37 protein-coding genes and 18 pseudogenes (1 of these 55 running past the window's edge) are annotated in these 57,671 nt (G+C 57.3%); 40 read left to right on the top strand and 15 right to left on the bottom strand.

The window, feature by feature from the left end; translation table 11 throughout:
- Window positions 1-270, top strand: the 3' portion of a protein-coding gene (locus tag GH722_11850; GenBank protein MRG72452.1) for an enoyl-CoA hydratase. 522 nt of this gene lie to the left of the window's left edge; only the last 270 of its 792 coding nucleotides appear in the window; its start codon lies beyond the left edge, outside the window; its stop codon occupies window positions 268-270.
- Window positions 271-295: 25 nt separating this feature from the next.
- Here GH722_11850 and GH722_11845 read toward each other — a convergent pair whose 3' ends face one another.
- The 3 genes from GH722_11845 to GH722_11835 all read right to left on the bottom strand — a co-directional run bounded on the left by GH722_11845 (window position 296) and on the right by GH722_11835 (window position 4,663).
- Complete coding sequence (locus tag GH722_11845) at window positions 296-2,884, bottom strand: GAF domain-containing protein (GenBank protein ID MRG72451.1); 2,589 nt, start codon at window positions 2,882-2,884, stop codon at window positions 296-298.
- 133 nt (window positions 2,885-3,017) lie between these two features.
- The gene (locus GH722_11840; GenBank protein ID MRG72450.1) at window positions 3,018-3,422 is read right to left on the bottom strand and encodes a DUF126 domain-containing protein; all 405 of its coding nucleotides are present in this window, start codon (window positions 3,420-3,422) and stop codon (window positions 3,018-3,020) included.
- Window positions 3,422-4,663 (bottom strand): DUF521 domain-containing protein, encoded by a 1,242-nt coding sequence (locus GH722_11835; protein ID MRG72449.1) that lies wholly within the window; start codon window positions 4,661-4,663, stop codon window positions 3,422-3,424. The genes GH722_11840 and GH722_11835 overlap by 1 nt, the downstream gene beginning before the upstream one ends.
- A 135-nt stretch (window positions 4,664-4,798) precedes the next feature.
- Here GH722_11835 and GH722_11830 point away from each other — a divergent pair, with 135 nt between their 5' ends.
- Complete coding sequence (locus GH722_11830) at window positions 4,799-5,587, top strand: GntR family transcriptional regulator (protein MRG72448.1); 789 nt, start codon at window positions 4,799-4,801, stop codon at window positions 5,585-5,587.
- 26 nt (window positions 5,588-5,613) lie between these two features.
- Here the strand turns inward: GH722_11830 and GH722_11825 are convergent, their stop codons facing one another.
- Window positions 5,614-6,657 carry a hypothetical protein gene (locus GH722_11825; protein MRG72447.1) on the bottom strand — a complete coding sequence of 348 codons (1,044 nt, stop codon included), beginning with the start codon at window positions 6,655-6,657 and terminating at the stop codon, window positions 5,614-5,616.
- 74 nt (window positions 6,658-6,731) lie between these two features.
- Between GH722_11825 and ruvX the strand changes: the two genes are divergently transcribed.
- The 5 genes from ruvX (at window position 6,732) to GH722_11800 (ending at window position 12,392) form a co-directional block, all read left to right on the top strand.
- Window positions 6,732-7,202: a Holliday junction resolvase RuvX gene (gene ruvX / locus GH722_11820; GenBank protein ID MRG72446.1), complete on the top strand. Its 471-nt coding sequence runs from the start codon at window positions 6,732-6,734 to the stop codon at window positions 7,200-7,202.
- Between the two features lie 60 nt (window positions 7,203-7,262).
- Window positions 7,263-8,453: an acyl-CoA dehydrogenase gene (locus GH722_11815; GenBank protein MRG72445.1), complete on the top strand. Its 1,191-nt coding sequence runs from the start codon at window positions 7,263-7,265 to the stop codon at window positions 8,451-8,453.
- A gap of 8 nt (window positions 8,454-8,461) precedes the next feature.
- Entirely contained in the window at window positions 8,462-9,685 is a 1,224-nt protein-coding gene (locus GH722_11810; GenBank protein ID MRG72444.1) for a CoA transferase, read from the top strand.
- A 73-nt stretch (window positions 9,686-9,758) separates the two neighbouring features.
- The gene (locus GH722_11805; GenBank protein MRG72443.1) at window positions 9,759-11,789 is read left to right on the top strand and encodes a protein kinase family protein; all 2,031 of its coding nucleotides are present in this window, start codon (window positions 9,759-9,761) and stop codon (window positions 11,787-11,789) included.
- 3 nt (window positions 11,790-11,792) lie between these two features.
- Window positions 11,793-12,392, top strand: a complete 600-nt coding sequence (locus tag GH722_11800; GenBank protein MRG72442.1) for an acyl-CoA synthetase — start codon at window positions 11,793-11,795, stop codon at window positions 12,390-12,392.
- Between the two features lie 5 nt (window positions 12,393-12,397).
- Here the strand turns inward: GH722_11800 and rpoH are convergent, their stop codons facing one another.
- Together rpoH and GH722_11790 are read right to left on the bottom strand one after the other, a co-directional pair.
- Window positions 12,398-13,291: an RNA polymerase sigma factor RpoH gene (rpoH, locus tag GH722_11795; GenBank protein ID MRG72441.1), complete on the bottom strand. Its 894-nt coding sequence runs from the start codon at window positions 13,289-13,291 to the stop codon at window positions 12,398-12,400.
- A 181-nt stretch (window positions 13,292-13,472) separates the two neighbouring features.
- Entirely contained in the window at window positions 13,473-14,462 is a 990-nt protein-coding gene (locus GH722_11790; GenBank protein ID MRG72440.1) for an RluA family pseudouridine synthase, read from the bottom strand.
- 88 nt (window positions 14,463-14,550) lie between these two features.
- On the opposite strand from GH722_11790, the gene GH722_11785 reads away from it, so the two are divergent.
- From GH722_11785 to phnE (GH722_11735), 11 genes are all read left to right on the top strand, one after another.
- Window positions 14,551-16,074 (top strand): tetratricopeptide repeat protein, encoded by a 1,524-nt coding sequence (locus tag GH722_11785; protein ID MRG72439.1) that lies wholly within the window; start codon window positions 14,551-14,553, stop codon window positions 16,072-16,074.
- Window positions 16,074-16,409: a hypothetical protein gene (locus tag GH722_11780; GenBank protein ID MRG72438.1), complete on the top strand. Its 336-nt coding sequence runs from the start codon at window positions 16,074-16,076 to the stop codon at window positions 16,407-16,409. The genes GH722_11785 and GH722_11780 overlap by 1 nt, the downstream gene beginning before the upstream one ends.
- A 61-nt stretch (window positions 16,410-16,470) precedes the next feature.
- On the top strand, window positions 16,471-16,815 hold the full coding sequence (locus tag GH722_11775; protein MRG72437.1) for a hypothetical protein: 345 nt from the start codon (window positions 16,471-16,473) through the stop codon (window positions 16,813-16,815).
- Between the two features lie 84 nt (window positions 16,816-16,899).
- Complete coding sequence (locus GH722_11770) at window positions 16,900-17,739, top strand: mechanosensitive ion channel (GenBank protein ID MRG72436.1); 840 nt, start codon at window positions 16,900-16,902, stop codon at window positions 17,737-17,739.
- Window positions 17,714-18,583, top strand: coding sequence for a hypothetical protein (locus GH722_11765; GenBank protein MRG72435.1), 870 nt, complete (start codon window positions 17,714-17,716; stop codon window positions 18,581-18,583). Before GH722_11770 ends, GH722_11765 begins: the two co-directional genes overlap by 26 nt.
- The gene (locus GH722_11760) at window positions 18,584-19,894 is read left to right on the top strand and encodes a CBS domain-containing protein (protein MRG72434.1); all 1,311 of its coding nucleotides are present in this window, start codon (window positions 18,584-18,586) and stop codon (window positions 19,892-19,894) included.
- Between the two features lie 47 nt (window positions 19,895-19,941).
- The gene (locus GH722_11755; GenBank protein ID MRG72433.1) at window positions 19,942-20,943 is read left to right on the top strand and encodes a zinc transporter ZntB; all 1,002 of its coding nucleotides are present in this window, start codon (window positions 19,942-19,944) and stop codon (window positions 20,941-20,943) included.
- A 136-nt stretch (window positions 20,944-21,079) separates the two neighbouring features.
- The gene (phnD, locus tag GH722_11750; protein MRG72432.1) at window positions 21,080-22,057 is read left to right on the top strand and encodes a phosphate/phosphite/phosphonate ABC transporter substrate-binding protein; all 978 of its coding nucleotides are present in this window, start codon (window positions 21,080-21,082) and stop codon (window positions 22,055-22,057) included.
- A gap of 88 nt (window positions 22,058-22,145) precedes the next feature.
- Complete coding sequence (gene phnC / locus GH722_11745; protein ID MRG72431.1) at window positions 22,146-23,003, top strand: phosphonate ABC transporter ATP-binding protein; 858 nt, start codon at window positions 22,146-22,148, stop codon at window positions 23,001-23,003.
- A 14-nt stretch (window positions 23,004-23,017) separates the two neighbouring features.
- The gene (gene phnE, locus GH722_11740; GenBank protein MRG72430.1) at window positions 23,018-23,821 is read left to right on the top strand and encodes a phosphonate ABC transporter, permease protein PhnE; all 804 of its coding nucleotides are present in this window, start codon (window positions 23,018-23,020) and stop codon (window positions 23,819-23,821) included.
- Between the two features lies 1 nt (window position 23,822).
- Window positions 23,823-24,641: a phosphonate ABC transporter, permease protein PhnE gene (gene phnE, locus GH722_11735; protein ID MRG72429.1), complete on the top strand. Its 819-nt coding sequence runs from the start codon at window positions 23,823-23,825 to the stop codon at window positions 24,639-24,641.
- Here the strand turns inward: phnE (GH722_11735) and GH722_11730 are convergent.
- The 3 genes from GH722_11730 to GH722_11720 are packed head-to-tail and all read right to left on the bottom strand — an operon-like array spanning window position 24,634 to window position 27,485.
- Entirely contained in the window at window positions 24,634-25,425 is a 792-nt protein-coding gene (locus GH722_11730) for an HAD-IIB family hydrolase (protein MRG72428.1), read from the bottom strand. The two genes, phnE (GH722_11735) and GH722_11730, sit on opposite strands and share 8 nt — an antisense overlap.
- Window positions 25,426-25,454: 29 nt before the next feature.
- Window positions 25,455-25,781 carry a phosphoribosyl-ATP diphosphatase gene (gene hisE / locus GH722_11725; protein ID MRG72427.1) on the bottom strand — a complete coding sequence of 109 codons (327 nt, stop codon included), beginning with the start codon at window positions 25,779-25,781 and terminating at the stop codon, window positions 25,455-25,457.
- 9 nt (window positions 25,782-25,790) lie between these two features.
- Complete coding sequence (locus tag GH722_11720) at window positions 25,791-27,485, bottom strand: Na/Pi cotransporter family protein (protein MRG72426.1); 1,695 nt, start codon at window positions 27,483-27,485, stop codon at window positions 25,791-25,793.
- A 170-nt stretch (window positions 27,486-27,655) separates the two neighbouring features.
- On the opposite strand from GH722_11720, the gene GH722_11715 reads away from it, so the two are divergent.
- From GH722_11715 to GH722_11705, 3 genes are all read left to right on the top strand, one after another.
- Window positions 27,656-28,300, top strand: a complete 645-nt coding sequence (locus tag GH722_11715; protein MRG72425.1) for a glutathione S-transferase family protein — start codon at window positions 27,656-27,658, stop codon at window positions 28,298-28,300.
- 128 nt (window positions 28,301-28,428) lie between these two features.
- Window positions 28,429-29,247, top strand: coding sequence for a sulfurtransferase (locus GH722_11710; GenBank protein ID MRG72424.1), 819 nt, complete (start codon window positions 28,429-28,431; stop codon window positions 29,245-29,247).
- Window positions 29,248-29,426: 179 nt separating this feature from the next.
- Window positions 29,427-30,443 (top strand): DUF475 domain-containing protein, encoded by a 1,017-nt coding sequence (locus tag GH722_11705; GenBank protein MRG72423.1) that lies wholly within the window; start codon window positions 29,427-29,429, stop codon window positions 30,441-30,443.
- Here the strand turns inward: GH722_11705 and GH722_11700 are convergent.
- The 6 genes from GH722_11700 to GH722_11675 form a co-directional block, all read right to left on the bottom strand.
- Complete coding sequence (locus GH722_11700) at window positions 30,431-31,144, bottom strand: glycosyltransferase (protein MRG72422.1); 714 nt, start codon at window positions 31,142-31,144, stop codon at window positions 30,431-30,433. The two genes, GH722_11705 and GH722_11700, sit on opposite strands and share 13 nt — an antisense overlap.
- The gene (locus tag GH722_11695; GenBank protein MRG72421.1) at window positions 31,141-31,911 is read right to left on the bottom strand and encodes a hypothetical protein; all 771 of its coding nucleotides are present in this window, start codon (window positions 31,909-31,911) and stop codon (window positions 31,141-31,143) included. Before GH722_11695 ends, GH722_11700 begins: the two co-directional genes overlap by 4 nt.
- Complete coding sequence (locus tag GH722_11690; protein MRG72420.1) at window positions 31,908-32,621, bottom strand: DUF3047 domain-containing protein; 714 nt, start codon at window positions 32,619-32,621, stop codon at window positions 31,908-31,910. Before GH722_11690 ends, GH722_11695 begins: the two co-directional genes overlap by 4 nt.
- Window positions 32,611-33,447 carry a DUF547 domain-containing protein gene (locus tag GH722_11685; protein MRG72419.1) on the bottom strand — a complete coding sequence of 279 codons (837 nt, stop codon included), beginning with the start codon at window positions 33,445-33,447 and terminating at the stop codon, window positions 32,611-32,613. Before GH722_11685 ends, GH722_11690 begins: the two co-directional genes overlap by 11 nt.
- 103 nt (window positions 33,448-33,550) lie before the next feature.
- Entirely contained in the window at window positions 33,551-34,957 is a 1,407-nt protein-coding gene (locus GH722_11680; protein ID MRG72418.1) for an HlyD family type I secretion periplasmic adaptor subunit, read from the bottom strand.
- A 2-nt stretch (window positions 34,958-34,959) separates the two neighbouring features.
- Window positions 34,960-37,206, bottom strand: coding sequence for a type I secretion system permease/ATPase (locus tag GH722_11675; GenBank protein ID MRG72417.1), 2,247 nt, complete (start codon window positions 37,204-37,206; stop codon window positions 34,960-34,962).
- A 526-nt stretch (window positions 37,207-37,732) separates the two neighbouring features.
- Here GH722_11675 and GH722_11670 point away from each other — a divergent pair.
- From GH722_11670 to GH722_11580, 19 genes and pseudogenes are all read left to right on the top strand, one after another.
- A pseudogene (locus GH722_11670) lies at window positions 37,733-39,154 on the top strand (S8 family serine peptidase).
- 759 nt (window positions 39,155-39,913) lie between these two features.
- Window positions 39,914-41,791, top strand: a pseudogene (locus tag GH722_11665) (hypothetical protein).
- A gap of 27 nt (window positions 41,792-41,818) precedes the next feature.
- Window positions 41,819-43,516, top strand: a pseudogene (locus GH722_11660) (hypothetical protein).
- Window positions 43,517-44,191: 675 nt separating this feature from the next.
- Window positions 44,192-45,259: pseudogene (locus tag GH722_11655) on the top strand (hypothetical protein).
- A 444-nt stretch (window positions 45,260-45,703) separates the two neighbouring features.
- Window positions 45,704-46,981: pseudogene (locus GH722_11650) on the top strand (hypothetical protein).
- A gap of 195 nt (window positions 46,982-47,176) precedes the next feature.
- Window positions 47,177-47,392, top strand: a pseudogene (locus GH722_11645) (calcium-binding protein).
- Window positions 47,393-47,494: 102 nt separating this feature from the next.
- Window positions 47,495-47,728 (top strand): annotated as a pseudogene (locus GH722_11640) (calcium-binding protein).
- Between the two features lie 81 nt (window positions 47,729-47,809).
- Window positions 47,810-47,947 (top strand): annotated as a pseudogene (locus GH722_11635) (hypothetical protein).
- Between the two features lie 225 nt (window positions 47,948-48,172).
- Window positions 48,173-49,510, top strand: a pseudogene (locus GH722_11630) (hypothetical protein).
- Window positions 49,511-49,795: 285 nt separating this feature from the next.
- A pseudogene (locus GH722_11625) lies at window positions 49,796-50,308 on the top strand (hypothetical protein).
- Window positions 50,309-50,413: 105 nt separating this feature from the next.
- Window positions 50,414-50,572, top strand: a pseudogene (locus tag GH722_11620) (calcium-binding protein).
- A 294-nt stretch (window positions 50,573-50,866) separates the two neighbouring features.
- Window positions 50,867-51,994, top strand: a pseudogene (locus GH722_11615) (hypothetical protein).
- Window positions 51,995-52,027: 33 nt separating this feature from the next.
- Window positions 52,028-52,369, top strand: a pseudogene (locus GH722_11610) (hypothetical protein).
- 18 nt (window positions 52,370-52,387) lie between these two features.
- Window positions 52,388-52,840: pseudogene (locus tag GH722_11605) on the top strand (hypothetical protein).
- Window positions 52,841-53,086: 246 nt separating this feature from the next.
- A pseudogene (locus tag GH722_11600) lies at window positions 53,087-53,389 on the top strand (hypothetical protein).
- A gap of 144 nt (window positions 53,390-53,533) precedes the next feature.
- Window positions 53,534-54,661, top strand: a pseudogene (locus GH722_11595) (hypothetical protein).
- 357 nt (window positions 54,662-55,018) lie between these two features.
- Window positions 55,019-55,399 (top strand): annotated as a pseudogene (locus tag GH722_11590) (tandem-95 repeat protein).
- A 195-nt stretch (window positions 55,400-55,594) separates the two neighbouring features.
- A pseudogene (locus GH722_11585) lies at window positions 55,595-55,969 on the top strand (hypothetical protein).
- A gap of 207 nt (window positions 55,970-56,176) precedes the next feature.
- The coding region (locus tag GH722_11580) for a hypothetical protein (GenBank protein ID MRG72416.1) at window positions 56,177-57,671 on the top strand (1,495 nt) is incomplete at its 3' end.

Below are 57,671 nucleotides of genomic sequence, written 5' to 3'. Positions count from 1 at the left end.
GCTGAAACCGCTGAACGCTGGGGCCTGATCAGCCGCGCCGTCCCTGACGACCGGCTGGATGAGGAAATCATCGCCCTCGCCACAAAGATTGCCGCAAATGCCCCTCTGACTGTCGGGGCGCTGAAGGTCACGATTGCAGAGGCCGCAAAGGCTGAACCTGATCTCGAACGATGTGCCGAACTGGTCAGGCTATGTGATGCAAGTGAGGATCGGGTGGAGGGACAGACCGCCTTCGCAGAAAAGCGGGAGCCAATGTTTCGGGAAGAATGAAGCAATTCAGGGACTCTGAAGCAACTTATCCCTCAACCACCCGCTCTGCAGGGAAGTCGAGAATGATAATGGTGCCGGCACCCTCGGCGCTGGTCAGGGCCAGTTCGGCACCGTGAAGTTCAGCCAGGCGTTTGACGATGTGAAGGCCGAGGCCGACGCCTTCACCAACGCGGGCAATATAGGCATTCGGTTCATCCAGCTTCATGCCGCGCGTAAAAGGCAGGGTCACCGCCTCAAGGCGTTCGGCAGAGATACCGTAGCCAGTGTCTTCTACCGACAGCCGGCCACGCCCGTCCGGCAGCCGTTTCCAGCCGACGGTGATGCTGTCCTCCGGATCTGAATATTTGATCGCATTTGACAGCAGATTATCCAGTATCTGCGAGACGGCACGCTCATCCCCGAGCAGGGCACAATCTGCGTTCCTGTTATCAATACGAAAGCGGGATTCCGCTCTCTGTGATGGTTCGATGGCACAGCGACGCCAGGATGAACGGACCGCCTCCTCGATATCAATGACGTCGTCGGCAAGCGGATATTCCCCGCTCTCGATCCGTGACAGATCGAGAATGTCATTGACCATATTCAGCAAGCGCCCGCCACTATGCGCAATGAAAGATGTGTATTCTTCATATTTTTCATGCCCCATCGGGCCAAAACAATGTGAGCGCATCATATCGGCGAAACCGATAATCGAATTGAGCGGCGTACGGAGATCGTGGCTCATATTGGCAAGAAAGGCGCTTTTGGCCTCGTTCGCCTGTTCTGCTGTCTCCTTGGCGCGCCGGATATCCCGGTCCTGCATCGTACGTTCGATGGCAATGGCTGCCTGCCTTGTACTGCCTTCGACAATCTTCAGATGCTTCTCTGTCGGGGTGCTGACCTCCCCCGAATAGAATGCGAAGGTTCCCAGCACCTTTCCGGCCGCATTCTTGATCGGAAATGACCAGCTTGAGACCAGGCCATATTCTGCCATGACATCCCGATAGCACACCCAGTGCGGATCGTTTCTGATGTCCGGAACAATCACAATCTCACCAGTCAGTGCAGCCAGTCCACACGAACCTTCCCGGTCATTAATATCAATCGAATTTATAATCTTGCCATAGCCTGCGGGCATTCGCGGCGCCGCCACATGCCGCAATGTCCGGCCATCGTCATTCAGCAGTTGTACAGAGCCGATAGCTCCCGGGACCATTGCCTCGGAGCCCTCAATCAATGCTGTCATCACAACTTCCAGACTGGCACCTGCCGCCAGCAAACCGAGAACGTCGCCACTGATCTCCAGCAGGCGGGCGTTAAGTCGTCGTTCCGTGATGTTCTGAGTAATCCCCATAACGGAATCCACATTCCCGCCGGCGTCAAAGATCGGGACAAAGCAACTGGTAAAATACTGCTGATCCCGGCCGTCGTCGGCAACGAATTCGAATTCGGAGGCATTTCCCTGTACGGCATCGTCAAGCAGACCGGAAATCCGGTCGCGGTCTTTAGCTGACACCGTGGACAGATATTTCCTTCCCCGGATTTCACTTTGAGCCGTCAGCCCGAGCATCCTGAGGCCAGCCGGATTCATTGACGAGATCGTACCGTCGATTTCAATTTCGTGAATACAGACCGGCGCATGCTGAACCAGCGTCCGGAACCGGCCATCGCTGGTTTCCAGTTCACGGGTACCGTCGACAACCCGCTGTTCCAGCAGGTCGTGAGAGCCCTGAAGTCCGGCAATCGCCGCATCACGTTCCCGGGTCAGAACAGCAATGGTCAGAGTTGCCAGAAACAATGCGATGAAGAAGGCCTGAAGCGATCCGACACTGTCGACCGGTGACTGGTCTGCAAAGGGTCCGCTCCCCTGCACAGCAAAGACCATGGCGCTCATAGCAACCACAAGCATGCCCGATGCTGCACCGGTCGGACCGAATCTGACCGCTGCCCACAGCAAAATCGGCACCGGCAGGAACAACAGCCCTGTTGTCCCCTCGGAGACACCACCGTGAAAACCACCGTACAAGCCAATCGACAGGGCCAGAAGAATCGCAAATATGGCGATCACTTCGGCAGCCTTACGTGCTGAAAGCTCTGCAAAGCCATGCCGCCAGTTCTTCAGCCCGAGAATAACAGGCAGAAACATCAGATGACCAACAAGGTCGGCAATGCCCCAGCGATAGAGGATGACAGACTGAAATTCGCTGAGGGTGGCAGCCGTCAGAGCCCCGAGCAATCCCCCGAGAGCTGAACACAGGCTCACCGTGATCAGAACAAGCATCAGATTGCGCAGGCATGACAGCGGGTTATCGATTATGCCAAACCTGCCGAACAGCCAGAGTGCCAGAAGTATCTCGGCACTGTTGGCAATCGTGAAGCCGACCAGCGTTTCGACCGGATGCCCGATAAGCAGTTCCGCAACAACATAGGCAGGCGGCAGGGCAAAGGCAGCCCGGACACGTATTTCAGCCGGCATAACCAGCAACAAGCCGAGGACAATCCCGTTGGTCGGCCAGAACACTGCGATGGCATCAGGGGGAAACATGAAATGGGGCGCAACAAGCACGGTCACGCCGATTACAACCACGACGATCAGGCCAGTACAGGCTGCCAAACTAAATCTACGGTTTGCCATGACCACAAACGCCCCGACACCAGAATCATATCAGAATGATATGTCTGTAACGGCAATCGTGGCCCAATCAGCAGGGCAAAGCCAATACTTTCCGGTCATTCCCTGACACCGGTATCCGGAAGTCAGGGGACTTTCAGATGACCCTGACCACACCGTTCTCCGGATCCACTTCCAGCCGGTCACCAGTCTTGATCAGCCTGGTCACATCGCCGTCTTCGAAGCGGTCACACATGGTCATGTCGGCCAGTGCCGCCCCTTGGGCCAGAATGGTGTTCGCCGTATTGAACAGGATGGCTTTCGGCGCGATGCCCCGGGATTTCATCTCGTGCAGCATCCAGGCCGAAGCCACGCCACCCTTGGCCGTGTTGAACACCAGAATCTTGTCCTTGTAGGACTGGCCATGCAGCTTGTGCTGCGGGCGGGAAAAGACACCCTTGAGACGGTCGAGATCATAGCGGGCCGAGAAGTTGTCCTCGGCAACCAGCGCCTCACCTTCAACTTTCGAGCCGATACCCTTGTGGCATTTGAACGTGGTCATCAGACGATCTCCCCTTTGCAGGCCGACTCGATACAGGCCTCCATACTGGCCAATGCAGGCTCATAGCCATAACCACCCAGAATATTGACGATCTTCGCAGAGTTGGAGAGCAGACGCTTCCAGCCATTCGCCTCCCCGATCTCGCGGGCATACTGGTTATAGAAACAGGTGCCTTCGAGCACCTTGCCACCCGCCGCTTCAATCGCCCCGACATGCCCCATACGCAGGGCATCTGCATACACACTCGGCGAGGTGCAGACGATCAGCGCCGTATCATGGTGAATTTTGCGACCTTCAATCAGGTCCGCGACCTGTTGCATTTCAACGATGGAAAGCTGAGGTGCGGCGAAGACCACCACATCGACCTTGTCACCCCTGCCACCAAAGCCGGATCGCAAGGCTGCCAGATCGGCGGCGGTAATATCTTCCACCGGCAGCTTGTCACCCTCGACCGCCGCCAGAGTCGGCGCTTCCGGTGTAATTCCGATGAGGTGGAACAGCGGCGTCGAGCCATAGCTCGCCATGGCCGCCCCCATATGCTTCATCTCGTCAGAAGTCGGCACCGCTTCCAGCCCCTCGATAGCCGGAACCTCCCAGTAAGACCCAGCCTTGCGGCCGATGACGGCGCCAAGCACACCCCAGTCTGTCAGTTCCCGCGGCTGTTCGCGGAGCCGATAGCGTTTCGTCGCCCGCCGGTTCTGGTCGAGATGCAGGCCGTAACGTGGCGTCCGGCCCGTCAGCCCAGCCGCCAGAGCAGATGGCCCACCTTCAAAATTAGACCGCGCGCCCAGTGCCGAATTGCAATAGATCACCACCCCGGTATCACCAAACGCCACATGATCTCGCAGCATTGGCGGCATGATGGTCTGATAGTTGATGCAGGTGTTGGTCATCAGAATGCCCAGCTTTTCGCAGGCCGCGATCATCCGCCGCTCGATCGTCGCCATTTCCTCAGTCTGCCCGAGCGGACTGTAATGATTGAGGTCAACACCGCGGGGGTCCGTAATCATCGGAATGGCAACGCGACGGTCTTTTGCCGGATGCGAGGCGATGCCTTCCAGAAAGCTTGCCCCTGCATCACCGAGCGATTCCGGATCTGCCATCATGTGCGCCTGCGAGACCGGAACCAGGTCCTCCGCATCAAACATGCCGCCTACTTTCAGCATATGATCCAGTGCCCAGCGGCGTGGCTCTCCCATCTCACCGGCCAGCATGGCCTGCTCTTCATCCGTCAGTCGCATTGTCCGTTCTCCCTCACCCAAAGCCAGTTTCACTGACCACACTTCAAAATTGCTATATAGTAGTTACATTAATGTGCATTGTGTTTTCAAACAAAATATATCACTCTCAGCGAACTTTCTTCAGCCGGGGCGGGCATGAGTTATTCGGGCGACATCACAGAAGAATTTGTCCGGCAGTACTGGCGGGACGATCCGGCACGTCCGAAGCATGAACGTCTGCGTCAGGCGTTTCAGCAGTCAATTCTTGATGGTTTCTGGTTGCCCGGCGCCAGATTACCGACCGAATCCGATCTGGTCCGGGCAACCCCCTGCAGCCTTGGCACCATTCAGCGGTCGCTTCGTGATCTCGCCTCTGACGGCATTATCGAACGCCGCCGCGGCAGTGGTTCCGTCGTCGCCAGTGCCGGACAGACCATCGACCAGCCCTGGCATATGCGCTTCACCGACCCTAATCAGCCGGACGCAGGTTTTTTGCGGGTCTATACCCGCACCATCCGGCGAAACCTGTCGCCGTCTCAGGGGGCATGGTCTGATATTCTGGGCAGCGGCAGGCAGCCACATCTGCGGATCGAACGGGTCTTCCGGATTGGAGAGAATCTACGGGTCTATTCCATATTCCGCGCCTGCGCCGGGCGATTCGAGACGCTGGAAACCCTGCCACTGGCCGAACTGGACGGTGCCAATCTGAAGCATCTGATCAGCCATGAACTGCATCTGCGGGTACATGCCATCACCCACCGGCTGCGTGTTGAAAAACCGCCGAGGATGGCCTGCACACAGGCTGACTGCATTGCCGATCAGCCGACCGCAGTTCTGAATGCAATAGCCGCCGATCTGGACGGAAAGGCGCTCTATTATCAGGATTTCTATATTCCAGAATCGCATCTGACGCTGGCACTGGACGGATTCTCCAGCCCCCGCTGAGCTTGAATACGCATCTGGCAAAGGCTCTACAATCCGGCGAGGTCGCTCCATGCCGAATCGTTAAGGGCATTCAGGGCAATATCAATCGACGCCGACAGGGCTTCCGGAATCGACCCCGCCGGGCGTTCGGCGCGAAAGCCCCGGCGGATATAACTGGTCCTGCTGGAGGTATCGAACATCACCAGACTGGCATTGTTGTCATATGACATGATGACCGAAAACGGACGCTCAACATCACCGAGTTCGAGCAGGTCCATATTGATCTGGTGCAGATCCCCATCGGCTCCCGGCCGGGCACCTTCAACCACGAACATCAGAATGGAGAACATCTCCAGCCCGCCATTCCGGGTACAGGCGAGATTGCCTGCATAATCTGCGGAGCCATAGACTTCTCCCACCACAGCAGAGCGCCCCTTGAAGGCCAGTTCGTAGGCACAGGTGATACTGCCCTCAATCTGGAGCTTGCCGGACAGAGGCTGGCTTAGCGCCGCATCGATCACCCGCAGCAACCCCTCCTCGCGCATGAATCCAAGCGCCTGTCCTTCCCGCCCGACGGCGACCCAGTCGGGATAACCTTTTGGCCGTCCGATCGCTTCAATCCGTTCACCCCGGCGGAGCTTGCCCACTGATCTGGTACCCGCCTCGGGACGGGCCCGGATGACATTGTCCCGCTGCTGGGCAACGAATGCCCCTTTCAGCGGTTCAATCTCGATACCCTTGAGCGGGTCTTCCGGCGGATCAAGACCAAGCGCCTGACGCTCTTCTTCCGTCAGGGCCGTATCCAGCACCGGCTCAATGGTCTTGTCATACATGAAGCCGATAAAGCGGCGTTCCTGCTCAACCGCATACCAGCGGGTACCTTCAACTCGTCCGAGAGATTTGATCAGTGCGCCACGCTTCAGCAGGCCGCTTTTCCCGGAACGCGTTGCCGGCCGGTCACGAACATTGGCCGCACGGACGGACACACGAAAAGCACCGACATCACCATCAAGCTGGTATTCGTTCAGGATAATGCGCCGGGCGCTGTCTTGAGCCGGGGCGGATGTGCTAATCACAGTCAGGGCGACCATGAGCCACAACAGCCCTGACCCAACAACCAGCCAGGATCGGATAAATGTCGAGCGAGTCAGTATCATTTGACGGCATGATTGCCGAACGGATCACAGACCTCAAGCGTATGACGACCGGACAGGGCGCTTTATTGGGTCTCGACGTCGGAAAAAAGACCATCGGCGTGGCGATATGCGACCCCCGATGGATGATCGCCAGCCCTCTTGTCCTGATACGGCGCAAGAAATTCGCCGAGGATCTGGCGCAGCTTGTCGATATCGTTTCCGCCAATTCTGTCGTCGGGCTGGTCATTGGCTGGCCCGTCAGCATGGACGGAACGGAAGGCCCCCGTTGCCAGTCCACCCGACAGTTCGCGCAAAATCTGACCGCCGGAATCCAGCTACCCATCTTTTTTCAGGATGAGAGGCTTTCGACCGTTGCAGTTCAGCGCATGCTGACGACCGAGGCCGACCTCAGCCGGGCGAAACGGGCAGAAGTCGTCGATAAGGCTGCTGCTGCCTGGATACTTCAGTCCGCTCTTGATGCCGCTCAGCGGCAAAGCTGAAGACAACCACTTGTACAGCACCCGGTGAGGGGTGATAACTTTATCGTGAGGAGACAAACGATGAAATCACCGCTTTCCACTGCACAGCAGGCACTTGTTGAAAAGGCGCATGATCTCGCAGACCGCGAGATTGCACCAAACGCCGCCGAAGTCGACCGAACCGAGAGCTATCCCTGGAACAATGTCGCGAAACTGCGCGACGCCGGTTTCATGGGGATGACCATTCCGAAACAATATGGTGGTCCCGGCCTGACCTTTCTCGATGCGACATTACTGATTGAGGAAATGGCCCGGGTCTGCGGCGTTACAGGTCGCATCTCGGTCGAAGCGAATATGGGCGCGGTCAGTGCCGTGATGAAATACGGCACCCAGGGGCAGAAAAAACTGGCGGCAGATCTGGTGCTGGGCGGCGACAAGCCCGCCATCTGCATCACCGAGCCAGAGGCTGGCAGTGCCGCAACAACCATGACCACACGCGCCGACAAGCGTGGTGACAAATATATCCTCAACGGCCGCAAACACTGGATTACAGGCGGTGGCGTTTCAAAGCTGTTTCTTATTTTTGCCCGGGTTTTTGACGAAGCGGGCGAAGAACAGGGCATCGCCGGTTTTATCGCCGTGCATGGTGAAACCCCCGGCCTGGTGATCGGCGATCGTGAACCGACCATGGGCCTGCGCGGGATTCCTGAAACGGTTGTCACCTTCGAGGATATGGAAATTTCTGAAGATATGATGCTGTCGCCTCCCGGTGGTCTGCGCCGGGGATTCGGCGAGTTGATGGAAGCCTATAACAGTCAGCGCGTTGGGGCCGCCACGGTTGCCCTTGGCCTCGCCCGCGGCGCGTTTGAGACCGCACTGGAATTCAGCAAGAACCGGGAACAGTTTGGCCGCCCGATCTGTGAATTTCAGGGCCTGCAATGGATGCTCGCCGACATGAGCACCCAGACAATGGCCGCCCGGACGCTGATCCACGCTGCCGCCTCCTCGGCAAACGGGGCCTTCCCCGATGCGACACTGGCTGCACAGGCCAAGGTGTTTACATCGGAAATGGCCATCAAGGTAACCAATGACGCATTGCAGATTCATGGTGCCGCCGGTTATTCCCGCAACAACCCGATTGAGCGCATGACCCGTGACGCCCGTATGTTCACCATCGGTGGCGGCACGGCACAGGTTCTGCGCACGCTGATCGCCAGCCGCATTCTCGGGCGCAAGCTGCCGCAGACCCGTGACGGCTATATCGAACAGTGAGTAACGAGATGACGACATCACCCGGCCCGCTGGACGGCATCCGGATTTTCGACCTCAGCCGGATACTCGCCGGCCCCACCTGTACCCAGTATCTGGCCGATCTGGGTGCGGATGTCATCAAGATCGAGCGTCCCGGCGTCGGGGATGATACCCGCAAATGGGGCCCGCCCTATCTGAAAGATCAGGACGGCAAAGAAAGCAACGAAAGTGCTTATTATCTTTGCGCCAACCGGAACAAGCGGTCCGTCGCCATTGACGTCTCAAAACCGGAAGGTCAGGCGCTGGCCCGCCGCATGATCGCAAAATGCGATGTCCTGACAGAGAACTACAAGACCGGCGGTCTGGCGAAATACGGTCTGGGTTATGACCAGCTGAAAGATGAATTCCCCGGCCTCGTCTATTGCTCCATCACCGGCTTTGGCCAGACCGGACCTTATGCCGAACGTGCCGGTTATGATTTTCTGGCGCAGGGCATGGGTGGCATCATGTCACTGACCGGTGAGATTGATGGTGATCCGATGAAGGTCGGCGTCGGTATCGCCGACATCATGTGCGGGATGTATGCCTCTACGGCAATTCTCGCGGCGCTGCGTCACCGTGACCGGACAGGTGAAGGCCAGCATATCGACCTGTCGCTGCTGGAGACACAGCTCGCCTGGCTGACCAATGAAGGCATGAATTATCTGATCTCCGGCGAGGCGCCGAAACGGCGCGGTAATGCCCATCCGAATATCGTGCCTTATGAAGTTTTCCCGACATCCGATGGGTATTTCATCCTTGCCTGTGGCAACGACCGGCAGTTCCAGTCGCTGTGCGATCTTGCCGAACGGCCTGAAATCGCCGCTGATGAACGGTTTTCGACCAATCCGGCCCGGATCAGAAATCGTGAAACGCTGATTCCGCTTCTGCGCCAGATTTTTGTCAGCCGGAACACCGCCTTCTGGCTTGATGGACTGGAAAAACGCAAGGTTCCTGCTGCTCCGGTCAACGATCTGCCGGGCGCGTTTGCCGACCCGCATCTCATGGCACGCGGCATGGTAACAGAGATTCAGCATGAAGGACTTGGCGTCACCTACCCGGTGATTTCAAACCCCGTAAAGATGTCCCGTACCCCGCCAACCTACCGGCGCGGTGCCCCCCTTCTCGGGCAGCATACGGAAGAGGTCATCCGCGAACTGCTGGGAGCAGACGAGGAAGAACTCGCAAAACTGCGCAATTCAGCCGCAATCTGATTTTTTTACCTTGCCTTAGTGACCTTGCGATAGGTTGATAGAACAACCAGCATTTGAAGTCAGATAATCGCGAATGGCGACGGCACCTGCAGACGAGCGCCTCAGCGGCGGCGCAATGAGTAACGGCAAACCTGTCTTACGTGACCGGTATCTGATTGATCCTGCGTCACCGATACCCGAACTCGACCTGCCGAATGCCAGCGCATTTCTGGTCACTGACCGGCGTGATGCCGCACGGGAAATCTATGCGCTGGTCTGTCGCCCGGAAATTACACCGCGGATGAAGGAAATGCGCTCGCTCCGGGGGCTTTCCTCTCCCGGTCTTCTGCCTTTGCTTGAGTGGGGGGTTATCGAATGGCCGCCACTGGACCGCCGGACAATCGCTGTCATTTACCAGCGCCCGAAGGGAGGCAAGTTTGTCCGGGGACTGTCCGAAACCGTAGCACCGATCGACCCGCTGAGCGCCAGAGACGTTATCATCACGCCGCTTTATGCCGCCTTGCGGTTACTCGCCTCCAACAATGTCGTTCACCGCGCCATCCGTCCGGACAATCTCTATTATCTGGATGAGAAACGAACCCAGCTTGTGCTTGGCGACTGTGTGACCACACCTCCCGGTTATGACCAGCATGCATTGTTTGAAAACATCGGTTCCGCCATGACGCCACGTGCAGGGCGTGGCCGGGGCGACTTTCACAACGACATGTATTCGCTTGGCGCAACTGTCATGTTCATGATTGCCGGACGAAATCCCGCGCCGACGATGGACGAGCGTGAGATCATCGCCTCAAAGGTTTCCGCAACTTCGTTCAGAACGCTGGTCGGTGAGATCCCCCTTAACGATAGCATGCTGGAATTGCTTCGGGGCCTACTGGCCGACGAGAATGCCATGATATGGAATCTGGAGAAAATTGATCTCTGGCTTTCCGGAAAAAGAACAACACCTGTCCAGATGAAGCGGCCGAAGAAAGCCAAGACCGCCTTCATGTTTGTCGGCATGCCGATCACCCACAAGCGATTGCTGGCACAGGCTATTGCACTGAACTGGGATGCCGCAGCCAAGATCGCCCGCGAAGGCGAGATCGAGGTCTGGCTCCGTCATTCACTGGAAGACAAGGAAACCGCAGAGCGGATTGGCGCCGCGGTTCGCGATGCCACGGCAGATGAACTCGGCTCCGGGATGGATGACCATGTTCTGATTTCCCGGATTTGCCTGTTGCTGGATCCATCAGGTCCTATCCGGTATCGCGATTTCATTGCGATGCCCGACGGGTTTGGTACCGCGCTGGAGCAAAATCCCTCCCTCGGGCAATATTATGCCGAACTGATCAAGAAAGAGATCGTCAGATTCTGGACGGAGGCACAGCCCATCTACATGCCCGATCAGAGCCTGCATCTCGAAATCTCCAAGAATATGGAACAACATGTCCGGCAGACCGGCATGGGAAGCGGCATTGAACGATGCATCTACGAACTGAACGATATGGCCCCCTGTCGCAGCCCGCTGATTGAACGCGACTATGTTCTGGATATTGCAGATATTCTGCCTGCTCTGGACCGCGCTTCCAAACGGGTGGACCGAACCACCCTGCCGGTAGATCGTCATATCGCGGCTTTTGTCAAAAGCCGGTTCGATAATAATATCGACAAACAGGTTGAAGCCCTGACGGCGGGCAGCAAGGAACGTGCAACACTTGGCATGATCTCGCTGCTGGCCATGCTGCAATGGCGGCTGGGCCCGGAGACTGTCTTCGGCCTGAGCAGCTGGATCGGCGGTATCGCCCAACCGGCCATCAACAGTTATCACAGCCGGTCACAGCGAAAGCGCCTTGAACGGGATATTCCGAAAATGGTTCGCCGGGGCAGTCTTCCGGAAATCTACAACCTTCTGGAAGACAAGGAACAACGGGATACTGACACTTCCGGATATGCTAAAGCCGTCGAAGAATTCAGGGAAGCCCAGGCAGAAGCTATTGAAATCGAAACCGGTGAAGAAAGGCGAAAGATCGAGGCCAAGCTTTACGGACAGCAGACTGCGGCTGTCATATCGCTCCTCATCGGCATGACTGTTTTGACACTCATGTTTGCCGGGCGGATGTTCTGACCGATGGCCAAGGCAGCACAGAAAAAAATCAGTCGCGGTGGTGGAAAACAGAACCGGTCACGGGGTGGCGGCCCCGTTCTCAGGCTGCTCTGGTGGCTGGTCGCAATGGTTTTTGCGATCATGTTCTATGCATCCCTGATCATGTTCCTGGTCGGGATGCTGCCAACCATTGTTGCCCGGATCATCGACCGCAGTGAAAGCCGCATGCGGTATGTTTCGGTTGGCGGTCTCAATCTTGCCGGTCTCAGCCCCTACCTGATCAGTCTGTGGTTTGGCCACAATGATCTGGAAACTGCTCTTTACCTGATTTTTGACCCACTGACCCTGCTGGTTATTTATGGCCTCTCCGCTATCGGCTGGGTCATGTATAACATGACGCCGCCACTCGTCGGCTCGGTTCTGGAAATGGCGTCACAGCGCCGTATGATGGCCTTGCGCGAAAAACAGCGTTCCCTGGTAACGGAATGGGGACCGGAGATTACGGACGATGCCAGTGGTGCCGGAGAAGCCACGGCAAAGGCTGTTCCCGTCAAAACAATAAAAGGGGCACCAAGCCCACCCGGCTCGGCGCCCCCTTCAGTACCGGCAGTTCCCGGCGGCTAGTCTGCTCAGGCGTTCGCAGCCAGCAGGCCGTTATCAATCGCTGAATTCCGCACGGACTTCTGAATCTTCTCGAAGGCCCGCACTTCAATCTGGCGAACCCGTTCGCGGGAAATACCGTAAACCTGGCTCAGATCTTCCAGTGTTTTCGGCTCTTCCGTAAGACGGCGTTCGACAAAGATATGCTTCTCGCGGTCATTCAGAACATCCATCGCACCAACCAGCAGGGATTTCCGCTTCCCGAATTCATCATCTTCGGCCAGCATGGTTTCCGCACTGTCCGTTTCGTCAACCAGCCAGTCCTGCCACTCCCCTTCACCGTCAATACGCAGGGGAGCATTCAGGGAATGATCACTGGCCGCCAGACGACGGTTCATGTCCACGACATCCTTCTCGGGCACGCCGAGCTTGGTCGCGATTGATTCGACGCTTTCAAGGGACATATCACCCTCGTCGATTTCCTTCATCTGCCCCTTGAGACGACGAAGATTGAAGAACAGCTTCTTCTGTGCGGCGGTGGTCCCCATTTTCACCAGCGACCATGAATGCAGGATATATTCCTGAATCGAGGCACGGATCCACCACATCGCATAGGTTGCCAGCCGGAACCCGCGTTCCGGGTCGAACCGTTTCACCGCCTGCATCATGCCGACATTGCCTTCCGAAATCAGTTCGCCAACCGGCAGGCCATAACCGCGGTAGCCCATGGCAATTTTGGCTACCAGACGAAGATGACTGGTGACAAGCTGGTGCGCGGATTCAATATCGTCCTCGTCGCGCCAAGCATGCGCAAGTCGCTGTTCTTCCTCAAGCGACAGCATCGGAAATTTCCGGATACTCTGGAGGTAACGGGAAAGATTGTCTTCCGGGTTTATGGAGAGCGCTGTCGTCAGATTGCTCATCGCATGCGTCCTTTCATGTTTTGCTGATTCCAGTATCCGACAAATCTTGTCGGAATTATGACCCGATCGACCTTATTTTCCATCTTCCCGGAAAGTCCGGCTGATCGGATACGGTTAGAATCCGCCTGTTCCTGTACGTGTTAACGAAACAGTATCAAATCTCGTTCCAGAGGTATACAGATTATTTTATGGTATCTAAAACATGAATTAAATCATTGATATCTTTTGGATATTCTGAAGAAAAATGCATCCTCTCAAGGCTTTTCGGATGCTCAAACCCGATCAACTTGGCGTGAAGTGCCTGGCGAGAGAAGGCATGCACGGCCAGTGGCATCTCAACGGCTGCCCGTTTAACCCTTCGCTGCGCACGGGAATAGACCGGATCACCCAGCAGCGGATGCCCCGTATGCGACATATGGACACGAATCTGATGTGTCCGTCCGGTTTCCAGACGGCATTCGACAAGACTAACGGTTCTGGCAAAAATTCGTTCCGTCCGATAATGTGTGACGGCTGATTTTCCACCGGACGCACGAACCGCCATTTTCTTGCGATCCTTCGGTGACCGTCCGATAGGCAGGTCAATCCTGCCCGTCCCCGGATTGGGCACTCCCCAGACAAGTGCACCATAAGCCCGGTCAAGGCTATGTTCCGCAAATTGCCGTGACAGCGACTGATGGGCGATATCATTTTTGGCAACGACCATCAGACCACTGGTATCCTTGTCGATACGATGCACGATGCCCGGTCTTTTCACCCCGCCGATACCGGACAGACTGTCGCCGCAATGCGCCAGCAGGGCATTCACCAGCGTGCCATCCGGATTTCCGGCAGCCGGATGCACCACCATACCGGCCGGTTTGTCGATGACGATAACATCGTCATCTTCGTAAACGATGGTCAGATCAATGTTCTGCGCCACCGGCACGGCATCTTCACTGGCCGGAACCGTGATCGAAAATGTCTGTCCCGACCGGACTTTCATTGACGGATCAAGACAGGAGCCATCCGAGCCTGTAATATGGCCATCCTGAATCAGCTGCTTCAGTCTGGTACGCGACAGTCCCTCTGATCCGGAAGCCAGAAAGGCATCCAGACGCCTGCCGTCTTCTGCTTGCGTTACCGTGACTTTATGCGTTTCGGACTTGTGCAACCGGCTCTCCAACGCCATGAAATGTAACGGAGGCTTGCCAGTGACGGGGATGCTGTAAAGCTGTTTCTCAAATGACCTGACAATCTGGGATTAAAATTCAATCGGTATGGCTTCGGAAACAACTCCAACATCGACGGCAAAAACGGCGCCGGGCAAACCACGTGATCACGCTGCGGCACTGCTGGCGAGCTTTGATACCGGCGATCTGAACGCTATGGAAACAGAAGCCGGGCAGCTGTTATCCGTCGGTGGCACACCGCCGGACCTTCTGCGACTGTTCGCCATGCTGGCCGAAAAGGTCAATGCCGACAGTGTCGCAGAGAAATTCTACAACCGGCTGGTCAAGCTGAACCCGACGCTTCCCGGTCAGCATCGCAAACTTGGCCGGATACAGCTGCGTCTCGGTCAGCGCGGTGCCGCGATGCGCACCCTGAATGCGGCCCTGTCTGTCGACAAGACTGATTCTGAGGCCAGAACGTTGCTGGCCGGTTTGCTGGACGACCTCGGACGGCAGGATGAAGCCCGCAAACATTATCGCACCGTTACCGAACAGGATCCGGAAAATGCCGAAGCATGGCTGAAGCTTGCTCAATGCTACTGCGCCGTAAACCGGCACAAAGAAGGCATCGATGCTTTCGACAGGGCCATTGATATTGATGAAAACCGGATCGCAGCACATGTCGGAAAGGCGGAGGCTCTGCTGGCCTCCGGTAACTTTGATCAGGGATGGCCTGAATATACCTGGCGCCCCGGCGGCAAGGCGACAGACTCATCAGGAAAGCCTGTCAGCGAGATTTCCTCTTTCGCCGGCAAACGTGTTCTGCTGCGGCAGGAAGATCATATGTCAGAGACAGTTCTGGGTCTGCGTTATGCACCGCTGCTGCGGGAAAGTGGTGCCCGGGTAACACTTGCCGTCGACCGCAAATACATGCCCCTGCTGCTCGACAGCGATCTGTCTGACGACATGATCGAACCGGATGCCACCGAGACCGACTGCGACATCGAGATGAAATTGCTCACGGCCCCCAGTTTCCTGCGTGCCGGGGGGACCACCCAGCCACTTGCCAGCGGCTATCTGAACCCCGTCGCCAAATCACCGAAAGTTGCAGAGAAGGGCCTGCGGGTGGGGATTGCCCTGCGCGCGCCCGGAAACCGGGACGAAACGATCCCTGTGGCCCGCCTGCGGGAAGTCCTCACGATTCCCGCTCCCGTCAGTTTCATCAGTCTGGAGAACACCGGTGCGGAAGACTTCAGGAGCATCAACTGGGCTGAAGGCCGGGTAAAACCGGCCACTGGCGATATGGATGATCCGCGCCAGCTGGCTGCCGCCCTGTCTGAAGTCGACCTTGTCATCGCCGCAGGAGGTGAGGTCGGACATATCGCAGGTGCCATGGGCATTCGCTGCTGGGTTGTGCTGCCCGTCAATTCAAACTGGATGTGGGGAACCTCAGGCGACCGCACAACCTGGTACAACAGCATCAGGATATTCCGGCAGACCGTGGCGGGACGCTGGAGCAAACCGCTTGAATCACTGAGAAAATCGTTATTAACACTGGCGACGGTCGTTGATGATCCGGCCATGACATCCCGAACGGGATCAAAACTCCCGACAGCATCCGGAGAAAGCTGATGAAATTCCTGAAAGCACTGGTCATCGGCATGGGCGTTCTGATCATTGCCGGCGTCATTGCCGTCGGCTATGGCCTCTATCGTCAGGTATCCGGTACAGCGAAGACGGCGGAACAGCCGCTTGCCAGCCAGCCGGAACGATCTGCCGTGACGCGCGCCCCCTTTGGGACACAGGAAATCGCCATTGAAAAGGACGAGCGCATCGTCGAAATCAGCTACCCTGACGGGCGGGCAGCCGTCCGGATTGCCGCCAGCGACGGATCAGAACGGATTGTTCTGTTCGATCTGGCTACCGGTCAGCAACTCGGGTCAATCCGGTTCACGCCACGCCTCTGACCTTCAGCCGGCAGATTTCCAGAACAACCGAATTTTCTTTGAAACGAAAGCAGAGACAATCATGCCTCCACGCAGCAATCCACTTAAACTGAACAAGCTCCAGCTTCGCACCCTGGCACTGGCACAGGTTCTCGCCGGACAGGACAATATTTCTACCCGCGATCCGGAAAGTGGTGATGTCCGGATCAACCGGCTGCCGCATGCCCATGGCGATCATGTTCATATCGGCTCCTTCGTTGTGTCCTCCCGGGATGCCAGCGGCTTTGCCAACCCGTCGGTATGGGTGGCTCTGGAACGCAAAGGGTTGTCCCGCGACTACAGCCCGCTTGGCGTAACACTGACAGCAGACGCAATCGCCTATGATACGGGCCTCAGCGATCAGTTCCTTTCCGATTCAGATCACTAGACCAGAGCGCCGCCAGCTTATTGCCACGACAGGCAGTACCCCACCTGTTAGACTCCCGGCAGCGATCACGCTGTGGAGAGTCAGATGCAAGAACTGCCCAAGATATTCGAGAATCTCAGACAAACTGCTTTCGATGTCTTCAGCACGATCCTGAATTACCTGCCTGACCTGCTGGGCGCTGCCCTGCTGGTTCTGGTCGGCTGGTTCGTCGCAAAGTTCGCCCGTCGCGGAATGCGGCGGCTCGGTGATCTGATAAACCGGGGGCTCGACAGTTTTCTGACAAAGGGCAGCCTCGCAAGGTTCCGGCTGTCCGTCGCGGCAATATCCCTGCTCGCCAATATCTCCTTCTGGCTGGTCATCTTCATCTTCTTTTCCGCCGCAACAAATGTTGCCGGACTTGATGCCTTCTCCTCCTGGCTTGATGACATCGTCTCCTACCTGCCGACGGTGCTGGCCGGGATCATGATCGTTCTCGTCGGGTTTCTCGTCAGTACCTTCGTCCGGGACCTGACCGTATCCGCGGCAGCCACCGCACGTTTCAGCCAAGCCGACCTGTTCGGCAGCATGGCGCAGGGCATAACGCTGCTGATTGCCACGGTCATCGGTCTCGATCAGATCGGTGTCGATGTTACCTTTCTGGTGATTATTCTTGCGGTCGCCTTCGCCGCCATTCTGGCCGGATTTGCCCTGGCATTCGGACTGGGCGCACGGGACCTCACAGCCAATCTGATTGCCGCCCATTACCTGAAAGAAGATGTGGAACCGGGACAACAGGTCAGAATCGGTAAAATCGAAGGTGTTGTGATCGAAATCACCCCGACATCCTTTGTGCTGGATACGGAAGCCGGTCGTACGGTTATCCCTGCAACTCTCGCACAGAATTCAACGGTCACGATTCTTGCCGGGGATGATTCGGATGAATGACCAGCTTGAACTGACACTGGGCTTCATCGAGGAGCAACCCCGGGAAGCTGCCGAAATCATCGCCGCTGCCGAACCGGCAGAAGGCGGAGCCTTTCTGGCCTTCGCCCCGCTGCGTTCCGCAATCCGGCTGACCGAACATCTGCAACCCTGGTCGGCCGCACTGATTCTGGCCGAAGTGCCGCTGGACCGTACAGTCGCTATCCTGCGTGATATCAGTTACGCGGATGCAGCAGCTATTCTGCGGCATGTGGCTGAGGCCGAGCGCGCCGGGATACTGGAGGCCCTGCCCGCAAGGCTGTCACGCGACATTGAGCGCACCCTGAACTATCCGGTCCTGACCGTTGGTGCCTGGATGGATGTCTCTACCCCCTACTTCAAAGTCACGACAACTGCCGGCGAATGTCTGAAAGGACTGCGCAGCCAGGGGGAAAGCTGTGGTGGTATGGCCATCGTGACAGGCCGTGGCCGGCGATTTGCCGGTGTTGTCGAACTGGAGAAACTGCTGCTTCTGAACGATGACCAGCCGATTGGTGATATCATCGACAGCACATTTACCCCGCTCTCTGCCCGCGCCTCCCTGTCAATGGCGCACAGCAATCCGGGATGGCGGCGGTTCAGCGGTCTGCCAGTCATCAACCGTCGGAATGACGTGATGGGCCTGCTGCGCCAGGACGCGCTGGAACAGGCAGAGAAGCTGGTCGTTCCGGCGTCACTGCCCCGGTCAGGGGATTCCATCGCCGGACATCTCGCCACCGGCTTTGTCATTACCATCAGCGGCTTCATCCAGTTACTCTCTCCCGACAGCCGGCCCGGACAAGACGTTTCTGCCGTCAGGGAGCGATGAATGATGACCACAGCCCCCACACATATCATTGATGCGCTGAACCGGCGCTATCTCGTCGATCATCCCATGCTTGCGGCAACCCGGCTGGAAACCCTCTCGCCTGAAGATGCGGCAGAAATTCTGCAGGCCCATCCGGTTGACCTGTTGCTCCCGGTCTGGTCCCGGCTTGTTCCCGGTGTGGCAGCAATGCTGCTTGTCCGTATGTCCGATGATGCGATCACCGCAATCCTCGCCAACCTGCCGCCGGCTGCCGCAATCCGGGTGACCAGCCAGCTGAAAGATGACGACCTCAGGCGGATCCTGGACATTCTGCCGGATCATATCTCAAAGGAGATACAGATACTGATGGCCCATCCGGCAGATACCGCCGGGCGACTGATGGACCCGAAAGCACAGAGTTTCCGCGAGAAATCAACTGTAGGGCAGGCCCTTACCCTGATGCGCGAAGCCGGTCAGGGTATCGGCACGGAACTGTTTCTGGTCGATGACGAAGGCCGGCTGACAGCCCGGGCATTGTTGCAGGATGTCGCCATTGCTGATTCCCGGATCAAGCTGTCACGCCTGTCCAGACCTCTCACCGCGACGGTCCAGCCGATAACCCCGCAGCAGGAGGTTGCCGAACTGTTTGAAAGCCGGGAAGTTGCCAATCTTCCGGTGACCGATCTTGACGGCCGGCTGGTCGGCGTCATCCCGGAGACCGCATTGCTGCATGCGGCGCAACAGGATGCCACCGCCGACATGCAGACCATGGTGGGTGCCAGCCGCGATGAACGCGCTCTTTCCTCTCCGTTCTTTGCGGTTCGCAAGCGGATGCCCTGGCTACAGATCAATCTGCTGACCGCCTTTATGGCTGCCGCTGTAGTGGGATTTTTTGAAAGCACAATTGCCCAGTTTACGGCACTGGCTGTCCTGCTGCCTGTCGTTGCCGGACAGTCCGGAAATGCCGGTGCACAGGCACTTGCCGTCACCATGCGGGGCCTCGCATTGCGTGAAATCACCGCACGGCAATGGATGGCCGTTACCTTCAAGGAAGGCCAGGTTGGTCTCTATAACGGTATTGCCATCGCGATCACCTGTTCCCTCGGGGTTTATTTCTGGAGTGGTTCCTACGGGCTGGTGCTGGTGATCTCCTCCTCGATGATACTGGCCATGATCGCCGCCGGATTTGCCGGGGCCATCGTGCCAATCATGCTGGTACGACTGGGGCAGGATCCGGCCCAGTCATCCTCCATTGTTTTGACAACGGTGACCGATATTGCCGGGTTTACGGCTTTCCTTGGCATTGCAACCTTGCTCTCAGGCCTGCTGTAACGCCGAAGCCCACCCTGCGGGCCTTTTCAATCAGACAGCAGCCCGCTATGGAGTTGGGGAACTCAGCACGGGGTACTGTAATGGTTGACGGACTTATTGACGCATGGCGACTTGATGGCCATGGCGGCGCTGTCTGGGTCGGAGATGACGTCGCTGCCGCCATAGCCGAGCCTGATCAGATTGTCTGGCTGCATCTTGACCGGACAGTCAGCGGTGTCGACAAGGTTCTGAAAGACATGCTTGGCGTCGAACCTGTGATTGCCAATGCCCTGCTGGCCACCGACACCCGTCCGAGATGCGAAACCTATGATGACGGACTGCTGATCAACCTGCGCGGCGTCAATCTCAATCCCGGCGCAAATCCGGAAGATATGCTGTCTGTCCGCATGTGGGTGACGGGACATCTGATCATCTCGCTCCGCAAGGCGAAGCTGATGTCCGTTGACGATATCCGGCAGCGCCTGAAGCGTGGTTCGGGCCCCAGGAACACCTCTGAACTGGTGACCGACCTGGCGCTTGCCCTGTCCGAACGCATGGCACCGGTCATTCTGGGAATGCATGACCGGCTGGACGGACTGGAAGAATCCGCCGTCGCCGAAAGCGGTCAGGAAAGCCGGGCCGAGCTGTCCGAAACCCGTCGGCAGATCATTGCCCTGCGCCGGTTCATCGCCCCCCAGCAGGTGGCACTTTCACATCTGTCGGTGACAGAGGTTACCTGGTTCGCAGAACGCCAGCGCATTCGTGCACGCGAAGCTCTCGACGCCATTACCCGCTATGTCGAAGACCTCGACAGCCTGCGGGACAAGACCGGGGTGATTCGTGATGAAATATCGAATGCCATATCAGAACGGCTGAACCGGAATATGTATGTTCTGGCGATCATCAGCGTGATCTTTATTCCACTCTCGTTTTTCACCGGACTGCTCGGTATCAATGTCGGCGGCATTCCCGGCACAGAAAGTTCGACAGCCTTCCTGATTGTCTGCCTGGTACTGATTGTCGGAGCCATTCTCGAAATCTTTATTCTGAGATGGCGTCGCTGGTTCTGACATCGGGGGAATTCGGACTTTCCCGGTCAAGAATCCCGTTGCAGGCCATTATTCCCTGTGAGACGCTGCAAATGTAACAATAATGAAATAAAAATGCTTTAGGTCAGGCAAACCACACACTAGGGAGTTCACAGAGATGAAGTTTTTTGCTGCTACTACATTTGCCGTTGCAACCGCAGCGCTTGCATTCAGTGGTTTTGCCACCACTGCACAGGCACAGGAAGAGTGCAACCGCAGCTTCCTCGACAGCCGTTATTGCGACAGAGATCGCGATCTTACGGCGGATCTGCCGCTCGATTCAAAAGACTGGGTCAATCCGGACACCCTGATCTTCTCCTACACACCGGTTGAAGACCCGGCTGTGTATCAGAAAGTCTGGGATGGTTTTATTCAGCATATGGAAGAAACCACCGGCAAGAAGGTTCTGTTCTTCCCGGTCCAGTCGAACGCCGCCCAGCTTGAGGCTCTGCGTTCAGGTCGTCTGCATATTGCCGGTGTAAACACGGGTTCCAACCCGATCGCCGTTGCCTGCGCCGGTTTTGTGCCTTTCGGCATGATGGCCGCAAAAGACGGCAGCTTCGGCTACGAAATGGAAATCATCGTTCCGGCTGACAGCCCGATCCAGTCAGCAGCTGACCTGAAAGGCAGAACGCTTGCCTTCACCGCGCCGACATCGAACTCCGGCTTCAAGGCACCTTCGGCGATCCTGAAATCAGAATTCGGCCTGATTGCCGATACCGATTTCAAAACTGCCTTCTCCGGCAAGCATGACAACTCCGTGCTTGGCGTTGCCAACAAGGATTATGACGCCGCTGCTGTCGCCAACTCGGTGATGAAACGGATGATCGACCGCAAGGTTGTCGATCCTGCGAAGATCCGCTCGATCTACAAATCCCAGACTTTCCCGACCACAGGTTATGGCCTTGCCCACAATCTGCACCCGGAACTGGCGGCGAAGATCAAGCAGGCATTCTTTACCTTCCAGTGGGAAGGCAGCGATCTGCAGAAGGAATTCAAGGCTGAAGGTTCCTTCGTCTCGATCAGCCACAAGTTCAACTGGGATGTCATTCGCAAGATTGATGCAGCGAATGGCGTGACTTATTCCTGCAAATAAGTACTTAGCTTCGGCTGCTGCCGGGTCCGGCCTGACGGTCAGGCCCGGCAGCTTCCATTTCTGAAACCGGCAGCGGCAGGACAATCCGATGTTGAAACTCATCGACCTCGTAAAACAGTATCGAACCGGCGACCGTGCCCTGAAGAATGTCTCTCTTGAGGTTCCTGACGGTCAGGTAATGGCACTGATCGGCCCGTCAGGGGCCGGTAAATCGACCCTGATCCGCTGTGTAAACCGGCTGGTTGATCCGACCTCCGGGAAAATTTTTCTCGGTGACATAGAACTCACCTCACTTGGTCAGGGAGCGTTACGACGTGCCCGTCGCCGGATGGGCATGATCTTTCAGGAATACGCCCTGGTGGAGCGCCTGACGGTGATGGAGAACGTTCTTTCCGGACGTCTCGGTTATGTCGGTTTCTGGCGCAGCTGGTTCCGTAAATTCCCCCAAAGCGATATTGATGAAGCATTCCGGCTTCTGGAACGGGTTGGCCTCGACCATATGGTCGACAAGCGCGCTGACGAACTGTCCGGCGGACAACGCCAGCGGGTCGGTATCTGCCGCGCCCTGATCCAGAATCCCGACCTGCTGCTGGTCGATGAACCGACGGCTTCACTCGACCCGAAAACCTCTCGTCAGATCATGCGGCTCATCAATGAGCTCTGCAAAGAACGCGGACTGGCTGCAATCATCAACATTCATGATGTCATGCTGGCGCAGATGTTCTCTGAACGCATCGTCGGTCTGCAACTCGGCGAGATCGTCTATGACGGCCCGCCAGATGGCCTGACCGGTGATGTTCTGACCCAGATCTATGGCGAAGAAGACTGGGAAGCCACGATCCGCAAGGTCGAGGATGAAGAAGACAGCCTTGATGACGACTCTGCTCCCCCCGCGCCGCGCACACCGGTCATCGACCGCGAGCGTCTCGCTGGCGAAGCCGGCTGACGGGGTGATCTGACATGACGGCAACCACAATACATCGGAAATGGTCAAAGCCACCGATGATCCAGAGCCTCCGCCTGCGCTGGTTTCTCGGCCTTGGCGCGGCAATCTATCTGGCGCTTGCCTTCGGGACGCTGGAAATCAACTGGACCCGGGTGATTGAAGGATTACCGCGCGCCCAGGCCTTTATGGGGGCGTTCTTCCCGCCTGATTTCACCTCGCGCTGGGACGCCATTGCCGATGGTATATATGAGAGCCTCTGGATGACTGTGACATCCACGGCCGTAGGTATCCTGATTTCCATTCCGGTCGGGCTGGGCGCTGCCCGTAACCTGGCACCCCGGCCTGTTTACCTGTTTTGCCGGTCGATCCTTGCTGTCTCGCGCAGTTTTCAGGAAGTCATTCTGGCTATTTTCTTCGTCAAACTGTTCGGTTTCGGCCCCTTTGCAGGGTTCGTTACCCTGTCTGTGGCAACCGTCGGTTTCTACGGCAAGCTGCTGGCCGAAGATATCGAAGATATGGATATCGGTCAGGCTGAAGCCGTTAAAGCTACCGGCGCCAGCTGGTTCCAGTGGCTGAACTATTCGGTACAGCCACAGGTCATGCCGCGCATGATTGGTCTGGGCCTTTACCGCTTTGACATCAACTTCCGGGAATCAGCCGTGGTCGGTATTGTTGGTGGTGGCGGAATCGGCGCCACGCTCAACACGGCTTTCGACCGCTATGAATTCGATTCTGCGGCGGCGATCCTGCTGATCATCATCGGTATCGTCATGTTCGTTGAATATACATCCGGCTATGTCCGAAAATGGGTGCAGTAACATGCCAGTAACAACCCGCGACGCAGGCACAAAACTCTGGCAGCGCCGGACAACGAAACTGCAACTGATGATCTGGGGGGCCTGGCTTGTCGGGGTCGCCCTCTTTGTCTTCTGCTGGCAGCTGATTTCCGACAAAACGATCTGGTTCTTTGTCTCTGACGCACCGACGCAGGCGGCAGACCTTGGCTCGCGGATGTTCCCGCCAAGCTGGGAATATGCCTCGGTAATCTGGAAACCGCTCTGGGATACCATCAACATTGCCACGCTCGGCACGCTGATGGCGCTGATCCTCGCTGTGCCGATTGCCTTCTGCGCGGCCCGCAACACCACCCCCAGTGCGGTATTCGTACGGCCTGTGGCCCTGTTCATTATCGTCGCATCCCGCTCCATCAACTCGCTGATCTGGGCGCTGATGCTGGTGACGATTCTCGGCCCCGGCGTGTTCGCCGGCATTATCGCGATTGGCCTGCGTTCCATCGGTTTCTGCGCCAAGCTGCTATACGAAGCCATCGAGGAAATCGATCCCAGCCAGACCGAGGCAATCAGTGCGACCGGAGCCTCCGGGGCACAGGTTCTGTCCTACGGTATCGTGCCGCAGATCATGCCGGCTTTTGCAGGTATCTCGGTCTTCCGCTGGGACATCAATATCCGGGAATCAACCGTTCTCGGGCTGGTCGGTGCAGGCGGGATCGGCCTTCAGCTCTCGGCTTCGATCAATGAACTGGCCTGGTCTCGGGTATGCCTGATTCTGATCGCAATCATTGTGACAGTGATTGTCAGCGAATGGGTTTCAGCGAAAGTTCGCCACGCAATCATCTGACCGCAAGCAGATGATCCACCAGTTCAACAAATCCGTCACCACCTTCCCCGGCGGTAATCCATGTCGGCAGCGCTTCACAACGACTTGCGAAGGGGACGAGATTGGCAACCCCGACCGACTGATCGAAAAATCCGAACATCGGTGCGTCGTTGGGTGAATCGCCGGAAAAGGTGAAGCCGGACTTCAGTTGCTGTTCTGACTGACCAAATATCTCGGCCATCAACCGCCGGGTCATGGCCAGCTTGTCATAACTGCCGAACCAGCCATTCACATGTATTGAGCTGACCTTGGCAACAGCACCTGCCGCCTCGAACGCCTCGACAATCTGCTGAATTTCACCGTCAGACAGCGGGCCTGTATCTTCGGCAAAATCGACCGCGAGATCGGTTTCGCGAAAAGCCTGATCTGCTGCAATCCGGGCATCGGGAACAGCCGCCAGAATAACCGGAGCCAGTTCGGCCAGGCGCTTGCGATTAAGGTCACGTTGGTCCGGGTCATCCGCATACAGCCGCTGCATCTTCCGGGCTGCGGCATCATAGCGATATGCCAGCGCCCCGTTCTCACCAACCACCGCATCGACAGGCCATGTCCGCGCGATCATGTCGCACCAGCCAGCCGGCCGTCCGGTTACCGGGATCACCAGCAGGCCCGCCTGTTGCAGACGTTCCATTGCCGCGAAAACCCGTCCGGGAACCCGGCCCGAAAGCGTCAGCGTGTCGTCAATATCCGTGAAAACGCCACGCAGCCCTGACCCCGCATCCGCCCATTCGGCAAGCGGACGCATTCGTCCCTCAGTCAACATGCCCGAAGCCGTCATCCGTTTGAACTGTCTTTTGGTAATTTTCCGGCGATGCCAAAAGCGGCCTCACGCTCTTCCATCTCATGCCAGATTTCCGAGGGCGAAATCCCCATCTCGGCCCAGAGCACCGTGAGGTTGTAGATCAGATCGACGGATTCATGAATCACCTTGTCGCGCTGCCCCGTTACGCATTCAAGCGAGACCTCGACCGCCTCTTCTGCGACCTTCTTGGCAATCTTGATCCGGCCGTCCCGGAACAGCTTGGCCGTCCGGCTTTCGGGCGGCGTTTCGCCGCGTGCAACCACGACCGTATTATAGAGACGATTGATAGGCTCAGACATGGGAACTCATTATGCTTTCGGGGCAACAATTGGCGATGGTGGCGGCTGAACGGCCTTCGCCAGGCTATCGGCTTTCAGGCGGCTTTCTGCCAGTTCACCGGCCTGCTCCAGAATCGGGTAGGCCACAGCCGTAATGTGACTGTTGATCCGTTTCAGATCCCGCAGCACATCAAGATGCAGTGAACTGGTTTCAAGTGAGTCCGCGCGCCGCTGGGTCACCCGCGTGTAATGCTGCTCGATCAGAGACAGTTCCAGATCCCGAATGGAAGTCTTCTCGCGCAGCAGGTCCCGCGCCATTTTCAGATCCCCGGTCATGAACACATTCAGCGCCGTATCCATATTGGTCAGCACCCGGTCATGGAAGGAGCGCAGTTCTTCAAGACCATCAGCTGAGAAACTGGCCTTGCGCCGGATTTTCTTCCCCGCCAGTTCCATTAGATTCTTGTCGATGATATCACCTACATGTTCCAGGTTCGTGGTGAAGGACAGAACCTCAACACTGCGGCGGCTTTCTGCCCGGTCCAGTTCTTCCCGGCTCAGCCGGGTGATATAGAGCTTGATGGCTTCGTGAAGCTGATCGACCAGATTGTCTTCCTTCTCGATCTCCTTCATCAGCACCGCATCATCACGCTCGAAAACCTCCATACTGCGCGACAGCATGGAGCGGGCCATATCCCCCATACGCAGGGTTTCACGGGCCGCATTGGCCAATGCCACCGCCGGCGTGTCCAGAGATCCCTGTTCAAGGTAACGTGGCTGACCGGGGTCATCGGTTACGACCACATCCGGACAGATCAGTTCCGTCAGCCGGATAACCAGAGGCAGCAGCGGCAGGAATACCATCGCCAGGACCAGGTTGAATCCGGTATGGAAGTTCGCCAGCATTCGCGCCGGATCATCCGCCGTCAGCGCCAGGTAAGGCTGCACCCAGGGCAGCAACATGGCAAAGGCGGCAACACCGACAAGCCGCATGAACAAATTGCCGATCGTGATCCGCCGGCCGGCTGGCGCACTGCCGAAGGTCATTGCAAAGGCAATGATACCGCTCCCCAGATTAGCGCCAAGAACCATAGCCATGGCCAGTTCCAGACTGAGCAGCTGTGTCGCTGCCAGCGACATGACCAGCAGAATGATTGCCACGCTGGAATGGGAAAGCCACGTCACGAGGGCGGCCACCAGAATGGCCAGCATCGGCTCGTCCGCCAGCGGACGCATCAGGACAGAGAAAATCTCTGAACTGCGCAGCGGAGCCGAAACCCCGACAATCAGCTTCAGCGACAGCAACATCAGTCCGAGACCGATGGCCGTGCGGGCAAACCCCCGCCGCTTGCTGGAATCACTGCTGAGGAAAGCGGCAACACCAACTGCGATCAGAGCCGGTGACAGCCAGCGGATATCCATCGAGAAGACCTGAACAACAGCCGTGGTACCAATATCGGCCCCCAGCATGATGGCCAGACCCGCCATTACGGTCAGCATACCCCGGGAGACAAAACTGGCCGTGATAATCGCCGTTGCCGTACTGCTCTGCAGAACCGCGGTCACACCAAGGCCGGCAAAAAATGCAGTAAACCGGTTCCGGGAGGACATGGAGAGACCGCGGCGCAGGGTTGCACCAAATGCTCGGTTAAACCCGGTTCGCACCATTCGGGCGCCCCATAGCAACAGAGCTATGCCACCCAGAAGATTAACAATTGTTTCCATCAGTCTTTTTATGACACCCCGAAGTAAGCCAGCGACTCAATATTACGCGCTTTCAACTAGCGCACCAAACGAGAAACGCTGAAAGTTACCTGTTTCCAACAACAGGGTTAGTCGAGAAGCACAATTTTTCGTAACCTGCCCGATCATCCATAGAGAAAGCCTATGCAGAAATGATCGACGTCTATAGCTGGGACACCCCCAACGGTCAGAAAGTTACCATTTGTCTGGAAGAGTGTCGTCTTAAATATCGTCTTGTCCCGGTCAATATTCGACAGGGAGACCAACGCGACAGCAGCTTTCTGGAGCGCTTCCCGAACGGGAAAATTCCGGCGATTGTTGATCACGGCTGCCAGTCGGGAAGACCGGTTCAGCTGTTTGAATCAGGCGCGATCCTGCACTATCTGGCGAACCGGTCTACAGCCCTCGCGATCAAGGGCCCGGCGGAACAGGCAGCAATCCTGTCCTGGCTGTTCTGGCAGGTCAGCGCTCTTGGACCAGCTATTGGCCAGTGGGGCCGGAATGCGGGACCTGACGGCACAGCACAGGTCGAAGTCTGGTTTCGGCAGGAAGTCATCCGGCTGATGACAGTTCTCGACCAGCGTCTTGCGACGAACGACTATCTTGCGGGATCAGCCTACAGTATCGCCGACATCGCCTGTTTCACATGGTTGCGCCGGGAATCGATCTATATGCGCCGGTTTCCGTTCGACAACCTGCCGGATTTTCCGGCGACCCGGATCTGGCTGGACCGGATTGCCGAACGCCCTGCCGTCCGGCGTGGCCTTGCAGCATCGGCAACACTGACAACTGACTGACCTGCCCCGCCAGCCTTGACAAGGGAACGCCCTCTCCGCATGGTCTTCGCATGGGGCCTGCGGATGCCCCGTGAGGCGTCAGCCCAAATACCGCATCCTTTAACCTTTCCAGAGAAAGGGGATGCATTATGGCGTCACCAGCAGAAATATCCGTCACCCGCCTTAACCGTCTTGTCGGCACACCGGATTGTCCGGTCCTCATAGATGTCCGGACAGACGAGGATTTTAGTGACGACCCCCGTTTAATCCCCGGTGCCTTTCGGCACCCTTTTACCGAAATCGCCAGTCTTGCGCCCCCCATGGCCGGGCGCAAACTCATACTCTATTGCCAGAAAGGCCTGAAAATCAGTCAGGGTGCCGTCGCCATTCTGCGTGATCTGAGCATCGATGCAGAAAGTGTGGAAGGTGGTCAGTTCGCCTGGCGGGACGCCGACCTTCCAATGACAGAAGCTGACAAACTGCCAATCCGTAACAAGGCCGGCCGGACAGTCTGGGTTACGCGTCAGCGGCCGAAGATCGACCGGATAGCCTGCCCCTGGCTGATTCGCCGGTTTGTTGATCCCGCTGCACAGTTCCTGTTCGTCACCCCGTCACAGGTCATGGGCGTTGCCGATAAATTCGGCGCAACCCCCTTTGATGTTGAAGATGTTTACTGGAGTCACCGGGGGCCGCTCTGCACCTTCGATACAATGATTGCAGAGTTCGGCCTGAGCAGCAGCGCACTGGAACATCTGGCAACCATTGTCCGGGGCGCGGATACCAACCGCCTGGGCCTTGCCCCGGAATCCGCCGGCCTGCTGGCGGCATCGCTGGGCCTGTCACGAATGTACCGGGATGATCTTGCACAGCTTGATGCTGGCATCAGCATTTATGATGCCTTCTATCGCTGGTGCAGAGACGCCACCGGCGAGAACCATGACTGGCCGGCACTATCTGCGTCCGGCTGATCTCCAACCCGGACAATCCACTGCCGAGACGTCCTGTTTTCAACCTCGACGGTGGACAAACGGCCGTTCTGCTGCATGATCCCGACAATCTTGAATTTCATCCAACCCACTCATTCAAAGAGGTTTTTCTCTTTAATGGGAGTCTGGAAAGTCAGCCATCAATGCGGAGAAAGCAGACCATGCTGAGAATATACGGATTATCGATCGTCGTGACGATCATCTGCATGGTACTCGGATATATGTGGGGCGGCTGGACCGGGCTTTATCTGGTTGCCGTCCTCTCCGTTCTTGAGGTCTCTCTGTCTTTCGACAATGCGGTGGTGAACGCTACCGTGTTGCGGGACATGAACAGGCTCTGGCAGCAACTGTTCCTGACCGTCGGCATTCTGATTGCGGTTTTCGGCATGCGCCTCCTGTTCCCACTGGTCATTGTGGCCGTCGTCGGGGAAATCAGCGTACCGATGGCCGCCGACATGGCCCTGAATCAGCCGGTACGTTATGCAGAACTGCTGACCGCTTCCCATATCCAGATCGCGGCCTTCGGCGGATCATTCCTGCTGCTCGTCTTTCTGTCCTATTTCATGGATGACGAGAAGGAAATGCACTGGTTCAAGGCGCTGGAACGACTGCTCGGCGGCATGGGGAAACTGGAATCAATCACCATCATCATCGCTCTGCTCGCCGTCCTTGGCCTGCAGGCAGTGGTGCCGGAAGCCGATCGCCTGTCGGCCCTGCTTTCCGGGCTGGCCGGCATTATTCTCTACGCCTTTGTGAACAGCCTCGACGCTGCCTTTCAGATTGACGAAGACAGCGTCTCCGCCACCGACGTTGCCAAACGCTCCGGCGTCATCGGTTTCCTGTATCTGGAACTGCTGGATGCGTCTTTCTCCTTCGATGGCGTCATCGGTGCTTTCGCGATCACCAAGGATGTTATCATCATCATGCTGGGCCTCGCGGTGGGCGCCATGTTTGTCCGCTCGATGACCGTCCATCTGGTCCGCCGCGGCACACTGGATGAATATGTCTATCTGGAGCACGGTGCGCATTACGCCATCGGCACGCTGGCCTGCATCATGCTGGCCAGTGCCGTCATGCATATTCCGGAATGGTTCACCGGGCTGATCGGTATCACGTTTATCGTACTCGCGCTGGTATCCTCGGTTATCTACAAAAAGCGACTGGCTCAGGAAGCCTGAGACGGTATGACGGGCTGATGTTCTTCTGACCGGTATAGTCGTGCCAGCCGGTCCGGGGATACGCCGAGATGAAACAGCATGTGAAGCAGAACCCACTGGCCAAAAATACGCCAGGGTCTGCGTCCGGCAAAACGCCGTGAGGAAGTTATCGCCCCCGGAGCGTCAAGACAGACCGTCCGGCAGCCCGCCTCGATCCGGCGGACAAAGTCATAGTCTTCCATCAGGCTGATCGGCCTGATCCCGCCGAGCGCATCATAATCAGTCCGACGGACAAAAATGGCTGAGTCACCGTAATAGAACCCCTTTCTGCGAAGCCAGCGATAATAGCCGGTGAGCCAGCCGGCAAAGCCGGTGTCGCCGTCAAAGGTCAGCGCAAAGTTGCCCCCGGCAACCCTGTCATCGGCCAGACTGGCCACAATCTGCTTCAGTGCATTGTCCGGCAGGCGGGTATCAGCATGCAGAAACAGCAGAACATCACCAGACGCGCCCCCGGCACCCGCCGCCAGCTGCTGCCCGCGTCCGCGGGGCGCATGTACCAGCCTTGTCCCATACGCCAGGGCGATATCCGCAGTGCGGTCGGTACTGCCACCATCTGCGACAAGGATCTCGCAGATCCTGTGATCCTTCAGGGCTGGCTGTTGCAGGACATACCGAAGCCCGTCCGCCTCATTCAGGGTTGGAATGATGATGCTGATTTTCATGCCGCCACTGTTGTCATACTTGCATCACCGATCCTCAGACCATGTTTTGCCAGTTCCGCTTCCCGGGCGGCCCAGGCCTCATCAAGCCACACTGGCCAGGGCTTTGGGCCATTGATGATATCAAACGGGCGGATACGCCGGATCACACTGTTCATCGTCGTAAACCAGAGCTGGCGCAGATGGCGATGAATGTGCCGGTGTTCGGCAAGAGGCAGGGTTGGCAAGGATGCCTGACACCAGATCCTGCCGAAGGCAACATGCCTCGCCTCATCCCGTGCGATGATATCACTGATCTCGCTAAACAGGGGGCAGGGTAGCCAGCGGCGGACATCCTGCTGCAACATCAGACTCTCACCTTCCAGGATACAGTGAAATGCCAGGATGATGCCGTCAACCGGGCCGTCCCAGCTCAGCGCCTGATCATAGGCGAAAGCCAGTTGCGGTGTGATGTCTGCGCTCCCGCCCAGCGCATCGACATAGCGTTGGTAAATCGCCGCATGCCGCATTTCATCGCAATACTGGGTTTCGAGAAAAACCTGCGCTGCCGCAGAGTCCAGCCGGGATGAAATCTGCCGGCACATGCCCGCCGTCGCCATCTCACCATGCAGGAACTGGCTGACGGCCCAGCCTGCCAGCCGTTTCGGGAGCCAGAACGGAAGTTCTGGCCGCCTGCTCCAGTCAATATTTTCGACTGACTGCTGCTGCGCGCGCACACCCTTGTCGGCCAGCCGCCGCAACCGGAATTCTGTCTCTCCTCCGGAGGTCATCGCCTGGATCCCGGATCAGCGCTATCCGGCCCGAGGTGCAACCCACGGATTTCCCCGGTACTTTGACCCCCGAGATCGTCATTATCGACAGAAAGAGCGATAAAGCGGAGATGGTCAGGCTCGACCTGCCCGTCCAAAGCACGGCGGATATCCGCCTGAAGATCCCGGTTCTCCTCAAGCCAGACACCGTTTGCCATGTCACCCGCCCGCAGAACCATTACCGCCCCGCCGGGGAAGTAAGGGTTTGCAAACAGGGCACCTCCCTGCCCGTCACCGCCGAATACATAGGTCAGCACATGGGTGACGCGGGGATAACCATAGGCCCGTGCCAGGGTTCCAAACAGCATCTCGCTGCTGTCCGGCTGATCGAACCAGAGATGCAGGGCAAGCGGCCGGTCGTCACCGCCCTGCCGGGTCAGGTCACTGGGCGAAAAATTGCCTTCAGCCCGCCAGCGCCAGCGGGCTGTCAGCCTGTCGGATTCGGGTATCCTGAGCGGCCGGTAGAAGAAGCTGACACCACCCGACGAGACAAGCCGGACCAGATCATCATCCCGCAGCGATATCTCTGCCGCCGGGCGACCCGGCACATCAAGCTGTTTCCAGTCCGCATCCAGACTCAGAATATCGGCCGCCATGGCAGACGCCGTCGTCATGGTCGCGAAAACAAGACTGACAACGCACAGTTGCCGGAAGGGAAATCTAGCGATCATTCAGCGACCAGTCGTACCGGGTGTCATCGAGAGCAGCTTTCCGGCGCAGGATTGCAGCCAGCTCAGGCTCTGCGTAGCGCAACAGATGAGCAATGACACCGGCCTCGTCTCCGCCGAAATCCGCAATGAACCAGTCATAGATCCTGGAGACCATGATGGAATCACCCTCAACGCTTACCCCCCGGGAGTCATTGACGTAATCACGGGCAGCAGCGGTCAGCGCAGCATCGGTATTTTCAGCTGTAAAGGCATCTCGTCGAAGGTCGGGACAGCCGATGGAAGCGCAGTTGACCCCATAATGAATACGCGGGTCACGCCAGACCGGGCGTAATATCCGGTGCTCGATATCGTTCAGACTGACCTGCTCTCCCTCAATGGTGACCAGCTTTTTGCCCCAGGGTCCGTCAGAGAAAAAACCCGGAGAAATATCGATATCACGGATGCTGTCGACCGGGTAATGCGTCAGGACAACCTGTACCGTCAGGGCATTATAGAGATTCATCCAGTAGGCCAGTTGTTCGTCGCGGCCATAGCGACTGACCGGCAGACCGGCAAGACCGGCGATATAATTGTCCAGCAGCAGCCTGTCTTCGGTACTCACATCAGCATAGCGGACCAGATTTGCGCCCGCCGGATCTGCCACAACATGCCGTTTCAGGAATCCGTCCCACGGTGAATGATCGATCACCGCCGTGCTGGCCGGATCATGTGCCTGCCAGCGTTCCCAGAGATCAGCATCCGGCGCAAACAATCGTTCGCCACTGCCGAACCCGGAAAGCAGAATAATCAGGAGAAGCGTCGCCGGGGCACGGAAAATCAGTCGCATCAGATGCAGAGCTCACAACAGGTTAAGAACCGGCCAGAGACTACTGCGCCCTGCCGAAAGAAGAACTCAACACTGCGTCACGACCGCGTGAGAGACTGCGTGATCAGCGTTCGCGGAAGGACTCGTCAATGCCGCGAACCAGCGGTGCCAGCACATACTCGTAGATACCGCGCTTGCCTGTCTTGATTTCTGCCGTCACCGACATGCCCGGCCCGACCTTCCCCTCGCCCGCTTCCGGCCGCATCATCGTCCGGTCCATCGATACCACCGCCTGATAATAGGTCTGTCCGGTTTCCGGATCAGCGATCGCATCTTCCGACATGGTCAGGACCTTGCCTTTCAGCATGCCCCATTTTGTGAACTGAAAGGCATCAACCTTGATCTCGACATCCTGACCGGGCGTCACAAAGCCCTTATCCTTGTTCTCCACCCTCGCCCGCACCTCAAGGCTGTTGCCAGAGGGGACAACCACCGCAACGATTTCCGCCGGATTGACCACCTGCCCGATCGCCTTGGCGTTCAGTTCCTGCACTGTGCCATCCGCCGGAGCGGTCAGTATCTGCCGGGTCTCGCGCTTGCGTGCCTTGACCAGTTCCTGCTCAATCGCAAAAGCCTGCTTTTCGGCTTCCTTCAGTTCCGAGTTTATCTGGTTCCGGAATTCGGCTTCTTCCAGACGGCCTTTCTGAATCACGTTGCCAATCTTCACCACATTCAACTCAGCCATCCGGCGCTTTACCTGGGCTTCGCCTTCCAGCGTAATCAGTTCCAGCCGCATTTCCTGAAACTTGGTGCGGGCAAACTGCTCACGGTCGACCAGTGTCTTGTAGCGTCCGACCACATCCCGCTTGATGATGACCTGTGAGGTCAGGCTCTCGGCCTCGCTGCGCAGCGAGGCGGTTTCCGCTTCCAGGACGGCAACCTCGCCATCGTAATTCTTCAGCGATTCCTGATGACGTTGCCACTGGCTCCGCAACAGTGCCATCTGCCGGCCGATCTGAACGATTGTTGCTTCCGGCGGCGGCTCAAAGGCTTCTGTCGGGTCCGGTGCCAGCAGGGCTTCAAGCCGGGCAATATCCAGCCGTGACTGCAACAGCTCGGCAGCCAGCCGTTCGGCATCCGCGGCAGTTTCGGTCGGGTCGAGTTCAAGAATGGGATCACCGGCAGAGACAACCTGTCCGTCCCTGACATATACCGAGCGAACAACGCCAATTTCAACCGGCTGGATCGGCATATTACCTGCCGTCGCAACCACCTTTCCCGGTGCCACGGCGACGATGTCCAGTTCGCCGAGAAAAGCCCAGGTGATAGACGCCACGACAAACGCAATGATCGTCCAGATGATACCGCGACCAATGGTTGCCGGCGGCGTCTCGGTTACTTCAAGGACAGCGGGCAGGAATTCCAGTTCATTGCGGCTGCGGCTGCGCTGCTTTGGCGCCTCTTTTTCAGCCCGCAGGGAATCCCGGACAATGGCCAGATGATGCGCGATATTGCGGAATATACCGAACATTCCTATTCCGCCTGTACCTTGTAAAGGCGCGCATAACGACCGTCTTTCTTCAGCAGTTCCTCATGGGTTCCATCTTCCACAACCTCACCCGATTCAACCGTGATGATACGGTCGGCATGACGTACCGTTGACAGCCTGTGCGCAATGATCAGCACTGTGCGGCCTTCACAGATTGACCGCATGTTTTCCTGAATGATCCGTTCTGATTCATAATCCAGCGCACTTGTCGCCTCATCAAAGATCAGGATACGCGGATCCATAACCAGCGCGCGGGCAATCGCGATACGCTGACGCTGGCCACCGGACAGGCTGCCCCCCCGCTCACCGACAACCGTGTCATAGGCTTCCGGCATCTCCAGAATAAACTCATGAGCCCCGGCCAGCTTGGCGGCGGCGACCACCCGTTCCATTTCCATTCCCGGATCGGCCAGCGCGATATTGTCCCGCACCGACTTGGCGAACAGATAATTCTCCTGCAGCACCACACCGATCCGGCGGCGCAGCCAGGCCGGGTCGACCATCGCCAGATCTACCCCGTCAATCAGAACACGCCCGCTTTCCGGCACATAAAGCCGCTGAACCAGTTTGGTCAGGGTGCTTTTGCCCGACCCGGACGGGCCGACAATACCGATGACCTGCCCTTCCTTCACATCCAGCGAAATCCGCCGCAGTACCTCTGCCGTATCCGGACGGTAGCGAAAGGTCACATTGTCGAAGGTTATCCGGCCATTAACGGTCGGCATCGTGGTCCGGCCTGCCGTAACCCCGGCTTCCGTTCTGGTATTCAGAATATCCCCAAGCCGGGCAATGGAGATGCGCGCCTGCTGGAATTCCTGCCACAGCTGCGACATCCGCAAAATCGGACCGCTGACCCGCCCGGAAAGCATGTTGAAGGCAATCAGCTGGCCGATGGATAATTCCCCGGCAATCACTGCCTGTGCCCCGAACCACAATACCAGCGCCACAACGATCTTGTTGATCAGCTGGACCATCTGTCCGGCGACATTGTTCAGGTTATTGGCGCGGAACGCCGAATGAACATACCCCGCCAGCTGCTCTTCCCATTTCCGCTGCATCTGGGGTTCCACCCCCATCGCCTTGACCGTTTCGACCCCGGTCACGCTTTCCACCAGAAAGGATTGATTTTCGGCACCTCTCTGGAACTTGTCCTGCAGGCGTGCCCGCAGCGTGGGCGATACCAGATAGGCCAGAATGACATAGAAAGGAATCGACCCCAGCACGATCCAGGTCAGCAGCGGGCTGTAGACATACATGACCGCGAAAAACACGAAGACGAACATCAGATCAATGACGAGGGTCAGGGCAGACCCGGTCAGAAAGTTCCGGATGCTGTCCAGCTCCCGTACGCGTGCAACTGTTTCCCCCACCCTTCGCGACCCGAAATAGGACAGCGGCAGGCCCATGACATGGCGGAAAAGCTTGGCACCCAGCTCCACATCGATGCGATTTGTTGTGTGACTGAAGACGTACGTACGCAACCCCGTAAGGACCACTTCAAAGACCGCGAGGGACAGCAGGCCAATGACCAGAACATGCAGACTGGTCAGGCCGCGATGCACCATCACCTTGTCGATGACGATCTGAAAAAACAGCGGTGTGACCAGCGCAAAACACTGAACGAAGAATGACGCCAGCAGCACTTCGCCAAACAGCTTGCGGTATTTAACCACCGGCGGAATGAACCAGGTAAAGTCGAACTGGCGCTCATCCCCGGCCAGTCCGGCACGTTTGGTAAACAGAATGAGACGGCCGTTCCACCGCTCTTCCAGATCCGCCCGGTGAAGCTTGATGGGCCGCCCCTCAACCGGGTCGTGAATCAACACCTCTTCATCAGCAATCTTGGCCAGAATGAAAAAGTTTCCGTCCCGGTCCTGCGCAATCGCTGGCAGCGGTGTATCCGCAAGCCGTTTCCAGGATGATTTGGACAGCCGGGCCTTCAGTTCCAGCAGCTTCGCCGCCTTGAGAATGTCGGTCGGGCCGGAGGTTCCTGCTGTCAGGCCAAGCTGATGGCGCAACTGATGCGGGTCCGCGTTCACGCCGTGGATCTTTGCAATCATCGCGACGCATAACAGTCCGGGGTCAGTCTGCCCCGCCGATTCGCCGGAGGGCGGCTCCGGCGCTTCCAGCGGCACCCGGACCGGTTCGATCTGCCCCAGCGCAACGCCATCCGTTGCGGGATTGCCTGATTCCGGCGGGTTCTGGCCGGGCTGATCTTCACGGTCTGTCATCCGGCAAATATCCTGCGCCCGTCAGTTACACGCAACCTTCGAAATTAAGCGACGACTCCCGGACGACCACAGGCACACGTAATATCATCATGGGGATATCCCGACACAGCCCTGGCAAACAACGCGCCACCCGGACAAGACAGCACCTTCGCAGTCACATACGAGAAGCAAAAAAAGAGTCATATAAAACAATGCCCTATATCAGCCATCAGCTAACCCGGTCATCGTCACTCCGGATTGTATCATTCGAAAAACTTTAACGCTCAGAAAACGATGATTCTAAGTTGAATTAAATGCTGTTACTGATACTATTTTTGGTAAGCGGTCAGAAGCCAAGAGCCGCATCTGTCCGGGCATTCCCCGGACCCGACCGGAAAGATCATGACTTTCAGGTCCGAACAGTGGAGAGCGGCAATTGCCTGACGGGACCGGAACGGACCGGATAAGAGTGGACGGAACGGGCCTGTTTTTCTCGGACGGTTCGATCACGGCGCAATCTTTTGACCTGCCGGATGACGACTATTCGATGATGCTGTCCACGCACGACATCATCACCGAACCGACGTCTGTACCACAACTTGGCAGCGCAAACCTCTGGCATCTGAAGAACCTCGCCACCGGGGTCGACATCAATATCGACGGTGTCTGGGAAGATTATACCGGCGCGGGTGTCACGACGGCGATTTTCGATGACGGCGTCGACCATACCCACAGCGATCTCGACGGCAATTACGATTTTGCTAACGATTACGATTCCTACGGCAATGACAGCGACGCTCTGGCAACTGGCAGTGACAGGCATGGCACATCCGTTGCCGGGATCATGGTGGCGGAGAATAACGGCACCGGTGCGATTGGCGTTGCCTATAATTCGACCGTCGCCGGCCTTCGCTTCAGTTTCGACTATGGTTCGATCAGCGACATCGACGAACTGATTCCCCGATTCCGGAATTTTGACGTTGTGAACAACAGTTGGGGATTTACTTACTCCTACGGTGACGATTTTAATTACTATCAGTTTGCGACCACGGCCCAGGCAATTGAAGACGCCGCCCGGTATGGACGTGACGGACTGGGCACATCCATCACCTGGTCTGCCGGGAATGCCCGCACATCAAACGACGACGTCAACTACCACAACCAGCAGAATTCACGCTTTACCATCGCGGTCGGTGCCATCGCCCATTCCGGCGCGGTCTCCTACTACTCGACACCCGGCGCTGCGATTCTGGTCTCGGCCCCGTCCAGCGGTGAAGGCTATGGCATCTACACCACCGACAGGGTTGGATCCGCCGGCTATTCGTCATCGGATTACACCTCCAGCTTCGGCGGCACTTCGGCCGCCGCGCCAATTGTCGCCGGCGTCGTCGCCCTCATGTACGAAGCTAACCCGCTGCTCGGCTATCGCGATGTGCAGGAAATTCTGGCACTTTCTGCCAACCGCTCGAAGATCAGCCAGTCAGGCTGGCAACTGAACGGTGCCGGGAACTGGAATGGCGGCGGCATGTTCGTCAGCCACGATTTCGGCCATGGCCTGGTTGATGCCCATGCCGCGGTCCGTCTGGCGGAGACATGGACCGCACAGAGCACTTATCAAAATGAAGATGTCATCACCTATGACGGCAGTGGCTTCGGCAAGCTTGGCAGCAATAACACGGTTACCCGAACGGCGACTGTCCTTGAATCTCTCGACATCGACCATATCGAGATCGAGGTCGATTTCTCCTTCAGCGGGGTGCCCTACCAGACCAATCTCGAACTCGTCCTGACCTCGTCCAGCGGTGCATCGGCCGTGTTGTCGGACGGCGACACCGCTAGTTACTACAGCGCCTCAACCTGGACTTACTCGACAACTCATTTCTGGGGTGAGGATAGTGCAGGCGACTGGACCCTGAGTTTTAGAGAGGCCGGCACCAACGTCATCTCAATCACCGATTTCTCGATCAGCTTCTATGGCGACGTCACGACCAGCAACAACTTCGTCTACACTGAAGACTTCAGCGACTATTACAATGCCAGCCGCGCCACCCTCAGTGACGACGACGGCGGCATCGACACGCTGAACGCCGCAGCGGTTGTCAGCAATTCCGTGATCAATCTTGTGGCCGGATCGGTCAGCCAGATTGACGGCGAGAATCTGACCATTGATCTTGGCACCGTGATCGAGAATGCCATCGGTGGCGATGGCGACGACATCATCACCGGAAATGCCGCTGACAACATCCTGACCGGCGGCCGTGGCAACGACACGCTTATCAGCAGCAGCGGCAATGACACCCTGTTTGGTGGTGCCGGGACCGACACACTCTACGTCGATGGAAACTCGTTTGATTATACACTCGCGTCGGATGGCGAGAATACCTATCGGCTGTCAGGCGCGTCCGGCGCCGACATTCTGCAGGACCTGGAGTTCGTACGTTTCAACAATGGCGTTGTCGATGTCACCACCGGTCAGGTCAACAACCAACCCGTTGGCCTGACGACCAGCATCACAGCAACCGAAGATGTTTTGGCGACCGGATCGTTGGCGGGCTTTGATCCGGACGGAGATTCCCTGTCTTTCTCACTGGTGGAAGCCCCGGATTCCGGTTCACTGACACTCAATAACGATGGCAGCTACAGTTTCGAAACTGGCGAGTCCTTTGACGATCTGGCAGCCGGTGAAACACGCGATGTTAGTTTTCGCTATCGTGTGTCAGACGGCCTGATGGGCGACGAACAGACAGCTACGATAACGGTTACAGGAACGAATGATGCGCCGGAAGTTTCCCGCGCTGTCGTTCCTGACCCCGAGCTAACGAAGAACGACGTCACAAATTATCCTGCCGGGTTATACGGATACAGAAACGGAAATAAAGTTTGGCTAGATACTATTAAAGGACAAGGAGACGGTACTTATTTTGCACAATTGGATCGTTTTGGGTCCGGAGGTGGCCCCCGAATCCAGAGGTTTAATGCCGACGGCACCACGCTTGGTCAGGAATTCGCGTATTCAGATCCCTTCGACTCTGGTCCTTGGGCTGATTTCGCTTTAGCCAGGGATGGAGAAATCCTTGCTGTCTGGACCGCTGATTCAAAAAACGCCAAAGGCGATGACTACGACATCATAGCAAGAAAATTCGATTCCGATGGCACCCCCCTTTCTGATGAATTTCTACTTGTCGACACACCGCTTTATGAGGGGTTTTCAACTATTTCTGCGTTGGATGACGGTGGCTGGGTTGTTGCATGGGATGACAACAAAGGAACGGAGGATGATTACTACGGAAATCAAAATCCCGCGGCCCGGAATTTCATCGTAAAGATACTGAATGATGATCTTTCCGTTAGAAAAAGCTTCGTCGCGCTAACCGATGTTAAGCCTTCTTCATATAGCTATGAATCGCTAACCGCCACGAGGAATGGTGGATTTGTCATATCAAAATACACGAACAACATGCGCTTACACATTGAAGCGTTTGATGAAGAAGGTCGCCCCCTTTCTTCTCCGGTTGTTCTAGACGCTAACTCCCGGGTTATGAATAAAGTAACTGCTTTGGCAAATGGCGGCTTTGCCGTTTTGATTGCTAATCATGCCGAGGCAGTCATCAGCATTCATGATGAACTCGGTCAACAGACAGGCTATATCCCCGAACTCCCTTCTCGTAATTCTATGATTGCAGAAGGGCCTCACGGCGAAATCTATGTTGTATCAGAACTGGATAATTCGGAGGGACTTAGTGGAGCAGTCGTAACCAGTTACGACAATTCGGGAACAAAACTGCAAACCAGCAACTTTTTGCCGGGCGTCATTCTGGGCAACTACACCAAACATATTAATGGCGTAGGCTTGATCTCTGTTGAAAGAACGTACTCAGGTCAAACCTCTTCGGTTCTCAGAATATATCGGGAACTTGGAGACTTCTCATTTGTTGACAACTCCGGCCAGGACGCCGTCAGCATTACGGATCCAGACGGTAACACAATCTCCGGCGCGACTATTTCATTTCTGAACGGTTATGTTCAGGGCGAACAAAGCATTGGAGTGGAAACAAGATTGGACGGTGACTTCACAGCCAGCTTTGCGAAAGAGAGCGGCATTCTTAGCATCACTGGTATCGGCACTCACGCGCAGTACGAGGCACTCATCAACTCTGTAACAGTGTTTTCCGATACCGCACAGACGTACGAACTTTCAGTCACTATAAACGATGGATCAAACAGTGTGACGTCGAACTCCGCTGACATTACACTGCATCGGTCCAGTAATGCTAGCGGTGTCAACTTCGCGCCTGTAGCGGCCGCCGAGAACTCCGCAGATTCCGAGAACGCAATTATCTCTGGTCAGTTGACGGCAGATGATGTCGGCCCGGATGCTCCTTCTTACTCCGTCCTTTCGCCACCAGACTCCGGATCACTCACAATTAATCCGGATGGCAGTTACAGTTTCGATCCGGGCAGTGATTTCGATCGCCTGGCAGAAGGTGAGACCGAGACTGTCACAGCAGCCTACCGCGTTTCCGACGGCTACTTCACCTCTGACGCCAGCATCGAATTCACCATCACCGGCACCAACGATGCGCCGGTCATTTCAAACACAGAAGTTGTCGGACCCTCTGACGCAGCTTCCCTAATGGTCGCGGATGAACCGATAGTCATCGACTCCATCAAGTCGCTTGAACTGCTGGAGGGCAGCCGGGTCGTGATGTGGCACGAGACCGACCCGAATGCCGATCCGGTTACGACACGGATAAAAGTTCAGCATCTGGATTCCGACGGCAATGCCCTGACTCCGGCCTTCGACCCTGTCGGAAGCGATATCCCGGAAAGCTACGTTCCGGATATGGCGCTGACAGCGGACGGGAATGTGAAGGTTGTCTGGACCGGCGGGCCGACGGCCACTGACGCAGATGACAAGGTTGTCCGCGTTCAGGAATTCACCCCGTCCGGTGCTTCGGTCGGTGATCAGGTCGAAGTGACAACTGCTGATTCCGGCAAAGGTGGTGCCGCCATTACGGTTCTGTCAGACGGCGGATTTGCCGTAACCTGGCACCAGTTTGGCTCGGCCATCAGCAGTGATGGAGGCACAACCTACTACCGGATATACAACGAAGACGGCTCTCCGCGAACAGACGCAGAATATGTCGCCAGCAGCTCCCGCACACGTCCCTGGGTTACCGGAGACTATGGCCCTGCCATCCAGTCTGACGGGATCGGCGGATTCATTGTTATCACCAGTATTTATGACGCCAGCTATCCATTCGGACAGCGGATTTCGAACGATGGCAGCACAACTGGCACGATCTGGTTCGACGACGGTTCCAGCGAACAGCATCTGATAGAACCCGGCAGCCTCACCATTCTCTCGGATGGCGGATTTGTCTACGAATGGCTGTCTGATCCTTATTCTGTTGCCAGCGATCCTGCTGTTCGGACAATTGTGATTGTCGACAGTGAAAACAACAAAACAGCCTTTATTGACAGCGTGCCCTTTTCACCCGACGGATCGAAAACCGATCCGGTGACTGTGAGGGAATCCGGCGACGGTATCGAAATCCTCAGGTCCTGGACCCTCGATGGCCAGTCCGGAACCATGATCTTTGAATATAGTCTGGATGGCACTTCGCTTGATGACGGTGAGTTCGTTGCCGGGCTAGACATCGACGCAGGTTCCTCCCCGCCCGGGAGTCATGTCCCCGTCATCGACGGTATTTCGATTTCGGACGTGGACGGAACGGAGATACATTCTGCACGGATCGAGGTGTCACCTGCCCGATTGTCAGAAATCACCAGCGTTGTCCTCAATATTCCTGACAACAGCGGGCTGAGTTACAATTACTCGGCAAGCGACGGTGTCCTGACCATCACCGGAACCGCAGACCATCAAACCTACGAAACAGTTATCAACTCAGTCGAGGTCCTGTCAGACAGCAGCGGCTCTGTCGATCTTCATGTACAGGTAGATGACGGTTCAGGGACTGTAGCATCGTTGTCAGATGCGGTCGTCATCGAACGTGACTTCAGAGAAGCCCCCTCATTCGTCAACATCGTTATTGAGGGTGATGAAAACGAAACACTGTCGGGCCTGATCGCCGGGGACGCCGGGGCGGTCTTCACCCTTCTTGAAGGACCACAAGCCGGCAGCCTGTCGCTCGATGATGACGGAAACTACAGCTTTGACCCGGGTACCGATCTGGACAGCCTCGCGGAAGGTGTCTCTGCATCTCTCACTTTCAGGTATCAGGTCGAGGCAGACGGTGAATCCGCCACCCATATCGGGATGATTCAGGTCACCGGTTCGAATGATGCGACGGTTCTTGATGTCACCGACGGCGGTGCCTCAGTTTCAGGGGATGCACTTGCAGGTGCCGTCACAGTTACCGATCCGGACAATTCAACATTCGATTCTGCCACGGTTCGCCTGACAGATGGTTTCTATTCCCTGCAGGACAGTCTCGCTTTCACCGCACCGGACGGATCCGGGCTGACTGGCAGCTTTGACAGTGCAACCGGCACCCTGACGATTTCCGGAGAAGCCAGTACCGCCGACTACCAGTCCGCCCTTGCCAGTGTCACTTTCCAGAACTCCGAAGACCAGGCAACAACTGGTAACCGGACGGTCGAGATCACCGTCAATTCACCCGATGGCATCAGCAATACGGAAACGCTCGTACTGTCGATCACCGGGGTCGACAACCACGCGCCGGAAGCGATCATCGATACGATCAGCGCTGATGAAGACGCCGCTGTTACCGGCAACCTCACCAGCTTCGATGCCGAAAGCGAGGCTATCAGCTACGAACTGGTCAGCGGCCCGGATTACGGCACGCTGACTCTCAATCCGGATGGCAGTTATCGATATACAACTGACGGTGAACTGGAAACGCTGGATGACGGTGAGACACAGGAAGTCACTTTCACCTACCGCCTGTCCGACGGTACGGACACCTCCCTCCATACCGGGACCATCACCGTCGCCGGTCATGACGAAGCCGCCATTTCGGGAATGGCGGTCGACGGCTATATCGAGGGTGCGACCGTTTTCGCCGACGAAGATGGCGACCTTGCCCTGGATGACGACGAGTCTAATGCCATCACCGGCGTCAACGGCAGCTTCGATCTCGAAAACCCGCTCGGCGGGCTGGTGCAGACCGGCGGCACCGATGCCGCAACCGGCGTTGCTTTCGGCGGCATGCTGCGGGCACCCGCAGGGTCCGGGATCATCACACCGCTGACCACCCTTGTTGCCTGGATGATGGATGACGGCCTGAGCCAGGCCGATGCCGGGGCTGCGGTCGAAGCCGCCTTTGGTCTCGATGCAGACCTCGATATGTTCTCCGCAGACCCGGTTGCCCTGACATCCGCAGAAACAGCCGGCGGCTCGGCACTCTATGTCACCGGCGTTGCCGTCCAGAATACGCTGACCCAAGTTGCGGCCCTGCTCGAAGGTGTCTCCGGCGGATCAACCGTCGACATGTTCAATGCAGCCGCCGAAGCACTTGCTGACATTGTTGCTGCGGCTGGTGGCCCGGTCGACCTGTCAGACAGCGCAACACTCGACACCCTGATTGCCGATGCAGGTACAGTTGCCGGTCTCGACGCCGGCCAGATAACCAGCCTGAACAATCTCACTGACGATGCCTCGGATGTCATACAGGCATCAAACCAGATACTGGACAGCAATACGGACGCAGCCGGTTCGGGAACTGCTGTTCTGCAAGCCGCCTCACAGGTGGCGATCGTCTCTCAGGGTTCGGCCGCCGCGGATATTGTCACCGCCGCGCAGGGCAATGATCTGTCGGCAATCGTCACCGGTTATACCGATGCAGCACTCGATACCGCCGTGTCGGATGCGGCATCCGGTCTGGGCGATGTTGACGGTGCCCAGTTTGGTACCGGCGGCGACGATCTGCTGACCGGCGGAGCCGCCGCAGATATCATCTCCGGGCTGGGCGGCAACGATACGATTTCCGGTCTCGGTGGCAACGACACCCTGAACGGCGGCAGTGGCAATGACATCATATCCGGCGGTGCCGGAAACGATATTCTCTCCGGCGGCAGCGGAACCGATATCGCCGCCTTCTCCGATGCAGCATCCGGTGTCACGGTGGACCTCTCAATCGCTGGCGGACAATCTGTTGGCGGCGGGCTCGGAACGGATACACTCAGCAGCATCGAGGGCATCACCGGTTCCGACCATGATGATCAGCTGTCGGGCGATGGCGCAGACAATACTCTGTCGGGCGGTGACGGCAACGACACCCTCTCCGGCGGTGCCGGAAATGACACGCTCAGCGGCGGCAGCGGCTACAATATTCTCACTGGCGGGGATGGTACCGATATCGCCGTCTTTGACGGCAATGTCGCCGATTATGATGTTTCTGTGGTTGAGGATGTCATTACGGTTACCGGCAATGGCGGTGCCACGACACTAAACAGCCTTGAAAAACTGCGCTTTGACGACGGTGACTATAGCCTCATCACACAGCATTTGGCTGACGGCACCGGCACTACGTCGATGGCCAACACGACATCGACTGCAACACTTTATAACTCCAAAGTCGCCGGGCTCGCCGGCGGCGGTTATGTGGTGATCTGGCAGGACAGCTACGCAAACGGTGCCGCTGACATCAAGGGGCGACTCTTCGATGCAGATGGCAATCCGCAAGGTAGTGAATTCACTGTTCAGGCCAGCAATTTGCGTCGGGAATCCTTTCCCGATGTAACAGCCCTTGAGACGGGCGGGTTTGCCGTTGCCTGGCAGAGCAGTACAACCGACGACGGGTCAGCTGTGTACAGCCGCGCTTTTGACGCCAGCGGCAACGCCACCAGCAGCGACATCCAGTTACATGCCGCGACAAATTCAAACTCGCCCAGTGACCTCAAGCTCACTGCGGATGCCGAGGGTGGCTACTTTGCCAGTTACCTTCGTTTTCCGAATACCGAAATCAAACGGGTTTCGTCTGATGGAACCGTCACCGACTTCAAGACCAGCAACAATGATTTCAACGCGGACATCGCCCTTCTCGAGAACGGTAACCTTGCCGTCGCAGCCTATGTAAGCAATGGCTCGGGAAGCAGCCTTTACTACAATATCAAGGTTCAGATCCTCGACGGGGCGACCAGTGATCCCATTGCAACACGGACACTTGGTCCCTTCGATATAAATTCCAAACTGTCTGTCTCGGCACTGGCAGGCGGCGGTGTTGTCGTTGGCTTCAATGAGCAGGTCGGGGATGGCCCGGGATATGTGCCGAAGTTCGCTGTTCTTGATTACAATGGCCGTGTCGCTGTGCCAGCAACCGATATTGTAACAGGGGAAGAAACTGATTTCATTGGAAGTTTTGGAACTGTAGCAACATCAGACGGCGGTTTTGCTATTGCCTATTTCCGACAGGACAACGATACTGGCCAACGCGAATTTTTCACACGTCATTACGCTGCCAGCGGAACCCCGTTAACTGATGAAGTCCGGATTGATTCATCCTCAAACGGCTTTATCGGCTATGGCGACCTCGGGATTCTTGCCTCCGGCGACCTCATTTCGACCTGGACAGATTCCTACTCGACAGCGGCGCCCCAGGGTGACCCGGATATTTTCGTCCGCAAACTGAACAGCACCGATCAGACTATCTTTATCAACCTCGCTACGGGCGAAGCTGTCTCGGGTGACGGAGACGGAACGCTGACTGGCGGCGATCAGGGCGAAACCTTTGATGCCGGCGGCGGTGACGACACCGTTTCAGGTGGCGGCGGTGATGACACCCTCGATGGCGGCAGCGGTGACGATACGATTATTGGCGGCACCGGCAATGATACACTGACCGGTGGAGCCGGGGCCGACAGCTTTATTCACGCTGCCGGTGACGGTATTGATGTCATTACAGATTTCAGCCCGGCCGCGAATGGCGCAGTATCGCTCCTTGCAGATGACGGCGACATCATCGACCTGTCCGGACATCCCGGCCTCGACTGGACCGCCCTGCAGGGCATGATGTCGCAAGATGGCGATGATGTGGTGATCGATTTCGGTGGCGGCGACAGGCTGACACTCAATGACCTGACCCTTGATGAGCTGTCTCCTGCTACCTTCGGGATGACCGCCTCTGATGCGGATGACACGATCACCGGCAATGCGGGTGACAACCGGCTCTCCGGCGATGGTGGCAATGACACGCTGACCGGCGGTTCTGGCAACGACATCTTTGTCACCAGTGCCGGCACCGACACGATCACCGATTTCTCAGCCGGTGACGTCGTCGAGCTGTCAGACAGTCATGATCTGAACTGGCAGAGCATCCAGAACAGCATGACGACGGATGGCACCAACGTCACCGTTGATCTGGGTGGCGGTGATACGCTGGTCTTCGCCAATCCGGATCATGCCCTGACCTATGAGGATTTCGGTCTCACTGAGTATGGGGGTGACAACACCCTCATCGGTAGCGCCGGCGATGACTCGCTGAATGGCGGCACCGGCAATGACACGCTCCGCGGTGGTGGCGGCAACGACACCCTGATCGGTGGTGACGGCATGGATACCGCCGATTACTCCGATGCCGTAGGGGGTGTGACGGTCGATCTCTCCCAGTCCGGCGGACAGACTGTCGGTGGCGGTCTCGGCATTGATACGCTTTCCAGCGTCGAAAACCTTGCGGGTGGCAGTGGCGACGATCTGCTGACCGGTGATGCGAACAGTAACGTCCTGTCCGGAGCGACCGGCAACGACACCCTCTCCGCCGCCGCAGGTAACGATACATTGGTCAGCGGCAGCGGCTATGACATTGTTGATGGCGGGGATGGCACCGACATCGCCGTCTTTGCCGGCAATGTTGCCGATTATGATGTCAGCAGTGATGGCGTGACCGTTACGGTAAAGGGCGGCGGCGGTTCGACCACGCTTTCCGATGTCGAGACCCTTCGTTTCGACGATGCCGATTATGACGTCATCACCCGGAATCTGGCTGACGGCAGCGGCATCACGTCGATGGCCAACACCACATCGGCTGCGACGGTATATAATTCGAAAACTACCGGTCTTGAAGGTGGCGGTTATGTGGTGGTCTGGCAGGACAACTACGCAAACGGTGCCAACGATATCAAGGGACGTATCTTCGATGCGGATGGCAATCCGCAAGGCGATGAATTTACCCTTCCGGCCAACAGTTCACGTCAGGAAAGCTTTCCGGATGTAACAGCCCTTGCGACCGGCGGTTTCGCCGTTGCCTGGCGGAGCACAACCACTTCAGACGGAACAGCCGTCTACAGCCGCGCTTTTGACGCCAACGGCATTGCCCTGTCCGACGACGTCCAGCTGCATGCCGCAACATTCTCGAACTCGCCCGGTGATCTCAAACTCGCTGCGGCGTCAGATGGCGGATACTTTGCCAGCTACCGGCGTAGTCCGAACACCGAAATCAAGAAGGTTACGGCTAGCGGCTCCGTCTCCGGTTTCAAGACGGTCAGCAGCGATTCAAATGCGGACATCGCCCTGCTTGAGAACGGCAACCTGGCCGTCGCGTCTTACGAAAGCATGGGGACGAGCAGCAACCGCTTCTACAACATCAATGTCGAAGTTCTGAACGGCAGCACCGGCAGCACCGTCGCGACAAACACGTTCGGACCCTTCGACGAGAATTCCAAGGCCGATGTTTCGGCACTTGCCGGTGGCGGATTCGTGGTTTCCTTCGCTGCATCAACCACAGGCACCACGAATTATCGCCCGCAATTTGCCGTGCTCGACGCTAACGCCAGCCTTATTGCCGGCCCTACCGTCGTCGCGACGGGGGATATCTTCGATGACATCAGAAATATCGGCACCACCCCGACACCGGATGGCGGCTTCGCCCAGGCCTTCTTCCGCCAGACCAGCGGCACCGGCCAGCAACAGTTGTTCGTCCGGTATTACGATGCCGAAGGGAAGTCGATCACCGATGAAATCCAGATCGATTCCTCATCGAACGGTTATATCAACTACGGCGATATCAGCATCCTCGCCTCCGGCGAACTGATCACAACCTGGACCGATTCCTATACGACACCGGCCCCTGAGGGCGACCCGGACATCTTCGTCCGCAAGCTCAACGGTGTTGAGCAGGTGGCTGTACGTCACAGTGAAACCGGCGAGAACATCTCTGCGGCGAGCGACGATGCGGGCACACTAACCGGCGGCGAACTCGGTGATGATCTGTCCGCAGGCGGCGGCAACGACACCCTTTCCGGCGCCGGCGGCAACGACACACTGGATGGCGGTACAGGAAATGACACCCTGACCGGCGGAACCGGTGCAGATACGCTGACCGGCGGCAGCGGCTCGGACCGGTTCATCCATGCGGATGGCGACGGCGCCGATGTCATCACCGACTTCAATCCAGTTTCATCCGGCGATGGCGTCGAACGTGACGCCATAGACCTTTCCGGTCATCCCGGCATTACCTGGAATGATATTCAGGGTGCTGCATCCCAGGTTGGCGATGATATCGTCATCGACCTCGGGGGTGGTGACGTCATTACGCTACTGAACCGTACACTTGAACAGTTATCGCCTGCCGCTTTCGGTCTGACGGTTTTCGACAGCGACGACAATATTACCGGCAATGACGGCAACAATCTGCTGTCCGGTGAAGGCGGCAATGACAGCCTCGACGGCGGCGGAGGAAACGACACGCTTTCAGGCGGCACCGGGGACGATACACTTACGGGCGGCAGCGGTACGGACCGGTTCATTATTTCTGCCAATAACGGCTCTGATACGATCACCGATTTCGACCCGGCCTCCGAATCCATTGACCTCTCCGCACTCGGTCATGTGCGCTGGGTCGATCTGGTCAACCAGATCTCCGATGTCGGCGGCGATGCCGTTGTCGATTTTGGCGATGGTAATACGCTGGTGATCGCGGGCGTCGAAAAAAGCGAACTCAGCGCACTCAGCTTCGGACTCGACCCCTATGAAGGTGATAATGATTCGATTGGGACCATCGGCGACGACACGCTGATTGGCGGCAGCGGAAACGATACACTTTCGGGTCTTGCCGGTAATGACACGCTGGACGGTGGTTCGCATAATGACACGCTGCAGGGCGGCGCAGGGGATGACACCCTGCTCGGCGGCTCCGGCAATGACTGGGCCATCTATTCGGACGCAACCGGCTCCGGTATCTCGGTTGATCTCGAAACCGCTGGCGGACAGGATATTGGCGGTGGCCTCGGCACCGACACGATCGATTCAATAGAGAACGTCATCGGCTCGGATTTCGATGATACAATCATCGGAAACCTCGGATCCAACAGCCTTGTGGGCGGCGACGGTGACGACACTCTCTCCGGCCGCCGTGGAACAGATACGCTTTTCGGCGGGGCCGGAAACGATACGCTGTCCGGCGGTGAGACCGGCTCCAATGCAACCGGCGGTGTCGATGTGGCCGTCTATGACGGCTCTGGTGCAGACCGCAAGATTTCCTGGAACGGTGAAGCCTTTGTTGTCGAAGACACGGATGTCTCGAACGGCGATTCCGGGACTGATACGCTCTACGGCATCGGCAAGGCCCAATTCGACGAAGGCGAACTGACCCTCCAGCAACCGCTGGATGGTGAAGCCTTCAATATCAATTTTGTCACCAATGGCTGGCAGGGCCACCCCAGCGTTATTGCCCTCAGCGACGGTACTTTCCTCGCCGGATTCATGGACTTCCAGCCCGGCGGTCCTTTCCCAAAAGTCCGGGTTTTCAGTGCCACAGGACAGGCTCTTTCAGACGAAGTCTCTCTCCCCTATGTCGGAGAGAGAACCCTTCAGGGTGTCGAGATGGAAGAACTTGCGAATGGCAATATCGCCATCACGCAGACCTTCGGCCACAGTGCGGTCACACAACGGGGCGTCAGTACACAGATCTTTGATGCGAACCTTAATCCCATCTCATCTCTGATCGACGTGACGCCTTACGGCGCTGAAGTCTTTCAGCATCAGGATGCGGCGCTGGCAAACGGCAACTTTGTCGTCGGCTACTATTATCGTGATCATACTGACGGCCGTGCACTAAAAAGCGCTTTCACCATTCGTAATGCGACCGGGCATGTTCTAACCGATACAACGAGAATACTGCCCGGATCAGAATCAAAACTGTTTGCCATGACCGGGCTGTCCGGCGGCGGCTTCGCCGTTATCGCCAGCGACAAGCTGATTCGCTACGACGACAACGGCAACCAGATTGACAGCGATGATCTCGGGACCGGCCGACGGATATGGACCAGTTCCTCAAAACTGATCGAACTGGTGAACGGCGATCTGCTTCACGTCTATGATACGGTGAACAGCGGAAATTATTCTATCGGCTATGACCTTCATTCTGCCACGGGAACCCGCAAAGGCGGGGGCACGCTGGTCGGCGATGCCGAACATAGTGATGTTACAGCTGCCGTAGGCGGCGGATTTGCGATTTCCTATCAGGACAAATCCGAGCAGAGAATCTATTTCAAGCAATATTCTGAAACGCTCCAGACCCTGATCGGACCTGTTTCCCTGACAGAAGATCACGGCAGCTATGGCGGCGGTTATACTGCTATTTCACAGGTTGCCGATGGCCATTTCTCGGTTCTCTGGGACACCCCGCAATCCGGTACCGGTCAGGGTGACATCAATGGTGTGATGTTCCCGCCAGTCACCGTTCCAGGCAAGATCACCGGCGATGATGCCGACAACTTCATCACCGTTGGTGACGGTATCGAAGAAGTCGAGGGCGGGGCCGGGAACGACCGTCTGCTCGGCGAGGAAGGTAATCAAACCCTCACCGGCGGCAGTGGCAACGATACATTCGCCATCGCCGCTGACGGCGGGCTTGATACCATCATGGATTTCGACACCTCCCGCGAATTCATTGATCTGTCGGAAATCGACGGTTTCGGATTCGCTCAGGCTCAGGGTGCGATGTACCAATCCGGCAACGACGTCCTGTTCGATCTCGGCGGCGGCAATGTCACACGCATTCGCAATACCGCTCTCGGTGACCTGACCTCCGATCGCTTCGGCGACATCAATTCCGATATTGCGGATTCGATTGACGGGAATGACGGAAACAACATCATCTCCGGCTTTGGCGGTGATGACATCATAGATGCCGGCGGCGGCAACGATACTGTCACCGGCGGCACCGGAAACGACAGCCTGACCGGTGGATCCGGCGTCGATACTGCCGTCTTCAGCGGTGCGATGGATGATTACAGTTTCACCGAGACCGATGACGGCAAACTGATTCTGACCGACACGGTCGGCACGGACGGCGTCGATACGATTACCGGGATCGAGAACTTCGCCTTCTCTGACGGTACTGTCTCTTATGCGGTTCTGACAAACTACGCACCTGATGTGAGCGGGCCGGTTGAACTGTCCGGCACAGAGGACAACGTCAGAATCATTACCTCTGCCGAATTGCTGGCAAGTGCATCCGATCGCGATGATGACAGTCTGTCTGTCAGCAATGTCAGTTCGGATTCGGGTACGCTGGTCTATATCGGCGGCGGGAATTACCGTCTTACACCGGCACAGGATCAGACCGGTATCATTACCCTCTCCTACTCGATCAGCGACGGCCTCGGGGGTGTTACCGCAGCGACGGCCGAAATCGATTTCGCAGCCGTCAATGACGCCCCGGTCAATCATGCGACCGTCAGCTTGACCGGGACAGAAGACACAAACCTCGTGGTCAGCGCGGCTGCGCTTCTGGCCAATGTTACAGATGTTGATTCATCAAACCTGTCAGTTGGCAGCCTTTCCGTCACCGGCGGGTCTGTTGTCGACAATGGCGACCGTACCTGGACGGTCACCCCGCCGAAAGATGCGGACGGTGCGGTGACGCTGGATTATGTCATCCTCGACGAACATGGCGGCTCAACGGCAACCACCGCCACAATGAATCTCGCTTCTGTAAATGATGCGCCGGAAGCCTTTGCCTCGGCCACCCTGATGGGGACCGAAAATTTCACCAGTACCATCACAACGGCGCAACTGCTGGCGACCGTACAGGATGCCGAGAATGATGATCTGACGATCTCCAATCTGACGGCAGCCTCCGGCACATTGACCGACAACGGTGACGGCACCTGGAGCTACGCACCAGAGGCTGATTTCAGCGGTTCCGTTGATGTTACCTACGATGTCAGCGACGGGGCTCTGACCACCGGTATTTCCGGCACGATTGCTGTCGCGACCACGCCGGAAGCTGCATCTTCGGTTATCCAGATCGGCACCGGCGGCTCGGCCTCGGCAAAACTCTCCGGCGCCGGCTCCGCCAGCCATTATGAAGTCTGGGATGCCTCAACCAACAGCTGGGTTGGTGCTGATCAGGAGGCTGCCGTAATGATGGCGCCTGCCGACGGTGCCTTTGCCCTCGCTGCAGAGCCCGAAATTGTCGGCAGTGTGCGGCTGTCTGATGTCATCACCGGCGACTACCAGTTTACAGCTGCCGAACGCACGTCCGGGTTGGGAGAGCTACGATATCGCGTTGTCGATCAGGGAACCGGTGTATCGGCAGAAGCATCCATTACCGTCTCTGTCATCAACACCGGCCCGGATATCGACGCATCCAGTGTATTCGGCAATGGTCATCTGATCACAACACCGAACGCCGGCGACAATCAGCGATGGACTTTCTCGGCCTGGGTGAAAGGCAACTCATCTTCCAGCGGGAACATCCTGTCTGCGGGCGGCACCCGCTATTCGGATGGCCTTGGCTTCGATGGACAGGGCGGTATCCGGCTCTGGCTCGACGGGGCCGTTGGCGGATATGTGCAGACCCAGCCGTGGATGACCGACGCCTCAAGATGGTACAATGTCGTCGTCTCTGTCGACACGACAGCCGCAGACCCGGCAGATCGGGTTCGCTTCTGGGTGGACGGGAATCAACTGACCGGGCTGCGTTCTGAGCAGTTCCCCGATCAGGGATATGAAACCATTCTCGGTGATGGCCGGCCGACAGCTGTTGGCACCCTGTTGCGTGGCGATCAGGAATCACCGCGCGGGCATGATGCCCGTTACGACTTCAGTGGCAAGCTTGCCGAAGTCCATTTTGTATCGGGTCAGGCGCTTGGTGCAGATGCCTTTGGCCTTCCCGCCGGAGATCTGTGGCAGGCCACCGATGCCACGGCCATTGATCACGGTGACGCCGGCTTCCATCTGGGTTTTGCCGATGGCAGCCAGGCGGGCACTGACAGCTCGGATGCCGGAAATCATTTCAGCGTTGTGGGGTCCGTCGGACAAGATGTGGCTGACATGCCGGCCGGCGGCAGTGTCATTGAACCTGTTGACCCGACAGACGCGAACGATGTTCTCAGTGGCTCTCTGCTCGACGATTCTCTCGGCGGGGCTGGCGGCGATGATGTGCTTGATGCCGGTGCCGGTAATGACAGTCTGTATGGTGGCGCGGGCAATGACACGCTGACCGGCGGGGCTGGCGATGATCTGCTGTTTGGTGGTGATGGCAATGACACCGCCATATATGCCGGAGCGTCATCCGAATATACCATTACACGCGATGATACCGCGGGAGAGTTCTACGTCACGGGCCCGGATGGTTCGGACACTCTGGTAGGCATCAACAATATCGCCTTCTCTGACATCACCCTGTCAGGCCTCAATTTTGCGCCTGTACTATCGACACCGACACTGGCGGACGGAATTGAAGACACCGCCTATGTGATTACCGAAACTGAATTGCTCAACGGCGCAACGGATGCGGATGGCGACGCGCTTTCAGTCGCCAGCCTTACTGCTTCCAGCGCAGTCATTACAGATAATGGCGACGGCTCCTGGACGATTACCCCGGATCAGGATTTCAACGGACAGATAGCACTCAACTATTCTGTGACCGATGGCAGCCTGTCGACAAACGGCAGCACGACAATCAACATCACAGCGACCAATGATGCGCCTGACGGCGGTACCCCGTCCCTGTCAGCCGCTACCGAGGACAGCCCGTTCCTTGTCTCGGCCAGCGACCTGCTTGCTGCGGCATCAGATCCCGATGGTGACGTACTGACAATTGACGGACTGTCCGTCGATAATGGTCAGGCGACAGACCTTGGTAACGGGGTCTGGCAGATCACGCCGGATGAGAACTTCAATGGCGAGATGACCCTGTCCTACAGGGTGGATGACGGAACGACCACAACGGATGCGACCACCAGCCTCACCTGGGATCCGGTCAATGACGCACCACTTCTCGGCTCTCCCGTCCTTTCCGACGCAACCGAAGACAACAGCTATCTGATCGACAGCGCGGTTCTGCTTGCTGCGGCCAACGATCCCGAGGGTGATGCCCTGCGGATAACCGGGATGACGATTGATCACGGATCACTCACCAGCAATGGCGATGGTACCTGGACCGTCACACCGGAACCGGATTTCGCAGGTACTGCGACAATCAGCTACAGCATATCAGACGGCAGCGCCGCCTCTGCCGGCACGGTAACCCTGACCTACAGTCCGCTGGATGACATCCCCACAATCGGCACACCGGAACTCACAGATGCCGTCGAAGATCAGGTTTATACCCTCCGGGGCTCTGACCTGACGGCTGCCGTCGTCAATGTGGATGATGACATCATTACACTATCGGATATTTCCGTCAGCGAAGGCACGCTGAGTGATAACGGTGACGGCACCTGGTCCATTCGTCAGGCTGCCGAATTCAGTGGCGAAATCACCATCAGCTTCACTGTCTCTGACGGAACGACGAACCTTCCCGGTACCGCAACGCTGGTCTGGCAGGAAGTCAACGACGCGCCGACACTTGGCGTGGTTTCCCTGAGTGACGCGACAGAGGACAGTACCTACATCATTCAGGCTGCCGATCTGCTGGCTGGTGCAACCGATGCAGAAAATGACGCCCTTTCCGTAGGCTCCGTTTCAATTGACCATGGGTCGGTCAGCGACAATGGCGACGGTTCATGGACAGTGACACCGGAAGCAAATTTCACCGGAGATGCGACCGTCAGCTACGTTCTGACTGACGGCGTCAGCGATACGCCCGGATCGGTTCTGCTCACCTGGAACGGCGTCAATGATGCACCGACTGTTTCCGGGCCGATAAGCGGACTGGCAACATTACCCGGCCGCGCGCTCCTGATTGATGAGTCGACCCTGCTGTCAACAGCAGAAGATGTCGACGGGGACGCCCTCAGCGTTGGCAATCTGAGTGTCACATCCGGCTCCATCACCGACAACGGTAACGGCACCTGGACCTACATACCGGCGGATGATTTCACTGGTTCTGCCGAATTGTCCTACAGCATCAGTGACGGCACGACAGAATCCGGTGTGACCGGCAATATTCTTGTGTCACTTCCGCCGACAGCCCGGGACTCGGTCGTTCAGATTACCGGCGGTAATCAGGTCGTCGGGCAACTCACCGGTGCCGGTTCGTCCGCCCGTTATGAAATCTGGGATGCAGCGACCTCACAATGGGTCGGCGCCGGCCAGTCAGCAACGATCACCTCAGCTCCTGACATCGATAGCCTGGGTCACGGCGCCGATGGAGAAATTCTTGGTGTGGTCACACTGACGGATGACCAGAGCGGGAATTTCAGCCTTTCAAGTCAGGATATCTCGGGCCTTGGTTCACTTCGTTATCGTGTGGTCGACGGCCATACGGGAGCGAGTGCGGAGGCTGCGGTGACGGTCTCTGTTGGCGGCTCAGGAGCGGGGATCGAGGCGTCCGGGGACTTTGGTTCGGGTTATCTGAGCGGCAATGTGACGGGCGACCGTCAGCGCTGGACCTTCTCGGCCTGGGTGAAGGGTGATCCGGGAGAGAGCGGGAATATCCTGTCTGCGGGCGGGTCACGCTATTCCGACGGACTGGGCTTCAATGGCCAGGGCGGCCTGCGGCTGTGGCTTGACGGTGCGATCGACGGCTATGTGCAGACCGGGTCGTGGCTGACGGATGCCTCACGCTGGTATCATGTTGTGGTCTCGGTCGATACGACACAGGCGGTGGCGTCTGACCGGGTCCTGTTCCATGTGGATGGCGAGCAGGTCGCGACGACGGGCAGCAGTGTCTATCCGCAACAGGGCTACGAGACGATCATCGGGTCGGATGCGACACTGGCCGTGGGGACCCTGCTGCGGGGTCGTCAGGAAGGCGGCAATCATGATGCGCGCTATGACTATGACGGCAAGCTTGCCGATGTACATCTGGTCTCCGGCGAGGCGCTGGGGGCGGATGCCTTTGGCGGACTGTCGGGAACGGAGTGGCAGGCCGTGGATGCCGGAGGGCTCGACCATGGCACGGGCGGCTTCCATCTCGACTTCACTGACGGCGGTGCACCGGGTGCGGATGCCTCCGGAACCGGCAACAGCCTGACCCTGCAGGGCAGCATCCCGCAGGATACGGATGACATGCCGGCCGGCGGCGCGGCCATGGAACCGCTGACCGCAACAGCCGGGAATGATGTGTTGCAGGGCAGCGGCTCTGATGACCTGCTGGATGGCGGTGACGGTG

This window comes from Alphaproteobacteria bacterium HT1-32 (assembly GCA_009649675.1).
Classification (GTDB): Bacteria; Pseudomonadota; Alphaproteobacteria; order Rhodospirillales; family HT1-32; genus HT1-32.
Note: the sequence above shows the minus strand (reverse complement) of the source record. Positions and strands in the feature narration are given on the sequence as shown.

Bases quoted from the DNA above. Each gene is read 5' to 3' on its own strand.
- GH722_11800 (MRG72442.1), top strand. From the start codon at position 11,793: ATGGCCAAGGCAGCACAGAAAAAAATCAGTCGCGGTGGTGGAAAACAG.
- GH722_11805 (MRG72443.1), top strand. From the start codon at position 9,759: ATGGCGACGGCACCTGCAGACGAGCGCCTCAGCGGCGGCGCAATGAGT.
- GH722_11840 (MRG72450.1), bottom strand. From the start codon at position 3,422: ATGACCACGTTCAAATGCCACAAGGGTATCGGCTCGAAAGTTGAAGGT.
- GH722_11775 (MRG72437.1), top strand. From the start codon at position 16,471: ATGCCTCCACGCAGCAATCCACTTAAACTGAACAAGCTCCAGCTTCGC.
- GH722_11675 (MRG72417.1), bottom strand. From the start codon at position 37,206: ATGACAGACCGTGAAGATCAGCCCGGCCAGAACCCGCCGGAATCAGGC.
- GH722_11845 (MRG72451.1), bottom strand. From the start codon at position 2,884: ATGGCAAACCGTAGATTTAGTTTGGCAGCCTGTACTGGCCTGATCGTC.
- GH722_11690 (MRG72420.1), bottom strand. From the start codon at position 32,621: ATGATCGCTAGATTTCCCTTCCGGCAACTGTGCGTTGTCAGTCTTGTT.
- GH722_11720 (MRG72426.1), bottom strand. From the start codon at position 27,485: ATGGAAACAATTGTTAATCTTCTGGGTGGCATAGCTCTGTTGCTATGG.
- GH722_11700 (MRG72422.1), bottom strand. From the start codon at position 31,144: ATGAAAATCAGCATCATCATTCCAACCCTGAATGAGGCGGACGGGCTT.
- GH722_11760 (MRG72434.1), top strand. From the start codon at position 18,584: ATGATGACCACAGCCCCCACACATATCATTGATGCGCTGAACCGGCGC.
- GH722_11770 (MRG72436.1), top strand. From the start codon at position 16,900: ATGCAAGAACTGCCCAAGATATTCGAGAATCTCAGACAAACTGCTTTC.
- GH722_11785 (MRG72439.1), top strand. From the start codon at position 14,551: ATGGCTTCGGAAACAACTCCAACATCGACGGCAAAAACGGCGCCGGGC.
- phnC (MRG72431.1), top strand. From the start codon at position 22,146: ATGTTGAAACTCATCGACCTCGTAAAACAGTATCGAACCGGCGACCGT.
- GH722_11835 (MRG72449.1), bottom strand. From the start codon at position 4,663: ATGCGACTGACGGATGAAGAGCAGGCCATGCTGGCCGGTGAGATGGGA.
- GH722_11730 (MRG72428.1), bottom strand. From the start codon at position 25,425: ATGCGTCCGCTTGCCGAATGGGCGGATGCGGGGTCAGGGCTGCGTGGC.
- GH722_11825 (MRG72447.1), bottom strand. From the start codon at position 6,657: ATGGTCGCCCTGACTGTGATTAGCACATCCGCCCCGGCTCAAGACAGC.
- GH722_11705 (MRG72423.1), top strand. From the start codon at position 29,427: ATGCTGAGAATATACGGATTATCGATCGTCGTGACGATCATCTGCATG.
- hisE (MRG72427.1), bottom strand. From the start codon at position 25,781: ATGTCTGAGCCTATCAATCGTCTCTATAATACGGTCGTGGTTGCACGC.
- ruvX (MRG72446.1), top strand. From the start codon at position 6,732: ATGATTGCCGAACGGATCACAGACCTCAAGCGTATGACGACCGGACAG.
- GH722_11755 (MRG72433.1), top strand. From the start codon at position 19,942: ATGGAGTTGGGGAACTCAGCACGGGGTACTGTAATGGTTGACGGACTT.
- GH722_11710 (MRG72424.1), top strand. From the start codon at position 28,429: ATGGCGTCACCAGCAGAAATATCCGTCACCCGCCTTAACCGTCTTGTC.
- phnD (MRG72432.1), top strand. From the start codon at position 21,080: ATGAAGTTTTTTGCTGCTACTACATTTGCCGTTGCAACCGCAGCGCTT.
- GH722_11715 (MRG72425.1), top strand. From the start codon at position 27,656: ATGATCGACGTCTATAGCTGGGACACCCCCAACGGTCAGAAAGTTACC.
- phnE (MRG72430.1), top strand. From the start codon at position 23,018: ATGACGGCAACCACAATACATCGGAAATGGTCAAAGCCACCGATGATC.
- rpoH (MRG72441.1), bottom strand. From the start codon at position 13,291: ATGAGCAATCTGACGACAGCGCTCTCCATAAACCCGGAAGACAATCTT.
- GH722_11685 (MRG72419.1), bottom strand. From the start codon at position 33,447: ATGCGACTGATTTTCCGTGCCCCGGCGACGCTTCTCCTGATTATTCTG.
- GH722_11810 (MRG72444.1), top strand. From the start codon at position 8,462: ATGACGACATCACCCGGCCCGCTGGACGGCATCCGGATTTTCGACCTC.
- GH722_11680 (MRG72418.1), bottom strand. From the start codon at position 34,957: ATGTTCGGTATATTCCGCAATATCGCGCATCATCTGGCCATTGTCCGG.
- GH722_11695 (MRG72421.1), bottom strand. From the start codon at position 31,911: ATGACCTCCGGAGGAGAGACAGAATTCCGGTTGCGGCGGCTGGCCGAC.
- GH722_11830 (MRG72448.1), top strand. From the start codon at position 4,799: ATGAGTTATTCGGGCGACATCACAGAAGAATTTGTCCGGCAGTACTGG.
- GH722_11780 (MRG72438.1), top strand. From the start codon at position 16,074: ATGAAATTCCTGAAAGCACTGGTCATCGGCATGGGCGTTCTGATCATT.
- phnE (MRG72429.1), top strand. From the start codon at position 23,823: ATGCCAGTAACAACCCGCGACGCAGGCACAAAACTCTGGCAGCGCCGG.
- GH722_11790 (MRG72440.1), bottom strand. From the start codon at position 14,462: ATGGCGTTGGAGAGCCGGTTGCACAAGTCCGAAACGCATAAAGTCACG.
- GH722_11815 (MRG72445.1), top strand. From the start codon at position 7,263: ATGAAATCACCGCTTTCCACTGCACAGCAGGCACTTGTTGAAAAGGCG.